The sequence below is a fragment of the Sphingobacterium yanglingense genome (assembly GCF_004363245.1).
Lineage (GTDB): Bacteria > Bacteroidota > Bacteroidia > Sphingobacteriales > Sphingobacteriaceae > Sphingobacterium > Sphingobacterium yanglingense.
The window spans coordinates 1-57,671 of sequence record NZ_SNYV01000002.1 but is presented as its reverse complement, the minus strand read 5'-3'; the positions used below and the strand labels follow the sequence as shown (position 1 = coordinate 57,671).

At 39.6% G+C, this 57,671-nt stretch carries 48 protein-coding genes (1 of these 48 running past the window's edge); 29 read left to right on the top strand and 19 right to left on the bottom strand.

Annotation, left to right across the window (positions count from 1 at the left end):
• From CLV99_RS00855 to CLV99_RS00840, 4 genes are all read right to left on the bottom strand, one after another.
• Positions 1-23: the 5' portion of a retropepsin-like aspartic protease gene (locus CLV99_RS00855; protein WP_133582599.1), read on the bottom strand. The gene continues 433 nt to the left of window position 1, outside the view; only the first 23 of its 456 coding nucleotides appear in the window; the start codon lies at positions 21-23; its stop codon lies off the left edge, out of view.
• Positions 24-83: 60 nt separating this feature from the next.
• Complete coding sequence (locus CLV99_RS00850; RefSeq protein WP_133582598.1) at positions 84-1,022, bottom strand: malate dehydrogenase; 939 nt, start codon at positions 1,020-1,022, stop codon at positions 84-86.
• 102 nt (positions 1,023-1,124) lie between these two features.
• Positions 1,125-3,437, bottom strand: coding sequence for a translocation and assembly module lipoprotein TamL (gene tamL, locus CLV99_RS00845; RefSeq protein ID WP_246032672.1), 2,313 nt, complete (start codon positions 3,435-3,437; stop codon positions 1,125-1,127).
• Complete coding sequence (locus CLV99_RS00840; protein WP_133582596.1) at positions 3,427-8,715, bottom strand: translocation/assembly module TamB; 5,289 nt, start codon at positions 8,713-8,715, stop codon at positions 3,427-3,429. Before CLV99_RS00840 ends, tamL begins: the two co-directional genes overlap by 11 nt.
• Before the next feature lie 228 nt (positions 8,716-8,943).
• Here CLV99_RS00840 and CLV99_RS00835 point away from each other — a divergent pair, with 228 nt between their 5' ends.
• From CLV99_RS00835 to CLV99_RS00820, 4 genes are all read left to right on the top strand, one after another.
• Complete coding sequence (locus CLV99_RS00835; protein ID WP_133582595.1) at positions 8,944-9,615, top strand: response regulator transcription factor; 672 nt, start codon at positions 8,944-8,946, stop codon at positions 9,613-9,615.
• Positions 9,615-10,904, top strand: a complete 1,290-nt coding sequence (locus CLV99_RS00830; RefSeq protein WP_133582594.1) for a sensor histidine kinase — start codon at positions 9,615-9,617, stop codon at positions 10,902-10,904. Before CLV99_RS00835 ends, CLV99_RS00830 begins: the two co-directional genes overlap by 1 nt.
• Positions 10,905-10,990: 86 nt before the next feature.
• Positions 10,991-11,434 carry a PepSY-like domain-containing protein gene (locus tag CLV99_RS00825; RefSeq protein ID WP_133582593.1) on the top strand — a complete coding sequence of 148 codons (444 nt, stop codon included), beginning with the start codon at positions 10,991-10,993 and terminating at the stop codon, positions 11,432-11,434.
• Positions 11,435-11,468: 34 nt separating this feature from the next.
• Complete coding sequence (locus CLV99_RS00820) at positions 11,469-11,921, top strand: PepSY-like domain-containing protein (RefSeq protein WP_133582592.1); 453 nt, start codon at positions 11,469-11,471, stop codon at positions 11,919-11,921.
• A 39-nt stretch (positions 11,922-11,960) separates the two neighbouring features.
• Here the strand turns inward: CLV99_RS00820 and CLV99_RS00815 are convergent, their stop codons facing one another.
• Together CLV99_RS00815 and CLV99_RS00810 are read right to left on the bottom strand one after the other, a co-directional pair.
• Positions 11,961-13,454, bottom strand: coding sequence for a TlpA disulfide reductase family protein (locus tag CLV99_RS00815; protein ID WP_133582591.1), 1,494 nt, complete (start codon positions 13,452-13,454; stop codon positions 11,961-11,963).
• A 70-nt stretch (positions 13,455-13,524) separates the two neighbouring features.
• Positions 13,525-14,583: an aldose epimerase family protein gene (locus CLV99_RS00810; protein ID WP_133582590.1), complete on the bottom strand. Its 1,059-nt coding sequence runs from the start codon at positions 14,581-14,583 to the stop codon at positions 13,525-13,527.
• Positions 14,584-14,784: 201 nt separating this feature from the next.
• Here CLV99_RS00810 and CLV99_RS00805 point away from each other — a divergent pair, with 201 nt between their 5' ends.
• From CLV99_RS00805 to CLV99_RS00790, 4 genes are all read left to right on the top strand, one after another.
• Complete coding sequence (locus CLV99_RS00805; RefSeq protein WP_133582589.1) at positions 14,785-16,131, top strand: deoxyguanosinetriphosphate triphosphohydrolase; 1,347 nt, start codon at positions 14,785-14,787, stop codon at positions 16,129-16,131.
• A 38-nt stretch (positions 16,132-16,169) separates the two neighbouring features.
• A complete protein-coding gene (locus CLV99_RS00800) occupies positions 16,170-18,281 on the top strand; it encodes a type IA DNA topoisomerase (RefSeq protein WP_133582588.1) in 2,112 nt (703 codons plus the stop codon).
• A 123-nt stretch (positions 18,282-18,404) separates the two neighbouring features.
• On the top strand, positions 18,405-19,388 hold the full coding sequence (locus CLV99_RS00795; RefSeq protein ID WP_133582587.1) for a hypothetical protein: 984 nt from the start codon (positions 18,405-18,407) through the stop codon (positions 19,386-19,388).
• 87 nt (positions 19,389-19,475) lie between these two features.
• The gene (locus CLV99_RS00790) at positions 19,476-19,910 is read left to right on the top strand and encodes an energy transducer TonB (protein WP_162849968.1); all 435 of its coding nucleotides are present in this window, start codon (positions 19,476-19,478) and stop codon (positions 19,908-19,910) included.
• A 48-nt stretch (positions 19,911-19,958) separates the two neighbouring features.
• On the opposite strand, the gene CLV99_RS00785 is transcribed toward CLV99_RS00790, so the two are convergent.
• Positions 19,959-20,210: a hypothetical protein gene (locus tag CLV99_RS00785; RefSeq protein ID WP_133582585.1), complete on the bottom strand. Its 252-nt coding sequence runs from the start codon at positions 20,208-20,210 to the stop codon at positions 19,959-19,961.
• A gap of 137 nt (positions 20,211-20,347) precedes the next feature.
• Between CLV99_RS00785 and CLV99_RS00780 the strand changes: the two genes are divergently transcribed.
• From CLV99_RS00780 to CLV99_RS00765, 4 genes are all read left to right on the top strand, one after another.
• Positions 20,348-21,160 (top strand): hypothetical protein, encoded by an 813-nt coding sequence (locus CLV99_RS00780; RefSeq protein ID WP_133582584.1) that lies wholly within the window; start codon positions 20,348-20,350, stop codon positions 21,158-21,160.
• Between the two features lie 20 nt (positions 21,161-21,180).
• Complete coding sequence (locus CLV99_RS00775; RefSeq protein ID WP_133582583.1) at positions 21,181-22,269, top strand: ThiF family adenylyltransferase; 1,089 nt, start codon at positions 21,181-21,183, stop codon at positions 22,267-22,269.
• A 37-nt stretch (positions 22,270-22,306) separates the two neighbouring features.
• Complete coding sequence (locus CLV99_RS00770) at positions 22,307-24,466, top strand: sensor histidine kinase (RefSeq protein ID WP_133582582.1); 2,160 nt, start codon at positions 22,307-22,309, stop codon at positions 24,464-24,466.
• Positions 24,467-24,551: 85 nt separating this feature from the next.
• On the top strand, positions 24,552-25,637 hold the full coding sequence (locus CLV99_RS00765) for a hybrid sensor histidine kinase/response regulator (RefSeq protein ID WP_133582581.1): 1,086 nt from the start codon (positions 24,552-24,554) through the stop codon (positions 25,635-25,637).
• A gap of 77 nt (positions 25,638-25,714) precedes the next feature.
• On the opposite strand, the gene CLV99_RS00760 is transcribed toward CLV99_RS00765, so the two are convergent.
• The 5 genes from CLV99_RS00760 to CLV99_RS00740 form a co-directional block, all read right to left on the bottom strand.
• Positions 25,715-26,182, bottom strand: a complete 468-nt coding sequence (locus tag CLV99_RS00760; RefSeq protein WP_133582580.1) for a response regulator — start codon at positions 26,180-26,182, stop codon at positions 25,715-25,717.
• A 225-nt stretch (positions 26,183-26,407) separates the two neighbouring features.
• Positions 26,408-27,181 carry a succinate dehydrogenase/fumarate reductase iron-sulfur subunit gene (locus tag CLV99_RS00755; RefSeq protein ID WP_031301390.1) on the bottom strand — a complete coding sequence of 258 codons (774 nt, stop codon included), beginning with the start codon at positions 27,179-27,181 and terminating at the stop codon, positions 26,408-26,410.
• Between the two features lie 72 nt (positions 27,182-27,253).
• Entirely contained in the window at positions 27,254-29,188 is a 1,935-nt protein-coding gene (locus tag CLV99_RS00750) for a fumarate reductase/succinate dehydrogenase flavoprotein subunit (protein WP_202101938.1), read from the bottom strand.
• Positions 29,189-29,211: 23 nt separating this feature from the next.
• Positions 29,212-29,997: a succinate dehydrogenase cytochrome b subunit gene (locus tag CLV99_RS00745; protein WP_133582578.1), complete on the bottom strand. Its 786-nt coding sequence runs from the start codon at positions 29,995-29,997 to the stop codon at positions 29,212-29,214.
• A gap of 299 nt (positions 29,998-30,296) precedes the next feature.
• On the bottom strand, positions 30,297-30,884 hold the full coding sequence (locus CLV99_RS00740) for a porin family protein (RefSeq protein ID WP_246032671.1): 588 nt from the start codon (positions 30,882-30,884) through the stop codon (positions 30,297-30,299).
• A gap of 93 nt (positions 30,885-30,977) precedes the next feature.
• On the opposite strand from CLV99_RS00740, the gene CLV99_RS00735 reads away from it, so the two are divergent.
• The 6 genes from CLV99_RS00735 to pruA all read left to right on the top strand — a co-directional run bounded on the left by CLV99_RS00735 (position 30,978) and on the right by pruA (position 35,588).
• Positions 30,978-31,193: a hypothetical protein gene (locus CLV99_RS00735; protein ID WP_133582577.1), complete on the top strand. Its 216-nt coding sequence runs from the start codon at positions 30,978-30,980 to the stop codon at positions 31,191-31,193.
• The gene (locus tag CLV99_RS00730) at positions 31,193-31,540 is read left to right on the top strand and encodes a tRNA-binding protein (RefSeq protein WP_133582576.1); all 348 of its coding nucleotides are present in this window, start codon (positions 31,193-31,195) and stop codon (positions 31,538-31,540) included. Before CLV99_RS00735 ends, CLV99_RS00730 begins: the two co-directional genes overlap by 1 nt.
• Before the next feature lies 1 nt (position 31,541).
• Positions 31,542-32,012 (top strand): nucleoside deaminase, encoded by a 471-nt coding sequence (locus CLV99_RS00725; protein ID WP_133582575.1) that lies wholly within the window; start codon positions 31,542-31,544, stop codon positions 32,010-32,012.
• A 90-nt stretch (positions 32,013-32,102) separates the two neighbouring features.
• The gene (locus tag CLV99_RS00720) at positions 32,103-32,711 is read left to right on the top strand and encodes a superoxide dismutase (protein ID WP_133582574.1); all 609 of its coding nucleotides are present in this window, start codon (positions 32,103-32,105) and stop codon (positions 32,709-32,711) included.
• 166 nt (positions 32,712-32,877) lie between these two features.
• On the top strand, positions 32,878-33,747 hold the full coding sequence (locus CLV99_RS00715) for an AraC family transcriptional regulator (protein WP_133582573.1): 870 nt from the start codon (positions 32,878-32,880) through the stop codon (positions 33,745-33,747).
• Positions 33,748-33,950: 203 nt separating this feature from the next.
• A complete protein-coding gene (pruA, locus tag CLV99_RS00710; protein ID WP_133582572.1) occupies positions 33,951-35,588 on the top strand; it encodes an L-glutamate gamma-semialdehyde dehydrogenase in 1,638 nt (545 codons plus the stop codon).
• A 217-nt stretch (positions 35,589-35,805) separates the two neighbouring features.
• On the opposite strand, the gene recA is transcribed toward pruA, so the two are convergent.
• From recA to CLV99_RS00690, 4 genes are all read right to left on the bottom strand, one after another.
• Positions 35,806-36,828: a recombinase RecA gene (gene recA / locus CLV99_RS00705; protein ID WP_133582571.1), complete on the bottom strand. Its 1,023-nt coding sequence runs from the start codon at positions 36,826-36,828 to the stop codon at positions 35,806-35,808.
• Between the two features lie 103 nt (positions 36,829-36,931).
• Positions 36,932-37,600 (bottom strand): endonuclease III, encoded by a 669-nt coding sequence (gene nth / locus CLV99_RS00700; protein WP_133582570.1) that lies wholly within the window; start codon positions 37,598-37,600, stop codon positions 36,932-36,934.
• 69 nt (positions 37,601-37,669) lie between these two features.
• Positions 37,670-37,855 (bottom strand): hypothetical protein, encoded by a 186-nt coding sequence (locus tag CLV99_RS00695; RefSeq protein WP_133582569.1) that lies wholly within the window; start codon positions 37,853-37,855, stop codon positions 37,670-37,672.
• Between the two features lie 74 nt (positions 37,856-37,929).
• The gene (locus CLV99_RS00690; protein ID WP_133582568.1) at positions 37,930-39,555 is read right to left on the bottom strand and encodes a S8 family peptidase; all 1,626 of its coding nucleotides are present in this window, start codon (positions 39,553-39,555) and stop codon (positions 37,930-37,932) included.
• A gap of 141 nt (positions 39,556-39,696) precedes the next feature.
• On the opposite strand from CLV99_RS00690, the gene CLV99_RS00685 reads away from it, so the two are divergent.
• The gene (locus tag CLV99_RS00685; protein WP_133582567.1) at positions 39,697-41,853 is read left to right on the top strand and encodes a S9 family peptidase; all 2,157 of its coding nucleotides are present in this window, start codon (positions 39,697-39,699) and stop codon (positions 41,851-41,853) included.
• Between the two features lie 86 nt (positions 41,854-41,939).
• Here CLV99_RS00685 and CLV99_RS00680 read toward each other — a convergent pair whose 3' ends face one another.
• Entirely contained in the window at positions 41,940-42,125 is a 186-nt protein-coding gene (locus CLV99_RS00680) for a hypothetical protein (protein WP_246032670.1), read from the bottom strand.
• A gap of 556 nt (positions 42,126-42,681) precedes the next feature.
• On the opposite strand from CLV99_RS00680, the gene CLV99_RS00675 reads away from it, so the two are divergent.
• From CLV99_RS00675 to argC, 3 genes are all read left to right on the top strand, one after another.
• Complete coding sequence (locus tag CLV99_RS00675) at positions 42,682-43,398, top strand: GNAT family N-acetyltransferase (protein WP_133582565.1); 717 nt, start codon at positions 42,682-42,684, stop codon at positions 43,396-43,398.
• Positions 43,399-43,484: 86 nt separating this feature from the next.
• The gene (argG, locus tag CLV99_RS00670) at positions 43,485-44,672 is read left to right on the top strand and encodes an argininosuccinate synthase (RefSeq protein ID WP_133582564.1); all 1,188 of its coding nucleotides are present in this window, start codon (positions 43,485-43,487) and stop codon (positions 44,670-44,672) included.
• A 97-nt stretch (positions 44,673-44,769) separates the two neighbouring features.
• A complete protein-coding gene (gene argC / locus CLV99_RS00665) occupies positions 44,770-45,789 on the top strand; it encodes an N-acetyl-gamma-glutamyl-phosphate reductase (protein ID WP_133582563.1) in 1,020 nt (339 codons plus the stop codon).
• A gap of 81 nt (positions 45,790-45,870) precedes the next feature.
• On the opposite strand, the gene CLV99_RS00660 is transcribed toward argC, so the two are convergent.
• Positions 45,871-48,414, bottom strand: a complete 2,544-nt coding sequence (locus tag CLV99_RS00660) for an ATP-dependent Clp protease ATP-binding subunit (RefSeq protein ID WP_133582562.1) — start codon at positions 48,412-48,414, stop codon at positions 45,871-45,873.
• Positions 48,415-48,668: 254 nt separating this feature from the next.
• Here CLV99_RS00660 and ettA point away from each other — a divergent pair, with 254 nt between their 5' ends.
• From ettA to ccoS, 7 genes are all read left to right on the top strand, one after another.
• Positions 48,669-50,351, top strand: coding sequence for an energy-dependent translational throttle protein EttA (gene ettA / locus CLV99_RS00655; protein ID WP_133582561.1), 1,683 nt, complete (start codon positions 48,669-48,671; stop codon positions 50,349-50,351).
• Between the two features lies 1 nt (position 50,352).
• Complete coding sequence (locus CLV99_RS00650; protein WP_133582560.1) at positions 50,353-51,543, top strand: PAS domain-containing sensor histidine kinase; 1,191 nt, start codon at positions 50,353-50,355, stop codon at positions 51,541-51,543.
• A 20-nt stretch (positions 51,544-51,563) separates the two neighbouring features.
• A complete protein-coding gene (locus CLV99_RS00645) occupies positions 51,564-52,625 on the top strand; it encodes a response regulator (protein WP_133582559.1) in 1,062 nt (353 codons plus the stop codon).
• 133 nt (positions 52,626-52,758) lie between these two features.
• Positions 52,759-53,199, top strand: coding sequence for a Rossmann-fold NAD(P)-binding domain-containing protein (locus CLV99_RS00640; RefSeq protein ID WP_246032669.1), 441 nt, complete (start codon positions 52,759-52,761; stop codon positions 53,197-53,199).
• Between the two features lie 22 nt (positions 53,200-53,221).
• Positions 53,222-54,568, top strand: coding sequence for an oxygen-independent coproporphyrinogen III oxidase (gene hemN, locus CLV99_RS00635; RefSeq protein ID WP_133582558.1), 1,347 nt, complete (start codon positions 53,222-53,224; stop codon positions 54,566-54,568).
• Positions 54,569-54,574: 6 nt separating this feature from the next.
• A complete protein-coding gene (locus tag CLV99_RS00630; protein ID WP_133582557.1) occupies positions 54,575-56,968 on the top strand; it encodes a heavy metal translocating P-type ATPase in 2,394 nt (797 codons plus the stop codon).
• A gap of 12 nt (positions 56,969-56,980) precedes the next feature.
• On the top strand, positions 56,981-57,154 hold the full coding sequence (gene ccoS / locus CLV99_RS00625; protein ID WP_133582556.1) for a cbb3-type cytochrome oxidase assembly protein CcoS: 174 nt from the start codon (positions 56,981-56,983) through the stop codon (positions 57,152-57,154).
• A gap of 267 nt (positions 57,155-57,421) precedes the next feature.
• Here the strand turns inward: ccoS and CLV99_RS23280 are convergent.
• On the bottom strand, positions 57,422-57,671 hold a 250-nt coding region (locus CLV99_RS23280; protein WP_211348374.1), incomplete at its 5' end, for a hypothetical protein.

The window sequence follows — 57,671 nt, the reverse complement described above, 5'->3', positions numbered from 1 at the left end:
AGTCGTAAGGGAATTGTATGCATGTATGTGTTTTCAGTCAGCAACGCATAGCGTTGCTGACGTAATAAGGATTTAAGCCAAGATTAAATAAAGTTGCTGTCTTTGAGTACAGCGTTCATATTACGTACCGCTTCTGCACTTGCTTTAAAAGCAGCTTGCTCTTCGGAAGAGAGTTCTAAAGGAACAATCTTGTCCCATCCATTCTTATTGATGATCACAGGTACACCGATGTTGATGTCATGTTGTCCCATTTCACCTTCTAGATATACGGATGCAGTGAAGAGTTTATTTTCATTTAGCACAATACTTTTGACCATGGCTGCGGTCGCTGCTCCTGGAGCATACCAGGCAGAAGTACCTATTAGCGCCGTTAATGTAGCCCCACCGACCATCGTTTTCTTGACGATGTCTGCTTGTTCTTCTTCTGACAAGAACTGTGTTACAGGGATGCTATTCCAGGTTGCTTTTTGTATCAATGGAATCATTGTGGTATCACCATGCCCACCTATGACAATAGCATTTAAATCAGAAGGAGAGGCATTCAGTTTAGTTGCTAACTGGAATTTAAAACGGGCTGAGTCTAATGCTCCCCCCATACCGATTATTCTATTTTTAGGAAGACCACTCGCTTTTAGTGCCAAGTAGGTCATGGTATCCATAGGATTTGAAACGACTAGAATAATAACGTCCGGAGAATGTTTTACTAAGTTTTCAACAACGGTTTTAACAATGTTGGCGTTTGTGCCGATCAATTCTTCACGAGTCATACCAGGCTTACGTGGTATTCCTGAGGTGATCACCGCTACACTACTACCTGCTGTTTGTAGGTAATCATTAGTAACACCTTTAATTTTTGTATCAAAGCCAAGTAGTGCTGCTGTCTGCATCATGTCTTGCGCTTTGCCTTCGGCGACGCCTTCTTTGATATCTAATAATACGACCTCTTCCGCAAAATTGGCTCTTGCAATGTTATCGGCTGTAGTAGCGCCTACGGCTCCGGCCCCTATAATTGTTACTTTCATCGGTTTTCAAGTTTAGAATATCTGATTACTAAATCTACTTAATATTACTCGTTTAACAAAGCGGACTAGCAAAAAAAGCAATAGATTGCTCTGGCAAGTAGGCTAAAAAGGATAGCCTATCGCCAGGTTGAATATCAAGTTTTCTCGTCTCCATTTAGAACTCTTTAGATCGATATCTTTAAATACCCAACGGTCTCCTTTAGGAAGATAAGGGATTCTAAATGGCATAGCAAAATCTGTACGTATAATGAGGAAATCAAAATCAAATCGGAGGCCTGCTCCACCACCAACAGCGAGTTCGGTTATAAAATCTTTAGATAGTTGTCCTCCAGGTTTATTACTGTCAGGTCTTTGCAACCACACATTCCCGGCATCTACGAAAGCAGCCCAGTGAACAAAGCCAGCAAGTTTGGACCGGTATTCCGTGTTCAATTCTAGTTTGTAATCTCCGGTTTGGTCAGCAAAGAAGTTGTTGGCTCCTATGTTTTCTGGTGCTGATGAACCAGGACCAACTGCTCTAGCCCGGAAGGCCCGTAGTCCGTTTGGACCGCCACTATAATATTGTTTGAGGTAGGGAAGAGAGTAAGAGTTGCCATAGGAGTAGCTGGTTCCTATCATAAGTCGAGATGCCAGCTGGGAATTTTTTCCTAGTTTCATATAATGCCTGAAGTCTCCTTCTACACGGACAAACTGACTGTAAACCGTTCCAAATAATGTGCGTGTCTCGTCATTTTTGTAACTCGCCCCCTGAATTAAACCTAGTACGTTTCCAGACAGATTGATACCGCCTTTAAAATAGAAGGTATGTTTGAGACTCTGATCCATCGAATTGGTAAAGGTATAATTGTAGTTTGGTCCGAACGAAAATTGCGGGTCAACTATACGTTTTAATGTGGGAACTGTATCCATCTGCGCCTGATAATCTGCTGATATATTACGAGGTTGTACGTAGATGATTTCAGCTAAAGTAAGATCATGTTGCTTTTGATCGTTTTCCTTCCACATATAACCATAGCTTAAGGTAGAAGAGTTAAGGACATAGGCGGTTCGTCTATTCAAAAATTCGTATCCTACTTTGAGATAGGTTTTGGGAATAAAACGTTTCGAAGGAGCCCATTTATAGGGAGATAATAGTCGAGGCCAAGTGATCCCCAACTCGGCACCGTATCTGTAGTAAGCGGAGTTAAGATTGACTTTTCCTCCGGTCTGTGTTTCATATCCTCCAAATACATTGAGTGTCACAGTTTCTGCCCCTTTGAAAGCGTTGCGTAGTGACCAGGTCACGTTTGCTTCAGACCCATTGTATACAGTAGCGGTCTTGGCTAAGATTTCAAAGCGTAAAGATCGTTTTGGAAGCGGTGTGAGGTAATAGTATACATCAAGGGTATTGGCAGAATCTGGACTGTTTTCAAAGTTGTTTTTAACAAATTTGAATGTATTCAGGTTTACCAAATGATTGATGGTCTGATTGTGGTCATATCTGTTGTATAATTCGCCCTTTTCAAAGAAAATGTGATTGGCTAATACTTTCTTTCGGAAAGTATTCTGCGGATCTATGAAGTGTATGTTTTTGTTGTACAGTTCCATATTACGCGAATTTCTGCGGGTGTAGCCCTGCGATCCTAAGGTATAATTGGGATATACGTAGATATTGCCTATACGTTGAGGTTCTTTGGCCTGTTTGGTCGTTTCGGGCTTTATCGTTGTGTACATGTTTACCTTATGATTGCCTATGGTACTATCGACTTCGACGAGAATGTTGTCTGGATTGAAATAATAATAGCCTTTGTTTTTTAATACATTGTCGATCCGTTCCCGCTCACTGATAATAACGTCAAGACTATAGTTTGAACCTACTTTAAGAAGAGATTCGTCCTTTACAGAGAGGATGTCTTTACCAATATGGGACGTAGAGTCGATGCTGTAGCTTAGTGAGTTGATGCGGTATATCTTTCTAGGTACTGCAGTGTAAAGGACACTAGCGTATTTTCCCTTTATGATAGTATCTGAACTTACCGTAGCATTGAAAAAACCAATGTTTTCCATGCGGTTGCGTAGAAGGTTTTCGTTGTATTCTCGGTTTACGTCACTTAATAATACAGGGGCTTCACCTTGTTTCTTAAGAAACTTTCGAACAAGGTTCTTACTAGTATCATAGCCTCCGCCCATATTCCAGAATAGCAGTTTCCAAGGTACTCCCAATGCTTTTTTATTGGGTTTGGGCATAAGTAAAGACCCGAGATTCTCTTCAAAAGCGAGCTTCCGTTGCGGGTTAATAGCGGTGTCTAATTTGAGTTCGACCTCTCCTCCCGTATATAGTTTTTCTCCCTCGGCAATATACTTGGTCGAACTACAGGAAAATAGAACTGTAATAAATAGTGTAAATGCGATTATTGACCTGATTCTATTTTTCATTTTGTCTCCTTTCCTCCTCCTCATTGCGGATAGCAGAAAGTGGCTTTTTAACTTCTGCACCTTGGTGTGTACTGTCTTTTTTATTCTTGATCGAGTCTTGTGTTTGCTGTAGTTTTTCTTGGGCTTCGCGCTCTTGCATCCGCTTGCGGAACTCTGGGCTGTGTAGTATCAAACTGTCTCTGATGATGGTACGAACACTATCTCGGTAGATGGAGTCCGTCTCCATACGATCTACATTAAACCGTTTTCTGAAATTACTATTGTCTGAGTTATAATACTGTTCCAGTGCTTTTGAACTCATAAACAGTTCTCTGAACCTATTGTAGCTCATGTTAATGATAAAACCGATACCAGTCTCTACAAACTGTCCTTGTAGGGTGGCTTGGTATTGGTTTTTGCGATATACCCTAGCGAAATAACGTCCATCTTTCGATAATTGATAGTCTATAGAGATATCGCCTGCGATATTATTCGGTTTTTCTCCTGGACGGGTATTACCTTCCACCTCAAAGTTTGATCCGACAGTGATTTTTAATCTGTCGTCAAATAGCATTTTGGATATCCCTACTGCAAGGTCTGTGCGGTTTTGACCGGAACCTGTAAGGTAGTCCTGCTCAGACTGTAAGTTGAAATCCAGTTCGACCCCTTTTATCAAATCTGAAGCGAGGTTGTTCAGTTGACTAGATAAGAATGAGCTCACTGAGCTACGCGCCATACCTTCTACGCCACCGCCCCCCGATAAACTTTCGAATGGATTGGATGACATAAAACGTCCCATAATAATCAATGAGAATACTTGTTTGTTTAATTCGGCAGGGTCATCGCGTAAAGATGCGAGACCAATATTTACCTTGGACACTACATCCTGAGAGACGATTGCATTATTTTCGTCCAGATCAATGTCAAATCGGATATCAGGTTTGAATAATTCGCCTGATAGGATCAGCTTGACGTTGAAAGGCACCCGTTGTTTGTATAGATTCTGGCTCTCTGTACCGATTTGGTTGCTAACCAGCTCTAGCGTTGGGAAACGGCCCTTATAAACTGCTGTAATATCCATCCGCGCATCCAACGGATCTCCATTCCAAGTAATAGTGCTGCCTTTTTCAAAATCAAATTCTTTTTTAATAGGTCCGAAATTGAAAGAATAGTTTCCTTTCTCCACAGTAAATGTGCCGGACATCGTTATTTTTTCACTCGCGTCGATGGCGGTATTCAATTCGGCAATACCCTGTATGTTCAGTGCATCTTGGGAACCTTCATCTATGATGACTTTAAACTTAGCCTCACGGTCTGTACTGAGATTGAGGGCGAGATCCATCCCCGACAATTTAGTGGCAGTTGTCATAGAGTCTAGCCTAGCAAATATATTGGCCTTTGCAGTGTCGCTTTTATCCACAAATTTGACTACACCATCACGTTCCGCAATTCCCGGATTCTCATTCGGGACGATAAAAACAAAGTCGGTGTTCTCATTCGCTTTGACATCACCATCAATAACAGGTTTATTTAAATCACCAGATATGCGAATATTTGAGGTAATATTCAATTTGCCATAGAATAGGTCATTGTCTTCTCTCGTGGAGTTTACGGCCGCAAAATTCTTGGTCGTTAGATTGAGGTTGAAGTCAAAGTCGGTATAGTTCTTTGTTAATATGCTACCGTTTAATTTGGCTTGGTTGCCTCTGAGGTCATTCAGTGCGAACTGTTTGAAGTTGATCCCTTGGTTGTTGAAAGTGATTTTTTGCTTGTCCATCAACAAATCAGCATTTAACATAGAGACATTCATTCTTGCCTTGTTAAAGGTCAAGTCACCCGAAATCTTCGGAGCATCGAAGTTGCCGCCAATCTGAAGCAAACCATTGAGGTCACCTTCGCTATTTTTTAAATAGCCCATACTAAAGGCTTCTATAGTTTTTATTTTTAAGGGTTTCAATTCTAGGGAAGCATTAAAGCTAGCTTCTCCGGTAGGAGGTGCTATGTATTCTCCTAATAACTGTACATCGTTTCCGTTTTCTGTAATCTTAACATCAGCGGAATAGGTGTTTTCTTTGAGGTTGTCTACCTTCACTAAGATATTACCAACGGTATCCTGTCCAAAATAGAATTTTTTAATTTCCAGATCGGAAACAAATACAGGGTTGCTGGATAAACGGGAGACTGTAGCGGCACCATTGATCCCCCCTCCAAAGTTAAGTACATCAGATTCGAGCATACTGGAGAAAGTCTCTATCCTAAAGTTGTTGAAGGTGAGATCGATAGGGGAATTGAATGTGCTGTCTTGTGATTGTATACTAAAATCTTGTCCTTTGTAGCTTAGTTTAAAATCTTGGGCACGGATACCGTCTTTACCAAAGCTAAGCTGATTGCTTGGGTTGATATTCCACTTGTCGTAATTTAGCATGAGACCATCTTCAAATAGACTAAGCATATAATTACTCTCGTCTACACTCATTTTTGCGCCAAGGTGATAGCGGTCCTTTTGTGCTTTATCTTTTATCCATAGTCCAAAATCCAAATTGTTCTCAATGATTTTACCACTGAGTACCGTATTGTTCAATTCGATATTATTGACTTTGATTTTGTTGATTAATGTGGAGTAGTACATGGTACTATCTACGGTGATAATGTCTAAGCCTACGTCTTTGACCTCAATACCATCGTATATGAGGGTAGGGGCTATTAACTTAGCCATTATACTCTTTTGTTGACTATTGAAGGTGCCATCGAGAGAAATATCGTCCATTCTTTCGAGACCTGGTAAAAAGTCCCTAAGGAATCTGGAGTTATTCAATGTGGCTGAAAATTCGAAATTCTGATTTTCATATTTCAAAGGGGTAGGAGGCTCGTTTTTTGGATTGTAATATATTTTTGCAACATCCTGTAGCGAGGCGGCTAGCTCGGTCAGTTTGTATTTGCCAACCAAGTGGGCTTTTAGAAATTCGGACTTGAGAACTAATGCGTTTCGGTTGGTGTCGGCAAGAGCGGTCACCGATATGGTATCTAGCGCATAGCGGGAGTCATTATAGGCAATAGAAGAATGGGAGACAATTAAATCTCCGTTTAAGTGGTTGATATCAGCTGTCGTTAAATCTAGGTTTACCTTGCCATGATAGCGGAAGTCATCCTTCATTAGCTTTAGGTTTTTGAGATTGACGGAGTCGATCATCAATTCGGCTTTTACCGCTGGATAGGCTCCGCGCATATCTGCAGCCATGTCCAGATTAAATTTGACATTAGGGTCAATGGAATTGATATTGCCAGCGATATCTCCATTTTGTGCGGTTAGATCGAGTAATATGTCATGGTATTGATAGCCCATTGCATCTAGGCGATTGACTGTTCCGCTCATCGATGCACGCATTGTCTTGGGGTCGAGGCCCTGACCTTTTACTTGCGCATCTATAGAAACTATACCCAATGTAGAATCTTGCTCTAGTAGATGGCCAATGTTGAAATCAGAAATGGACAAGGTGGCATCGTAGGTGGTGTCTCTTCCTGCCATGTTGAGGTAACCATTGACCGTCGCATTTCCCTTTTCGGTGAGTAAGCTCATGTTGGTGTCAAAACCTTTCATGCCGCCTTTAAATGTGCCAGATAAGGATATGGAATTGGGGAACTGAAAAGCCATATCTTTAGGAAGCATCGACTTTGCGATAAGTCTGTCTAGATCTTTTTTGCTTGTTGTTAACTTCTTAAGATTGAGGTTTATAAAAAGCTTATCCGTATCGGGTAGGCCTTTGATATCTGCGCTCGCAATAATATTGGTGTTGTCGAGCGTGCGGAAGTTGAGCGAAGGGATATGAAGATCATTGAGCTTGCCAACTATATGTCCGTCTAGAAAGAAACGCTTTGTCAAGAGTGGCTGCATAACATCCATTTGCTCGAGGTCTGGGACAAAGAAGCGGATGTCGGACATATCGATCTGCGTTTTTTTGACTTTGGCGTCGATAGATAAAAGTCCCGGGTTCTTAGCTACGGCATCGAGTGAAGGGTAAGTAATTTTAAAATAATCCCGTATGATCGTGTTTGGAGTTTCTGCAAGTAGATTTTCTATGGTGGCACCGGTATTGGTGTAGGTGAAGTCTGCTTTCAACTTCTTGAGATAAAATCCAGAATGATCTTTTGCTGTTAGGTTCAGTAATGAACCACTTATCGAATCTGCTGAATAGTGAAGCTCATCCAATGCACCCGCTAAATTTGTTATTTTGATATTGAAATAGTCAAAACCCTGCATTCGAGCTTGGTTGTCGTCCCGGAATGCAAAATTTGTTTTGTCAATGACGACTTTATCGGTAGTCACGACCCAGTTTACGCTGCTAGTATCAGATGTGGTACTTGTCTTTTTGGTTGTCTTTCCAAAGGTGACGTAAGAGTCCGATTGGTCTAAGATCAGTTCACGGAGGCGTACCACTTCTTTATTCAGGTCGATCAGGTCCACATTGGCGGATAAATTTTTGATATCAAACTTGGTGTCCATTGCAGAGGAAACGTCTTGATAACGTACAAAAATGTCTTTCAACTTAATGAATTCGGTGCCGATATTAGGAAGTAGTGCAGTAGTATTGGCACTACTGTCGGTGATGCCAAAATCTTCGGGACTGGGCTTGGTGCTTTCTGTGCTAGGTGCCCACTGTTTGACGTAGGCGGTGAGTCCCTCCAAGTTGATTTTTGGCATGTCGAACGTCATGTTGTCTTTCAGATCAAATGTTTTGATACGGGTATCAAAATGATTTAGCCAAATATCTGCTGAGGTACCTATCATATCGTCTTTGTAGGCAAAGCGTATACGGTCGAAGTTTACCTTGTCAATATTGAATAGGAGGGCTGAGGCGGTGTCTGGTGCCGTAGGAGTGCTTTCTTTTTCGGAAGTGAACGCTTTGAGTATATAGTCAAAGTTAAAACTACCATCTGGTGCCGAACGTGTAATCTTGGCAGTAATCCCTTCCAAATCTATTTCTTGAATCTCAATAGTGTTTTTCAATATTTTTAACATATTGATATCTACCATTAGCTTTTCTCCAGAAAGGAGGGTATCCTGGCTTTGGTCTTCAAAATAAATGTTTTCCAGTACTAGTTTTTTAGGAAAAGTAATGTTGACATAACCAATGTTCACCGGTGTACCTATTTTGGTTTCTAGGTAATGCGCTACCTTGCCCGCGATATAATTCTGAACGGATGGTAGACGAATTAAGAATATAACCAATAGGACTAAGGCGATTACGGAGCCAAAAATCCATAAAAAAATGCGTAATAAAACGCGCGTAAATTTATTCAAACCAATGATGTGTATTAATTGCCAAGCCTCTAATAATAACGTAAAAATAAGGTAAATGTTTACTAAAATGTAATTTTTATGGTCGAAACTCGATAAAACTGGGGCTGATGTAAAGAATTCCTAAATGTTTCCAAATTATGGTGCCATTATTGTGTTGTCAGTCGAAAGGAGAAGCTGATTTATCAATAGACGTTGGGGGCAAAAAATATTGTTATCTTTAATAGGTTTATGAAGGTACTTATAATTGAAGACGAAGTAGAGCTACTTCGAAGTATTCAGGATTTTCTAGAACGGGAGCATTTTCTTGTTGAAAGTGCCGATAACTACGAGCAGGGGATGGATAAAATATTGAATTATCCTTACGATATTGTATTGTTGGATATTATGTTGCCTGGGGGAAATGGATTGGATTTGTTACGGTTGTTGAAACAGAAGAATGTAAATCAATCCGTACTCATACTATCAGCAAAGGACTCTGTCGATGATAAGGTGTTGGGGTTGGAGATCGGCGCAGACGATTATTTGGCGAAGCCTTTTCATTTTGCAGAGCTTTTGGCAAGGATCAAATCTATTGTACGTAGGAATACGCAACATGGGGATACTATTATTCAGTATCAAAATGTATCGCTGGATATGGACAATCGTATTGTCAAAGTGGATGGACAGGAGTTGCAGCTCAATCGCAAAGAGTTTGATGTGCTTTACTATTTTTTGTTAAGGCCCAATAAGCTATTGGAAAAAACAACGCTGGCAGAAACGGTATGGGGAGATCATGCAGACCAAGCGGATAATCTTGATTTCATTTATTCTCAAATTAAGAACCTACGGAAGAAACTTAAAGATGCCAAAGCAAAGTTGGATATACAAGCAGTGTACGGTGTAGGCTATAAATTAGTGTGATGGCGGTTTCTGTAAAATACTATACCAATCGATTTATTGTCATCACGATACTCATTGTGATGGCGGTATGGGCATTGCTCTTCTATGCCATATTAATGGATGAAGTGTATGATAATATCGATGATGGGCTGAAGAATCAAAAAATTGAAATTATCAGGGAGGCTTATAATAGCCCCGAAATTTTAGAAAACACAAAAGAGTTTGGAATCAATCAATTCCGGATTCTGCCTGTAGAACACGCTGCGGAGGATCTGGATAAGAATCGGTTTTCGAAGGAATTTATCTATATGCCTTATGATGATGAGGATGAACCTTACAGAGTACTACGGACTGGCTTCTACAGTAAGGAAGGCAAGCCTTATTCGCTGGAGATACGGACTTCGACGGTAGAGGAGGATGATTATCTGATTAATTTAGCAATCTCGCTGGCGGTATTGTATGTTGTGATTATACTGAGTATTCTTCTTGTTAATCATCTGGTACTGAGTCGGGCCTGGAAACCTTTTAGACAGACGTTGGATAATTTAAGCCGTTATAGATTTGGAGATACTTCGAGTTTTGAGACGGTGCCTACTAAGGTGAAAGAGTTTGAGGAACTAAATAAAGAGGTCAAGCATATGATCGATCGGAATGAAGCGGTCTTTGAAGCTCAAAAGCGTTTTTTAGAAAATGCTTCACACGAATTGCAAACACCTCTGGCTATAACAATCAATAAACTGGAACTCTTGATGGATGATGCTACCTTGACGGAATCGCAATTGGTACAGCTGTCGGAAGCGAAGGGAGCGTTGCATAGGATGGTGGGTTTAAACAGATCGTTGCTTATGTTGTCGCGTATTGATAACAACCAATATGTGGCTAGTGATTTGGTGGATTTTAGTACTGTAATCAAATCTTTGGTGGATGATCTGGAAGATATAGCTTCCTTTAAGGAGGTGAAATTTGTAGTTCAGGAAGAGCTAAAGGAGTTTCATGTCAATTTTAATAGAGATCTAGCGCATATACTATTATCGAACCTGCTGCGTAATGCCATTAAATATAATATTCCGGGTGGTGATGTGTTGGTGACAATACGTGAACATGAAATCGAAATAGCAAATGATAGCGACTCTGGAGCACTCAATCCAGATTATATCTTTGAGCGATTTTACAAAGGGAGCCAGGACAATCATTCCAATGGATTGGGACTGTCTATTGTAAGGTCGATCTTGGAACGACAGCATCAGATTAAGCTGCATTATAGGTACGAATCGGGGAAACACTGCTTTGTCCTTGAAAAAGTTTCGTGATTTTTTTCAAAACATCTTCCGATTCCCAATTGTTTCCCAAATTGGAATCGAACTTTGAGTTATAAATCAAATAAAGAAATAAGAAGATGAAAACAATGATGAAATCCTTTATGACTGTAACACTATTAGTGATGGCAGTTGTTGCTGTAGCGCAAGAAAAAATAATCACATTTACGCAATTACCAAAAAAGGCACAAGTCTTTGTGACGACTTATTATGCGGCAGATCAAGTGACCTTGGTGAAGGAGGAGAGCGAATTTCTAGCAGGTAAAAGTTATGAAGTAAAATTGAAAGACGGTGTGAAGTTGGAATTCGATTCTAAAGGAGAATGGACAGAGGTGGATGCTGAACTAAAGGCGGTTCCTTTGAAAATAGTGCCTGTGTCCATTTTAGAATATGTGAAAAAGAGTTTTCCGAACAATGAAATAGTTCAGATCTCCCGTAAATCCCGTAAGTACGAAGTTGAACTAACGAATGGTGTTGATCTTGAGTTTAATAGTAAGGGGAAATTTGTCCGTATTGATGATTAATGCCCAGTAGACGGGTAACCTGTAATATAAAAATATGATGAAAAAGTTAATATTGAAATTGACGCTTTTAATGGCAGTTGCATTTGCAGTGGTATCGTGTGATAAAGAAGAAAACATTGAGGTGGATAATCTGCCTACAGCTGCAAATACATTTTTAAATGATCATTTTAAAGAGGCAAAGATACTTTCTGTGACTCGGGAAAAGGAGCCGTTGTCTGGAACGGAATATCAAGTGCTACTGAATAATCGAATAGAAGTGAAGTTTGATAAAAATGGAAGCTGGACAGAGGTGGAAGCGCTTGATAATACGGTAGGGATACCTACTTCATTCGTATTGGCACCTATCGTGGGCTATGTGAAGGAAAACTATCCCAACGATGGTATCAATAGTATCGATAGAGAAAAACATGGATTTGATGTGGAGTTGACCAATGCGTTGGACCTAGAGTTTGACGCTGCTGGCAAGTTTATTCGAATCGATCCTTAACCAAAGAAAAATGGGACTCAAATCTGAGTCCCATTTTTTTTAGCCTTTTCGTGCCAATTCGATTTTTGTCTCCATCTCGTTGACTACTTTGTCAACATCAGCAGAACCGCCAGAAGATTCGAAACGGATAAATCCTTCTTTATCAATCACTACTTTGTGTGGGATACCAGATACGCCATATGCTGTAGTAGTCGCTTTGGTACGATCTTTCATCTCGTCAAACAGTACGTGGAAGGAGTAGTTGTTTTTGGTCATGAACTCGTTTACCAAATCTTTATAGTTTTCTTCACGCTGCCAAGTGTCAATAAACAAGAACTCAACATCTTTGTCGCTTTTATATTTGTTGACAGCAGCCTGCATGCCAGGGAAAGACATTACACAAGGTCCACACCAAGTCGCCCAAAAGTCTAGAACAACAACTTTTCCTTTGTAGTCAGATAAGGAAACTGTTTTTCCATCTCTGTTTACCAAAGTGAACTGAGGAGCTTCTTTTTTAATCATTTCTGATTTGTATTTAGAAACCATAGCTTCTTTTGCTTTTGCTTCGATAGATGCAAAATACAGGTCAAAATTCGCTTTATTGTTGTTTAGCTTATTGTACAACGGTTGCATTTCTTTAACGATGTCTGCATTTTTTCCGTTTTTAACGACAAAGTTTTCTAGGGAAAGGAAAGCATCTAGCTCTTTTCCTTGTTTTGCATAAGCTTTGGCCAATGTTATGGTATTGATCGGAGAGCTCGCCGCATATGGAGAAGATTTTATGAAGTCTTCCATCACAGTTACTGCTTTCTCTGCATTGCCTTTTTCAACTAGTGCCTGTGCATAAGAAGGGGCGATAGAACCATAAGCTCTAGCATTTCCTCCATTTTTGATTTTAGGATCGCTTGATTTGGAAGCCTCTAGTGAGCTTGCATAGATCTCTTCTAAAATAGGAAGAGCTGCGTCGTAATTATTGTCTTTGATAAGGCCCGCAGTAACTCGGCTTGCGTAGGAGGCGTAGTTAGCGCTGGATTTAAGCTGCGTGATATAGTTTTGTGCTTTAGCAGCATTATTTGCTTTAAAATAAAGGGATGCTAAAGAAGCAGCTGCTTGATCATAAATACCTCTGTCTTTTTCATCAAATGAAGCAGCAGGGAATTGTTTCAACCATGCGGTATATCCTTTTTCAACGACTTCTGCAGAAGCATTCTCATCGCCGAATACTTTTTCGTAAGCTTCGGAACGTGCTTGAAGTCCTTTAGGGAATTTTTTTAAGATTGTTTTGTTGATCGCTTCAGCTTTATCATCTTGCTCTAGGGCTCCGTATACTCTAGCTGCCATAGATACAAAGCTTTCGTTTTTGCTTTGAGACATTGCTAACGCTTCTTTTCCTAATTCTACTTTAGAAGCGTCGTCGCCTTTTTGAAACAATTCGTTTAAATGTTTCATCAAATCTTCTAGCTTGACATCCTTCTGCTTGGCCATCTGGGCCTGTACAGATGTGAATGCCATTCCTGCACTTAACAGGGCAATTGAAAAAATCTTTTTATTCATCAGTCTATAATTTTTTCTCAAATATAGTCTGAAATGTGCTTGTTCAGTCTTTGTAAGTAATTTATTACAGCTATTTCTTGATACTGAACTTGTAAATGATGGTCTGTTTGAACTCTTCTCCAGGGTTTAGAATGACCGTCGGGAAGTGTGATTGATTGGGACTGTCTGGATAGTGTTGAGCCTCAAAACAGAAGCCTCCATGTTTGAGATAACGGTTTCCAGATTTCCCTTGGTCGTCAGCAAGAAAGTTTCCGGTGTATAAGTGGATACTAGGCTGGTCAGTGAAAACCTCTAACAGAATTCCACTTTCTTCGGAATAGGCTGTCGCAGCGGGGCTGCTTATAGGGGATTCATTGACGAATCCATGGTCGTACCCTGTCGCATAGCGTATCTGGTCTACTGGAGTATTGATACCCTGTGCGATCTTCTTTGCTTTTCTGAAGTCGAATGCTGTGTCTTCTACAGGTAATAGTCCACCTGTCGGAATCTGCTTGTCATCGATAGGGATAAAATGAGTAGAGGGAATTTCAATGAAATGATTAAGGACATCGCCATTACCTTCTCCGTTCAGATTGAAATAAGCATGGTTGGTTAGATTGACTACGGTCGTTTTATCAGTAGTAGCCCTAAAATCAATTTTTATCTCGTTTTCATTGGTGAGTTCATAGCTGACACAAGTATTTAGCGTTCCTGGAAAACCTTCCTCTCCATTGGGAGATACATAGTAAAAATCGACTTGTTTTTTTAAACTAACCTGTCTGTCCCATACTTTGCGATGAAAGCCCTCGGGACCACCGTGCAACGAGTTTTCAGCGTTGTTCTGTGCTAAGGGGAAAGAGGCGCCTCCGAGGTGGAAATGTCCAGCAGCGATGCGGTTGGCAAATCGCCCAATTGTGGCCCCATGATACTGCTCTCTAGCATGGACATACTCGTCAATACTGTTGAAACCTAAGACTACATCTACCAGTGTGCCTTGTTTGTTGGGGACCAATACACTAACTAGCCGAGCTCCGTAATCACTCAATGCAATCTGCATGCCCGCACGATTGGCTAAAGTCAATAAATGCGTGTTTTTGTTATTTAAACAACTTTCAAAAGCTTTGGTGTCGGGAAGTGTATAGATTGTCATGATTCGAAATTATTTCTATAAAAATAGCAAATATTTAGTTAGATCGGAAGTAAAAAAGGTATTCCTATAGGTTGTCTTACGAGAGATTTCTGCTTTAGGCTGTTAGGAAGAGAGAGGGGAAGTTGTACGGTGATTTTTCCAGTTGGAGTTGGTGAATGCAAAGCATTTTATATAAGTTTGCCATGCAAATCCAAAATATTGATGAACTGGAAACAACTGTTGTCTGCAAAGAGATGGGGCTATGAAGATCGTATCCCAAATGAGCAATTTGATGCAAGATCCGAGTTTCAGCGGGATTATGACCGTTTGATTTTTTCTTCTCCATTCCGCCGGTTGCAGAATAAAACGCAAGTGTTTCCTCTGCCTGGTGCTGTATTTGTTCATAATAGATTGACGCATAGTTTGGAGGTCGCTTCTGTGGGACGATCTCTGGGACGTCTGTTTTATAATCTAATGAAAAAGCAGCATCCTAACATAGATGAGGAAGTCCCTTATTTGCAAGAGGTAGGTAATATTATATCTGCCGCTTGTCTATCGCATGACTTGGGTAATCCAGCCTTTGGACACTCCGGTGAAGCTGCAATCTCTTCATTTTTTACCCAAGGAGTAGGACAGAAATATCAAGAACATGTATCTGCCAAACAATGGGCGGATTTAACCCATTTTGAAGGTAACGCTAATGCGTTACGTATACTGACACATGCTTTTAATGGCAAAGATGAAAAAGGCTATGCATTGACATATGCGACTTTGGCTTCTATTGTGAAATATCCATGTGCAGCCATAGATGGACATGTAAAGGGAAATCATCATCGGAAAAAGTATGGCTTCTTCGAAGGAGAAAAACAGGCATTTGAAAAAATAGCTATAGAACTGGGGCTTAAGAAGGATCCCACAAATCCGCAGGGTTATTTGCGACATCCTCTGGTATATCTTGTCGAAGCAGCGGATGATATTTGTTATAATATTATTGATCTGGAGGATGCTCATCATCTTAAGATTTTGTCTTATAAGGAAGTCGAAGAATTGCTGTTGCCACTTTGTGGGGGCGAAGAATTACGTAGTCGACTAGATGGATTGAATGACACAGGAAGCCGTGTGGAGTTATTGCGCGCCAAAGCTATTAATACACTGATCAACGGTTGTGCTGAGGTTTTTGCTAATAATCAAGATAAATTTCTTTCGGGTACGTTTGAAAGTTCACTGATCGATGCACTCTCTCCTGAGATTGTAGCACAGATGAAGAAAATTGAGAAGATATCTGTGGTAGAAATCTATAATGCCTCGGCTGTTGTGCAAATTGAAATTGCAGGTTATAAGGTGATGAACGCCTTGTTGGAGGAGTTTGTACCTGCTTATCTAAAGACAAATAAGACGATGTTTGATCGTAAGATTGTCGCCATGATTCCAGGGCAATTTCATACCGATAAAGAGGATGCGTATGCTAAAATTCGTGCAGTGTTGGATTTTGTGTCTGGAATGACGGACGTATATGCGGTGGATCTATATCGGAAAATAAAAGGAATCTCAATAGCATCTTTGGATTAGGTGATGGAGGTTATGAAAGTTATGGAGGTGATAAGAAAATGAAGGTAGTAATAGCGGAGAAACCCTCTGTTGCGAGAGATCTGGCCCGCGTAATGGGGGCAAAAGAAGTGAAAGATGGCTATATAGCAGGGAATGGCTATGCTTTTACCTATGCTTTCGGTCATTTGGTGCAATTGTGTACGCCACAGGCTTACGGTTTTCACAATTGGTCTGTGTCGAATCTACCGATTATTCCAAATCGATTTGATCTTGAAGTGAAGAAGGTACGGAAAGATGGAAAGCAGATTGATGATAGCGGAGCTCTAAAACAAATCCATATTATCAAAGGACTGTTGGAACAAGCGGATGAAATCATAGTGGCTACGGATGCAGGACGAGAAGGTGAACTTATATTTAGGAATATTTATTATTACTTAGGCTCGAAAGTGCCATTTAAAAGGTTGTGGATCTCTTCACAAACGGATAAGGCTATCAAAGAGGGGTTTGCGAATTTGAAAGAGGGACAGGAGTATGATAGTTTGTATCAATCGGCACGATCCCGGTCGGAATCGGACTGGTTAATCGGTATCAATGCCACACAAGCCATAACATTAGCAGCTGGCAACAAAGGTTTGCTTTCCTTGGGGCGGGTACAGACACCCACCTTGGCTATGATATGTTCGCGTTACCTCGAAAACAAAGATTTCAAACCACAGGCATTTTACAAAATACAGGCAGGTTTTGAAAAAGATAGTATCTCTTTTAAAGCGACTTCGGATAAGATCGAAAAAAAGGATGTCGCAGAAGAAACTGTTGCAAAACTGAATATCGGGACACAAACCAAAGTCGTAAAGGTAGAGGCAAAAGAAACGAAGGAACAACCCCCACTTTTATTTGATTTGACTTCACTGCAGCAGGATGCCAATAAAAAGTATGGCTACTCTGCGGATCAAACCTTGAGCCTTGCACAGACTTTATATGAAAAGAAGGTAATTACTTATCCAAGGACAGGTTCGCGGTATATAGGTGAGGATGTTTTTGAACAAGTGGAGGCGCTATTTCAACATTTGGCAGATACTGCTGAAGAGGGGATAGCGGCTATCTCTCGTAACTTAATAGGTGCGAAGCTGAACAAACGTTCTGTTGACGATAAAAAGGTGACGGATCACCATGCGCTATTGGTTACGGACGAAAAACCAGGGCCAATGCTCAAAGAACAGCAGAATATCTACAATATGATTGCAAAACGTATGGTAGAGAGTTTCTCTGAGGTTTGTTTAAAAGATATTACGACTGTAACAATTGATGCCGAAGGAGTAGAACTTATCGCCAAAGGTACGGTAATTCGCCAATACGGCTGGCGCCTATCTGCTGATCAGATTGAAATACCGGATGATGAAAAAAATACGGACGAACAGGATAATGAAAATGCGCAACTTCCTAAGTTGATGGCAGAAGAGATGTTGGAAATCCTCTCGCTGGAACTTTCTGAACGATTTACAAAAGCAAGACCTATTCATACGGAAGCGTCCTTGCTGAAGGCTATGGAGACTTCAGGAAAGGAGATAGAGGATGAAGAGATGAGGCAAGCTATGAAAGATTGTGGACTGGGCACACCTGCGACACGTGCTGCCACGATAGAGACATTGTTCCAGCGTGATTATATAAAACGGGATAAGAAAAAGCTTATTCCTACAGAGAAGGGCCTCGCGGTGTATAATCTGGTCAAGGATAGGTCTATAGCAAAGGTAACTTTGACTGGTAAATGGGAGCAGAAGCTTGAGGAAATGCGTGAAAACAAGGTCTCTTACGAGGTGTTTATGAAACACATCAAAGACTATACGGCGAAAATTACAAAGGAGCTGTTGCAACTTCGTATTTCTATAGCACAGGAGGAGATAAAACCCCAGCAAAAGGGAAAGATAAAATGTCCGAAGTGTCAGCCTGGAAATATACATCTCTATGATAAGGTTGCGCAATGTGATCATTATGCTAGGGGCTGCGATTTCAAGATATGGAGGACATTGAATGGCGTCTTTCTCGAAGAGAAAGAAATGAAAAGCTTGCTCGAAAAAGGAAAGACTTCTGTGCTGAAGGGGGTGAAGACTAAGGAAGGACAGATTGTGGAAGCACCTTTAGTCTTTGAGGATTTTAAGGTTAATGTTGGTTAAGACCTCTTATTCATTAATAATCGATTTTGAGTATAAGGGGCTCGTGGGTAAAACGTCAAAATACGGTCAATCCTCAACGATTCCGATAGATTGAAAATGTAAAACTTTACCTTTGCCCATATTATGGCAACAAAACTGTACAATCCCTTCGTAGATTTTAAATTCGATAACAAGACTTGCTTTTTGACTGGAGTGACTTTGGACTCTGAAGAAGAACGTATCCAGGTTTTTCCGGTATGGATGATGCGTTCTTTTGATTTAGAGGACAAGCCTTTTAAGTTGCTGGATGAAAGTATGATTACTTATAAAAAGTTGCAGCTACCTTGTTCAATAGCTGCTGCTGCAAAGATTGAGGAGGTGGAGACCGCTGTGGAGACTGCAATGAAGACAGGGTACGATGCGGTGAATGCATTGGATCAAATTACATTATTCCATTGGGTATCTAAGATATTGTATGGCGTTGTGTTTAATGAGATTCAGGTCGGAATAAAGCAAGCTGTACGGACGGGAGAAGAAATGAATTTTTCGCAGGCACTGGTGCATAAGTTTAGAAACTTACATGCGATGATGCAGTCTCTCTGTGTACCGATGGAGTTTGAACACCGTAATCCTTTTACCATTCAAGTATTCCCTGTGGATAGTACAGAAGATACATTTCTGTACCGTGATGAAATCAATACGCTGATTTTCTCATTGCGGATGAAGGATTTTGCGATTATCGCTACACTACAGGATAATGGTACTAATGCTATTTATCACGAGGATATTTTGGCGAAAGTAGCGGATAAAAAGTTGCACCCAATTCAGTTTGAAGAAATCTGTGCACGTTACTTTTATTCAGCTTACCTGTTTAATCGTTTGCCGGAGTATACCTATATGGAGACGCCTAAAGCTGTCTTTGTGGAGCCTATGCCTTTAAATGACTGGACGCTAAAACCTATATTTGATAATTGGACGGTGAAGACCTATGGGCAGGTACTGGAAAACTTTTGGAAACCTTGGGGATACCTTCTTTTTGAAATAATAAAAGATCCTGAAAATCCGATGTCATTTTTGACTGATGAAAATGGAGAGTTTAAGACGGTAGATGATCTGTCTAAAGCTTAGGGGATTCGGTATGATTTTTGTTTCTTTTTGATTTATGGAGACTTTATGATAGTCTCTTTTTAAATGTAAATCGTTAAGAGGATGGGTATGAAAGTAAGGTATGTGATGCTGTTGGTTGTGATGTTGCTGTCGTCCGCTGTAAAGGCTCTAGAAAAATCGCCTGGAAAACAGGATACGATTATAGTACCGCAGGTCGATGTGGTACCTCAATTTAAAGGGGGAGTGTCTGCTTGGAACCGTTTTCTGCAGAATCGAATGAATATCAGTGAGTTGGTTGGGTCAATGGATAGTACAGCCTATGTTACTTACGGGACCCGGCAGACTGCTGTTTTAGAATTTACGGTATGTGAAGACGGAGAGGTGTGTGATGTTGTAGTTCTTAATAGGGATAAGATAAGCCCGATTTTTGAGAAGGAGGTTTTGCGTGTGATGAGCCGATCTCCAAAATGGGAGGCCGCCACTAAAGACGGAAAACCTGTCCGTACCAAATTTAAACAGACTATTATGGCGATACTCGATTAACCCCAATAGGGTGTATGGCCCGAATTTATTTTCAGAACTATTGTTAAACTATTTTTTATTCCCGTTTTTCTTCTGCTTACCGGCATTCGGAGTTTTTTTTGCTACCTTCTCAAGTTGTTTGTTATAGAACCAAATCATTACGGATGGACCTAGGACTGGTACAGTCAGCGCCAAGAAAGTTAGAATAAGCTGTCCCCCGGTGGCGTTTCTCAACTTAAAGAGCCTAAATAGCATAATGCCAGTTAGGGCCATATGGATTAATAGTACAATATTTACTAAAGTTGCCTTGTCTATCTGCATGGAGTAAAGAGATTTTGCCCAAAAATAGTTAAGTTGTTTGGAATGTCAATCTTTTTGAAAAATCTTTACTACATGATGATTCATTTAGTTTTTATTGATTAGTTTTGTGTTAAATCGAATAACATATAACCGTTCCTGTGGCATTAGTATTTAAAGATGGACGTCCTGTTGTTAGGCTAAGAGCGTTTCGCGCTATTGATGACCCTCGGACTTGCGAGCGTTTTATAGAAGGGCACGCGCATGTCTTAACGGCAATAGGAGTAAAAAAAGTAACCTCATCCAAGAATGATTGGATGTATAATCCTGCGGCTTTTGTTTTAATCGTGGAATCGTTGGATGGTGAGAATGTGTATGGTGGTGCTCGTATTCATGTTGCTGGAGGAACACAACCTCTACCTATTGAGGAAGCGACAGGTAATATGGACGCTAAGATATTTGATCTCGTCTGGGATTATGCACAAGATGGAACCGGAGAAGGCTGTGGGCTTTGGAATTCGAGAGAGATTGCCGGCTATGGAATCGGGAGTATCTTTCTAACGAGAGCCGCTATTGCAATAGCACCTCAAATCGGTATTAAATCTCTTTTTGCTCTTTGTGCACCTTATACGATAAATCTGACTAAAAGCGTCGGGTACCGTCAAGAGACTAGTGTCGGAAATAATGGTACATTCTATTATCCTAAGCTCGATCTCTTGGCCACGACAATGATTCTCGATGATGTAGGGAGTCTAGAAATGGCATCTGAAGAGGATAGAGCGGCAATTATGGCGCTTAGGGAGAATCAGAATTGTACGCGGATTGAGGTCTTAAGATCCAAAGAGATTGAAATACAATATAAGCTTGACCTGGATGATATGGATAAATGGGATTTGAAGGGGATGATTGCCAATACCAAAAAAAGAACCGAACTTGAGGTCGATACCAATGATGATGATATCGAAATTATGTAAAACCTACTTATGAATAGAATATGACGGACGAATTAGAATCTAAATTCCCTCATAAAGTACTTTTTTTTAGACTTTCTAATAAGGTTGACAGAGGCCAACTGGAAGAGCTAAAAAAATCAGGAGATATTGTTTTTTTCTATGATGAGATCGAACGACAATTAAAAGAATTGATTCGTTGTAGATATCCAATGGGAGTAAATCCCGACGAGGAAGAGAAGCTTATCCAAGACTTGTTACAAGGTAAGACTAAAGAGGAATATGGGGTGTGGGTTTACTATCCGTGGTGCCGATCTTTGGTTCATCTACTGGATGAGGCCGAATTTGTAGAGGTGCGGACTAATAGGAACCAGCTTAAGATTTCTAAGGAAGAGCAGCTGCGACTTTCGGGTAAGAAAATAGGTGTTATAGGACTTTCTGTAGGTCAGTCTATTGCACTGACCATGGCGATGGAACGAATCTGTGGTGTCTTGAGACTAGCGGATTTTGATAGCTTAGATTTGAGTAACATGAATCGGTTACGGACGGGAGTTTTTAATCTGTCAGTTCCCAAAGTTGTTATCGCAGCTCGAGAAATAGCGGAGATTGACCCTTATTTGGTAGTAGAGCTATTCCCGCAGGGAATTGATAGTAATAATTACGACGAGTTTTTGAAAGGTGATGGCGGGCTTGATGTCTTGGTAGAGGTTTGTGATAGCTTTGAGGTGAAACTGGACAGCCGATTTAGATCTAGGGCAGCAAAAATACCTGTAGTGATGGACACGAATGACCGTGGTATGTTGGATGTCGAACGATTTGACCTAGAACCAGATCGACCGGTTTTCCATGGGTTGGCAGGTGACCTGACGGTAGATACGTTGAAGATGTTGACAAGTGGAGAGCGCTCTGCTTACTTGATGAAAGTTGTTGAAGCGCAGAATCTCTCTGTAAAAATGAAAAACTCTATTTCAGAGATCGGTCGTACTATTGCTTCTTGGCCACAACTCGCATCAGAAGTTGTCTTAGGAGGAGCGGTGACGACAACGGTATGTCGGGAAATCTTGTTGGGCCGTACCGTAAACTCTGGACGATATTATTTGGACGTCGAAAAAGCGATAGGTATTACAGATTGATGCAATTTAGATATTGTAGAAGCTAAGCTAATGTAAAATGGATTGTAGAAAGTTTCTGTTAATTTTCCTGATTATCGCACCCTTTTTGTGTGCCTATTCTGGTGAACCATTTCAGTTTTTTAAAGATCGTGAAGGTCAGTATATCGGGAAGAATATTTCTATTTTTAAGGATCCTACGAAGCAGTTAACATTTGAAGAGGTCAGAAGCCAACCTGATCTTTTTAAGGAGAATAAGCAAGAGGTTCCTAATCTGGGGGTAGAGGACGTTAATAACTGGATTCGTTTTTCTATTAAAAATGAGTCTGATATAGAAGACCTGATTGTTAACCTCTCTCAGGCAAATATCGATGAAGTCGTATTCTATTCCTTACGAAATGGTGTTGTAGACAGTCTGAATGTTAATAGTAACGTTAGTTCTGCGAAATTGGCTTATCCTCATCAGTATTTTTTATTTGAAGTTCCATTAAAGAAAGGGGAGGAGATAACCTGCTATCTCAGGTTGCTCAGTAATACACAGCTGTCTGCTCCAATTTCTATTTACAGTGATAAGGGACTGTTTAAAACCCTTATGAAAACAGACGTTTTCTCTGCTATATATATAGGGCTGATGCTTTCCATGATCCTTTATAATATATTTTTGTATTTTTCTACACGGGAAGCACATTATTATGTCTATGTAAGCTATATATTCTGGGTTACTATAGCGCAGCTAGCTATTCTAGGCCTTTTAGGCCCCCTGTTTTCTATAGAGAATAAGTGGATTTCGGAGCGGCTACTCACTTTTTCTGGTGCGATGTCCGGCATTGCGGCTATTTTCTTTGTGAAGTCGTTTTTACAGACAGCTAAAGAGTCTCCAAAATTCAATATGCTATTGAATGTGTTTCTAATAGGATATGTGGTAGCGATAGGGCTTTTGATTGGAGGTGTTTTTATTCCTGCCTACAAAATGGTAAATATTGTTGCCGGTGGAGGTTCTACAATCGTCTTGATATTGGCTTTTCAGCTATCGCAACAGAAGTATAGACAAACGAAGTATTTTCTTGTCGCCTGGTGTATATTCCTCGTAAGTGTCTTGGTGTACGTACTTAAGGATTATAACATACTACCTTATAACTTTTACACCTTACGCGCGGTTCAGATTGGTTCAGTTATAGAGGCTATTCTGCTTTCGTTTGCATTGGGAGATAAAATCAATATCTATCGTAAAGAGAAAGAAGAATCACAAACACGGGAATTGATTATATCGCAGGAGAATGAGCGGTTGATTAGGGAGCAAAACATTGTGTTGGAGCAAAAAGTTAATGAGCGTACGCTCGAATTGACAGAATCCAATGAATCTCTGCAAAAGACATTGACACATCTTAAAGAAGCGCAGTCTCAACTTGTGGAGGCGGAAAAGATGGCTTCTTTGGGACAGTTGACTGCTGGTGTAGCACATGAAATTAATAACCCTATTAACTTTGTAACTTCAAATGTAGCGCCACTGAAAAGGGATATTAAGATGGTGTGGGACACATTGGATGAGGTGGAACGCATCGCTTTTGCTGAAGGCCTTTCGCAAACCGAAAAACAGGAACAGATTCAGGCGTATAAGGAAGAGTTAGATATTGACTATCTAAAAGAAGAGGTCGATTTTCTCTTGAAGGGAATGCATGACGGTGCTAGTCGTACTGCGGAAATTGTAAAAAGTCTCCGTATTTTTTCGAGGGTCGATGAAGACACTTTGAAGTATGCTGATATCAATGAGGGATTAGAATCTACGCTGATCATCTTAGGAAGTATTATAAATGAAGGGATCGACGTGCAGAAAGTATATGGTGATATTCCCGAAATAGAATGTTATGCTGGGAAATTGAACCAAGTGTTTTTGAACATACTGACTAATGCCATTTACGCTATCGACAAAAAATTTGAGCGAGGCGATGGCGGGGTGCTGAAAATAGAAACAGGAGTCTATGAAGATCCAAACTATATTTTCATTTTGATATCGGATAATGGTATAGGTATTCCGCAGAATATCAAAGAGAAAATATTCGAACCGTTTTTCACAACAAAAGATGTTGGAGAAGGAACCGGCTTGGGTATGTCAATCGCTTACAATACAATTGCAAAGCATGAAGGAAAGATAATTGTCGAATCTGAGCTAGATAAGGGCGCGATTTTCAAATTAATTATTCCGATTAAACAAGATTGTTAGAAAAATATAAAAGAAGTAAATAGGCTAAATTTACGTAACTTTGTATATAGAGTCATTTGGTTAGTACGTTTTTATTGCCAAATTTATGCAACAGGTTCCAGAAATATTATATATAGATGATGAGGTGAATAACCTAGTTGGCTTTAAAGCCAACTTCAGATATCATTATCTGGTTCATACAGCGTCCAATACTGCCGAGGCAAGGGAGATATTACGTACGCATCCCGATATCCGAGTTATTTTCTGTGATCAACGTATGCCCGGAGAGCTAGGGGTAGATTTCTTACATAATATTAGAACGGAGTTCCCGAGACCGATTCGGATTTTACTGACTGCCTATGCCGATATGGAAACCGTCGTGGATGCTGTGAATAAGGGACATATTTTCCGTTTTGTTCGTAAGCCATGGCAGCAGGAAGAAATCATTTCTTCAATTGAAGAAGCTAACAAGTTCTATATAGCAACTTCGATGTTGGATATTCGTAATGAGGAGCTGCAAAAAGCCTATCATGAGTTAGATAAGTTTGCTTATAGTGTGAGCCACGATTTGCGCGAGCCTCTGACCGGTATTCTGACGGCTATAAAGCTTGCTGCTGGATTTGATCAAATAGAAAGGGTACACGAGATACTAGGATTAATGGAAGGCTCCTTAATGCGCTTGGATGCCTATATAAATAGTCTGCGTGATTATTTCTTATTGCGTCGGGGCGAGTTGGAGCTGTCAGATATAGATTTTTATAAGCTTTTCGATAATATCGTACAGTTTTATAAAATGTATACCAAGAATAATCAAGTTGCTCTGAATGTAAAAGTCGAACAGTCGGACACTTTTAGAAGTGATCATGCTGTTCTAGAGCTTGTGTTACATAATCTGCTCTCTAATGCCTTCAAATATCAACGAAAAGATTCAGACAACAAACAGGTAAATCTATCTGTCATAGTTAAAGACGATTATGCTACGATAGAAGTAAGCGATACGGGTGTAGGGATTTCTCCAGAATATATTAAAGACATATTTAGGCTCTTTTTTAGGGCGAGTAACGAAGCTGAGGGGATGGGATTCGGTCTTTATAATGTTCAGAATGCGCTAGCAAAACTACAGGGTACTGTCGCTGTAACTTCAGAGTTGGGTAATGGTACTACCTTTAAGGTAGTAATACCAAATAAGTAACCCTTTCTTTTATCTATAGGGGATGAAAAGAAAGGGTTGTCTAGGTACCTGTCTGCAATAAAGGTTTCTCAATGGTTTTACGAAAGTAACTTCTGACGTAGTAAAAACTCCAATTGCTCGTTGGATACCTCTAGTTTTGAGTATGTTTCTAATATATCTTTGCGTTCAGAATAAACCTCGTAAGCACGCTGTATAGTTTCATCTAATTCTGCCTCGCTCCAAGGTTTGCTAAGATAATGGTATATCTTTCCTTTATTAACTGCGTCGACGACAGCGCCCATGTCTGCATAACCAGTTAAGAGGATACGCATCGGCTCTGGATTGATTTTAATAATCTCTTCTAACAATGCTACACCGGTCATTTCAGGCATTCGCTGATCCGTAATGATAATGTCGATGTGGTTTTTCTTGACCATATCGATAGCCGTAGCACCATTAATTGCAGTAAGAACCTTGTATCTTAATCGAAAGGTAGCTTTAAAGGAAATCAAATTGTTTTCCTCATCATCTACATACAATACTGTAATTTTACTTTTGTTTTCCATAGTTTTATACTTCACCCCGTCTAGATAAGAGAAATTCTTAGCTATACAAAGTAATGAAAAGTATCGTAAGAATCAAATAGTTTTCTGTTGTTTTTGTTGATTATCAATTGAAAAAAGATGATTTTTTAGAGAACTAATTGGTTAATAATAAGGCGTTTTGTTAAAAATGCGAAGAGGTTGCCTCATTAAGACAACCTCTTTACTATTCCCTTTTGTAAGAAAGTTCTAATTATGTACGTCTTCTTGTCTAAAGATCTTCGCACCTAGGTATTCTCTATTCAATCGAGCAATATTTGTCAATTTTATTCCTACAGGACATTCAGCCTCACATGCACCAGTATTGGTACAGTTACCGAAGCCTTCAGCATCCATTTGGTCTACCATAGCTTGCGCACGCTCGTAACGTTCCGTCTGTCCTTGCGGTAATAAAGCAAATTGAGATACTTTGGCAGAGACAAATAACATTGCAGAAGCATTTTTACACGCAGCTACACAGGCTCCACAACCTATACAAGTCGCTGATTCGAAAGCTTCATCAGCAATACGTTTTGGAATAGGAATAACGTTGGCGTCAGGCACACCTCCTGTATTTACATTGACGTAACCTCCAGCTTGTTGGATACGGTCGAATGCTGTACGGTCTACGGCTAAATCTTTTAATACTGGGAATGCAGCTGCTCTCCATGGTTCGATGACGATAGTCTGTCCATCATGGAAGCTACGCATATGCAATTGACAAGTTGTAGTACCTTCCATAGGGCCGTGAGGGCGACCATTGATTACCAACGAACACATCCCACAGATACCTTCGCGACAGTCGTGATCAAAATATATAGGGTCTTCACCTTTACGGGTAAGATCATCATTGACAATGTCTAACATCTCTAAGAAAGACATGTCATCAGCGATGTCTTTGGCTTGGATGGTTACAAATTGTCCTTTTGCTTTATCATTTTTTTGACGCCAAACCTTCAGCGTTAAATTCATGTGATTACTCATATCTGTATAGTATTGAGTACTGAGTATTGAGTATTGAGACATTGCGCATATCCCGATACGCTATACGCAATACTATTTATAACTTCTTTGTGTTAACTTAACGTTTTCGAATACCAGTTCTTCTTTGTGAAGGACCTCAGGTTGATTTTCGCCAGTGTATTCCCAAGCCGAAACGTAAGTGAAGTTCTCATCATCACGTTTAGCTTCGCCTTCTTCTGTTTGTGATTCCAAGCGGAAGTGACCTCCACAGGATTCGCTACGATTTAAGGCATCATCCACCATTAATTCTCCAAGTTCGATAAAGTCTGCAACACGACCTGCTTTTTCTAAAGACATATTCAGCTCTTCATTCTGTCCTAATACGGATGCATTAGACCAGAATTCTTTTTTAAGTTCTTGAATCATGCCTTTTGCTTTAGTAAGACCTTCAGCTGTACGGGCCATACCACAGTATTCCCACATGATATGTCCAAGCTCTTTGTGGATATCATCTACGGTTTTAGAGCCACGTAAAGCCAATAATTTGTTGATGTTATCTTCTACCTCTTTACGAGTTTGCTCAAAAGCAGGATGGTTTTTGTCTACAGGATTGAAGTTTCCTAGGCCAGCCAAGTAATCTCCAACAGTGTAAGGGATTACAAAGTAACCATCAGAAAGTCCTTGCATTAATGCAGAAGCACCTAGACGGTTAGCCCCGTGGTCAGAGAAGTTGGCCTCTCCTAATGCATATAATCCAGGTACTGTAGTCATCAAGTTATAGTCAACCCATACGCCACCCATAGTGTAGTGAACAGCTGGATAGATACGCATCGGTTGTTTGTATGGGTTTTCGTCAGTAATCTTGTGATACATATCGAAAAGGTTACCATATTTAGCACGTACGCTATCTTCTCCAAGGCGAGCAATTGCGTCTTTGAAGTCTAAGTAAACAGCGAAGCCTGTCTTTCCTACACCACGACCATCATCTACAGCTTCTTTTGCATTACGCGAAGCTACGTCACGAGGTACCAAGTTACCGAAAGAAGGGTATTTACGCTCTAAGAAGTAATCTCTGTCATCTTCTTTGATATCTACAGGTTTCAATTCGCCTTTACGTACTCGTTCTGCCATTTCTTGTGTTTTTGGAACCCAGACACGACCGTCGTTACGTAGAGATTCTGACATCAAAGTCAGTTTTGATTGGTGATCCCCAGTTACAGGAATACAAGTAGGGTGAATCTGTGTGTAACATGGGTTGGCAAAGAAGGCTCCACGTTTGTGTGCTCTCCATGCTGCTGTTACGTTACAGCCCATTGCGTTTGTAGATAAAAAGAATACGTTTCCGTAACCACCTGTACATAAAAGAACAGCATGACCTTCATGTGATTCTATTTTACCCGTTACCATATCGCGGGTAATTACGCCTCTTGCATGGCCATCAATCTTTACGATATCTAGCATTTCGTGGCGCGTATAGGATTGAACTTTTCCTTTTTGAATCTGACGGTTCAAGGCAGAGTATGCTCCTAATAATAGTTGTTGTCCTGTCTGACCACGTGCGTAGAATGTGCGTGATACTTGAGCTCCACCGAATGAACGGTTGTCTAAAAGACCGCCGTATTCGCGTGCGAAAGGAACACCTTGAGCCACACATTGATCAATAATGTTTACGGAGACTTCTGCCAAGCGATATACGTTTGCTTCGCGTGCACGGTAGTCTCCTCCTTTGATCGTATCATAGAATAAACGGAAAACCGAGTCACCGTCATTTTGATAGTTCTTTGCAGAGTTGATCCCCCCTTGTGCAGCAATAGAGTGAGCACGACGTGGAGAATCCTGGTAACAAAATGTTTTAACATTATAACCTAGCTCAGCTAATGAAGCTGCAGCAGAGGCGCCTGCTAAACCTGTACCAACAACGATAATTGTAAATTTACGTTTGTTAGCTGGGTTTACCAGTTTCATATTGAACTTATGTTTTGACCATTTTTCGGCCAATGGGCCTGCTGGTACTTTTGAATCTAACATAATCTTATACTATTAATGCGATATTACAAACTTTTAAAATAGAAATACAAAGGCATTGCTGCAAACGCAAGCGGGACAAGAACCCCAAATACCCAAATGCCAAGTCCTTTAATAAATCCAATGTATCTTCTGTGGTTGAAGCCTAGCGTTTGGAACGCGGATTGGAATCCGTGAATCAAGTGGAAAGCTAGGGCCGCCATTGCAATCACATAAAACAATACAATAAATGGATTTTGGAAAGTATATGCTACTTGTTTGTATAAATCTTTTGTTTGAATTGTCTCAACGCCGTTGTTTACATAGGTTTTGTAACCATCGTAGTTGCTAGGAATGTTGTCTGAAGCTATGATCTCGCGGTTTCCAGTTGCTAATTCAGTGTGGTATTCTACATAAGGAGTAGTGCCAAACTTGTACTGAAACCAGAAATTTTGCATGTGAGTCGCTAAGAAAACTAAAACGATTGTTCCTAGGATACCCATATTTCTTGAGTTCCATTTGCTGTTTACGTTACCACTACCTTTGTCATAACCAATCGGTCGAGCAGCTTTGTTCTTCATGGTTAAAATTAACGCATAAACAGCGTGGATGATAATAGATGCGTAAAGTAAGTAGGAAACTACTTTAATAGGGGTGAAATGCGTCATGAAGTACGCATAATTGTTGAATGCATAGCCTTCGTCATCTTTAAATAACTGTAAGTTACCAATCAAGTGAACTAATAAGAACGAACATAAAAATAGTCCGGTTAAGCTCATGATGAGTTTCTTTCCCAGTGAAGAAGTCAATAGTGGCTTTGATTTACTACTCATTATCCTTTTTTTTATAAATTTTATCCTGCAAAAATATCTAAATCATTTATAAAAATGACTTTAAATCCATTAAAAAGCTTTAATTTAGAATTGTTCTAAATTTTTTAGGTTACGCTATCGAGCTTTAGAAAGAATACATCTCTCTAAAAGTTCTCTTTGTTGTTTTACAATATATGCTTTCAACCATACGGACTTTGGAATTTCAATCCGATATGAATCTTCAGTTATTATATAAAAATTGGTCGAGGTGTTTTGCAAAAACATCTCGACCAATCCGTCTTTAATATTAAATGTGTTGATTAAATCTTGAATAAACGGTAGCCTAGACCAATACTCCACATGTTGATTTTTTGAGCTTCATTACTTCCTTTCGCCATATCGTTGAGGCCTAATTCATACCGAAGATCCACGCGTAAACTAGATATGTCCACTCCGGCACCAAATGCCCATGATGTAGAGCTTTTCTTGTATTCTGAAAACTTCAGCGCATTCGTTAATTTGTCACCATTGTCATTGGTAATAAAAGAGAATACGGGGCCTGTCTGTATTCTCGCGCCAATAGGGCCTAAGCCAAAACGCTTACCTAATAAAACAGGAATATCCACACTTGTGAATTTAAGGTCATCCACATTGTCTTTGTTAATCTTTACATTTTTTCCAGTGATGTAGATCTCAGGTTGTACGTGAAACCCCAATACACCGATACGAGAATAAAGACCGGCTTGGTAACCTGCTTTGCTGTCTGAATCAAAGTAAGTGTCATTTTTTAACTTAGAATAGTTTAATGCTCCTTTTAGTCCGATTTCGAAACTTGGCAACACTTGCGCTTGTGCTATTGATGCTCCACTTAGGAACAAAAGTAATGCTGGTAAAATTTTTTTCATCATTGATTTATTTATGTAGATTTGTTTAATATAGTTTAAAACGCGTTTTGCACAGTTTGTATACGCTGTAAATATACGCAATTTTAATACCACATTATGAGCAATCTCAAAATTAAAGAACAAGACTGGCAAATTGCTAAGATAAAATTGAGTCGGAAATACAACCAGCTGACGGAAGAGGATTTGTCCTATAAAGAAGGAGAGGAAGACTTATTGATCGAACGATTGGCTAAGCGATTGAAACGTACGAAAGATTATGTTGTGTTTACTATTGGAAAGCAGGTTGAAGACCTTTCAAGCAATAGAGTGTAATGAGTGTAAATGAAGATATTAGTTGGTCTGACTTTGAACGGGTAGACTTGAGAGTTGGAACAATTTTAGAAGCGAATGATTTTCCAGAGGCCAGGAGACCAGCGTATCAGTTATTGATTGACTTTGGTTCGGAAATCGGTTTACGTAAATCGAGTGCACAGATTACGAAGTTATATACTAAGGAGGAGTTGGTCGGGCGACAGATTGTGGCTGTTGTTAATTTCCCGCGTAAGCAGATTGGGAAATTTATGTCTGAATGCTTGGTGACAGGTTTGGCGGACGAAAATGGTGATATTGTTTTGACAGCGGTAGAACGTAAGGTGCCAAATGGTGCCCGATTGATATAGTATGCGGATTTATAATTTTGAAGAAACGTTGCCACAGGAAAAGCTAGATGAGCTCTATATGAAGGAAGCGTTTAGTTTAGCGGAGCAAGCTTTTAGAGAGGATGAGGTGCCGATAGGGGCAGTTATCGTTGCACAAAATAAAATAATAGGTAAGGGATATAACCTTACAGAACGGTTGAATGATGTGACTGCGCATGCTGAAATGCAGGCACTCACAGCGGCTGCTAATTTTTTGGGAGGCAAGTATCTCAAGGACTGTACACTATATGTGACGGTAGAACCTTGTGTGATGTGTGCTGGTGCATCGTATTGGACACAAGTGTCACGCATTGTTTACGGGGCAGTGGATGAAAAGAGAGGATATACGGTGGTCGCCCCGAATATACTACACCCTAAAACACAGATTATAGGTGGAGTGTTGGAGGAACAATGTGGTGCTTTGATGAAGACCTTTTTTCGCTCAAAACGATAAAATGGCATTATTATGAAACATTAGCAGAAGTGTTTTGTTATATTCGTAGTATTAAAATAACAGTTGATAATTTTATTAAAATAAGTAACTATGGCATTTGAATTAGAAGCGTTACCATACGCAAACGACGCATTGGAACCTCATATTGATAAAGAAACAATGGAGATTCATCATGACCGCCACCACCAAGCATATGTTGATAATTTAAACAAAGCTATTGCTGGTACTGACGCGGAAAATGCTTCGTTGGAAGATATCTTAAAGAACATCAGTAAGTATTCTCCTGCTGTCCGTAACAACGGCGGTGGGCATTATAACCACAAGTTGTTTTGGTCTGTATTAGGTGCTAATGCCGGAGGCGAGCCTACAGGTGAATTGGCAGAGGCGATCAATGGTGCTTTTGGTTCTTTCGATGAGTTGAAGAAAAAATTACAAGAAGCAGGAGCAACACGCTTTGGTTCGGGATGGTCTTGGTTGATCGTTGGTGCTGATGGTAAACTAGCTGTTACTTCAACTCCAAATCAAGATAACCCATTGATGGATGTGGCTGAAGTTAAAGGAACGCCTATCTTCGGTATCGACGTTTGGGAGCACGCTTATTACTTGAAATATCAAAATAAACGCCCTGCCTATCTAGATGCCGTTTTCAATGTTGTAAATTGGGATGCTGTAGCAAAGAACTATGCAGCAGCTAAATAAGCATAGATTATAACGATTTTAAAAGGCGACATGGAATTACCATTGTCGCCTTTTTAATCTTTATTCAGTAGGAGATATTGGATGAGAGACAGATGTTGTAGGGGAGAAGTGCTGTTTGTTGGAAAACGTGAAAAAAATAGGAAGGATTTAATAAGATAGGGTGTTTATGAAACCGATTCAGTTTACAGTCTCTGTATATGGTGAAGGTGTGTTTGCTGTTATGGAAGATAAGAAAGAGAATTTTTATAATTACTACCATCGCCATGACGAAGCACAGATAACGTATATCTTAAAGGGTAAGGGGACTATTATGGTGGGTAATATTATGCAGTCTTTTCAGTCTGGTGATATTTTTGTTTTGAAGCCCAACGAGCCACACATGTTTGATCGGGATATGGAGGATGAGGAGGAGATTGGAGATATACATGCTATTCATATATTTGTGAACTTGGAGCGGATGAAGAAGCTTTACCATATCCCTGATTTCGAGTTGGTTAAAGATTATTTATTAGAGTTAGATACCAGTAAGCGGCTTGATAGGTCTGTTTCCGAATCAATGATGCATTATTTTACCAATTTAATGGTGAAGACATCAATGCCTCGTTTTACGGAGTTCCTTTCCTTGCTCTATGCGCTGGCAATCCATCGACATGATGTTTCTTCCCTTTATTCTGGAGTTCGGAATGTGACTTACTCGGATAAGGACGGAGCGCGAATCAGTCAGGTGTATAAGTATACTTTCGATCATTATAATGAGGATATCACGGTCGAGCAAGTAGCATCTATCGTGCATATGACACCTACTTCCTTCTGCAAGTTTTTTAAGAGGCATACCACCAAAACATATATTAGTTTTTTGAATGAGGTGCGGATAGAAAAAGCTTGTCAAATTTTGATTGACAATAAATCGGAACATATTGCAGAAGCCGCTTTTCAATCAGGGTTCAATAATGTGGTGCATTTCAACCGTGTTTTTAAATCCATTACCAAGATGTCGCCACGTAAATATATAGCTCAGCATAGTGTGGATATCTAACAAAAATTGTATTGACGATTAGTGTTGATGTGAGTGTGAGTTTATTTATGTTGTTGGTGTAGAGGTCTTTGTTTTGTATTTTTGTGTCTGGTTGATATGACTGTTATTTGTTGTCGGGGCAGAATATGTTTAATTATGGACAATCCAAGACTATAATGTAGCAGATATATTTTGTTATTTTACATAGATAAAAAATTAAAATTATGTTAAAGGGATTTTTTAATGTTCCGGCTCCAGTTAACGAACCGGTATACGCATACGCACCAGGTACGAAAGAGCGTGCATTGTTACGTCAGGCTATTCAAGATGCTAGAGGTCAGGAAATAGATGTTCCTATGTACATCGGTGGTAAGGAAGTACGTACGGAGAAAAAAGTCAAATTGACTCCTCCTCATGATCATAAGCATATTTTAGGATACTATTCTCAGGGTACTAAGGAGCATGTAGAAGAGGCTATTGAAGTCGCTTTGGCTGCTAAAGAAGATTGGGAAAACCTACCTTGGGAACAGCGTGCAGCGATTTTCCTAAAAGCGGCAGAGCTTATCTCTACTAAATATCGTTATAAACTGAATGCTGCAACAATGTTGGGGCAGTCAAAGAATCCATACCAAGCAGAGATCGATTCAGCTTGTGAGATTGTAGACTTTTTACGTTTTAATGTAAAATACATGTCTGAGATCTATCAGCAACAACCTCCAGCTAATAGTAAAGGAGTATGGAATCGTGTAGAGCAACGCCCATTAGAAGGGTTTGTGTTTGCATTGACACCGTTCAACTTTACAGCAATCGCAGGTAATCTACCTACATCAGTAGCGATGATGGGAAATGTTGTAGTTTGGAAGCCATCTAACACACAAATTTATTCTGCCAACGTATTAATGCAAATCTTTAAAGAAGCTGGCCTTCCTGATGGGGTTATTAACTTGGTATATGTTTCTGGTCCTGACGCTGGAGATGTAATCTTCAAACACCCGGATTTTGCAGGTATTCACTTCACAGGATCTACAGGCGTTTTCCAAGATATTTGGAAAACTATAGGAGAGAATATCCATAGATACAAAACTTATCCACGTATTGTCGGTGAGACTGGTGGTAAAGATTTTATCGTAGCGCATCCTTCAGCTGATTTGGACGTGCTGAATACGGCATTGGTTCGTGGTGCGTTTGAATTCCAAGGACAAAAATGTTCGGCCGCTTCTAGAGCATATGTGCCTCAATCGCTTTGGAACGATTTGAAAGGGCTAATGGAAAGAGATATAAAATCATTTAAGATTGGTGGAACGGAAGATTTTAGCAATTTCATCAACGCTGTAATTGACGAGAAATCTTTTGATAAAATCACAAGTTATATTGACAGAGCAAAAGCTTCGGCAGATGCTGAAGTTGTCATCGGTGGAACATATGATAAGTCAACAGGATATTTCATTCATCCAACTGTTATAGTTGCGAAAACCCCAGATTATGAAACGTTGTCTGAAGAATTGTTTGGTCCTGTGTTGACAGTTTATGTCTATGAGGATAGTAAATGGTCAGAGATGTTGGGCTTGGTTGATAGAACCTCAATTTACGCATTGACAGGGGCTATCATATCGCAAGATCGCTATGCAATTGACGAGGCTACGTATGCGTTACGTAATGCAGCAGGTAACTTCTATATTAATGATAAGTGTACTGGAGCGGTGGTTGGACAGCAACCATTTGGTGGAGCGAGAGGCTCGGGTACAAATGATAAAGCTGGATCAATGATTAATTTATTGCGTTGGGTTTCACCTCGCACAATTAAAGAGACTTTTACTCCAGATACGGATTATAGATATCCATTTTTATCAGAAGAGCAATAAGAAGCTTAATAATATTAAAAAAAGCACGGTATAATCACCGTGCTTTTTTGATTTCGGAAATCTATTGTTTTAGGAAGCTAGGTGCTTTGCTCAGGATAATAGTTGTCATAATGTATAGCTGTGAAAAACAGGGTAATGTTGCCGTTGGAAGTAATGATTAAATAAAATGGGCCTTTTATTTCTAAAAGGCCCAGATTTTACTATTTTTCACTGTGGATTATTCCGCCATTAGCGCAGACTGGTCTAATGCTTCTCCGGTTACTTCTGCACGAATCTTTGTCTCTAATTCATCCATCAAATCAGGATTATCGAGTAGTAAATTTTTTACTGCATCACGTCCCTGACCTAATTTTGTATCACCATAACTAAACCATGAACCTGATTTTTTGATGATGTTATATTCAACTCCTAAGTCGATAATCTCACCAACTTTAGAAATTCCTTCTCCAAACATAATGTCAAACTCTGCGATACGGAAAGGAGGAGCTACTTTGTTTTTAACAATTTTTACTTTTACACGGTTTCCAGAAACTTCATCAGAATCTTTAATCTGAGAAGTACGTCTGATATCTAAACGAACGGATGAATAGAATTTAAGGGCATTACCTCCAGTCGTCGTTTCAGGATTACCAAACATAACACCTATTTTTTCCCGTAATTGGTTAATGAAAATACAGCAACAGTTTGTCTTTGCGATGGTTCCGGTCAACTTACGTAATGCTTGAGACATTAGACGGGCTTGAAGTCCCATTTTTGAGTCTCCCATCTCACCTTCAATTTCTGCTTTAGGTACTAAGGCCGCAACAGAGTCAATAACGATAACGTCTATAGCTCCTGAGCGTATCAAGTTTTCTGCAATTTCTAAAGCTTGCTCTCCATTGTCAGGTTGAGAAATGAGTAGGTTTTCTACATCAACACCTAATTTTTGAGCATAGTATTTGTCAAAAGCATGTTCCGCATCAATAATAGCAGCTATTCCACCTTTTTTTTGAGCTTCGGCTACGATATGAGTGGCTAAGGTAGTTTTACCAGAAGATTCTGGACCATAAATTTCTATGATACGGCCTTTGGGAACCCCACCAATACCTAAGGCGATATCCAATCCCAATGAACCAGTCGATATCGCCTCAAGAGGCTCAACTGCTGAATCACCTAGTTTCATGATAGTACCTTTGCCGTAAGATTTTTCTAACTTATCTAGGGCCAGCTGTAATGCTTTTAATTTTTCTCCGTTGCTCATGTTTTTAGTATTGATGTGTCAAATATATAACCTTTATTTCTTATTATCAAATTTTTTACTAATATTATTAGTCTTTGGTGTTTTTGAGAATAGTTGTGTTTAATTAGTTGGATTGTTTTGTTATAAGCTCCGCTTTTCGGCTTTTTTCAAAATACTTGCAGAAATAAGTAATAGGACACTGCTCGCATTTGGGAGATCGGGCCAGGCAAATATATCTACCATGCAGAATGAGCCAGTGATGTGCTACCGCAATAGTTTCTTCTGGAAGGTATTTAACCAGTTGTTTTTCCACAGCTAGTGGAGTGGTAGCATTGCTCGTCAATCCAAGTCTGTTACTCACCCTAAATACATGAGTATCTACAGCCATGGCTGGATTGTTGTAGACAACTGACGAAATAACATTTGCTGTCTTTCTGCCCACTCCAGGAAGCTTTATAAGATCTTCTACTTTTTCTGGAACAACACCGTTAAAGTCATCCTGTAGTTTTTGGGCCATTCCGACCAAGTGCTTTGCTTTATTGTTGGGGTAGCTTACGGAACGTATATAGGTGAATACTTCGTCCTGAGAACTCGCTGCAAGCGATTCTGCGTCGGGGAAGCGTTCAAATAGCGCTGGCGTAACTTGGTTGATGCGCTTGTCGGTACATTGCGCCGATAGAATCACAGCAACTAAAAGCTCATAGGGATTGCTATAATGAAGCTCAGTTTCTGCATTGGGATTATGTGTCGAGAAGTACTCTACAAAGGCTTTGTAACGGTCTTTTTTTAACATAAACAAAGATAATCATTTGTGGGGTACTCTTAAAATAACAGAGTCTCTAAACTTTTAGAGACTCTGTTGTTACTTGCTTACAAATGATTTAGAGTAAGAAAGAATATTGTCTATGACACGCTGTGTTGGTTCTTTTGCTAGACTTTGAATACCTTGTTTGATATTTGTTTCAAAGGTGGCGTCTATATCTGTCATAGATTCTTTTAAATCGCTTTTGTAAGCTTCTTCATAAATTGTAGTAGAATTTTCAACCATAAGCCTCTTATTTATTGTTGTTTAGTAGTTAAACGCAAAATAAGAATTATTATTATAGAAAATTTAACATTTTTTTACTTTTTGTTTGAAGTTTGCTTATTAGCCTCTACAATAGCATTGTAGGCATTTGCGATTCCTCCACTTACAGAGATTTCATCGAGATATACCTTTTTGCTAGAGCCTTCTTGCTTTACTTTTACTTTTTGATCTACTTTTACGACAGACTTAAGTATGATATTTTTTACTTGCAGAGCTGTAAGCTCAGGGTAATAAGAGCGTAGAATCGCTGCTAGGCCAGATACCACTGGCGCTGCCATACTCGTTCCTTGTAGTTCCTTATACTGATTTTCAGGCATGGTAGAATTGATTGCTACACCTGGAGCAAAGACATCCACAGACTTGTAACCATAGTTTGAGAAATCGGCTAACAGATCGCTGTCTAATTTCCATGAAGTAGCTCCTACAGTAATCCAGGCTTTGGCTTCCCCTGTAATCGCATTTACACTGTCTGTATAATATTTCGTTGGATAATTTGGTGTAATATCAATGTTTTTGCCATCATTTCCTGCAGCATGGACTAATAGTACATCTTTGTCCATAGCGTATCGGATAGCTTCATCCACCGTTTTTTTATTATAGTAATAGCCTTTTCCAAAACTCATGTTGATGACTTTTGCGCCATTATCTACGGCATATCTGATACTGTTAGCGACGTCTTTATCTCTTTCATCTCCATTTGGTACAGCACGGATAGACATAATCTCTACATTGTCGGCAACACCATTGATACCGATGTTATTGTTTCTCTTAGCACCTATTATACCAGCAACATGGGTTCCATGTTCAGCATCTGGACCTTTGACATCTGGGTTGCCATAATTGCGTTCGCTGGCATCATCATAATGGTCACCGATGATAGATCTGGAATCATAGTCTTTATTGAGGTGGTATTTGACTTGTGCACCGAAGTAATCGGTCGCTTCCTCAATTTCTTTGTAGAATTTTTCGAATCCGCCAGATTCTACTTCTTTTTTTGCAATTCGGATCGCGAGTTTTTGTTGGTCATTCTCAGCTTTGAAGTTATCAAGGTCCTCTTTTTTGACATCTTTTGCTTCTTTGCCCATTGCAGCAAGAATTTTCTCTATGCTTTGTTTGAGACGACCATAATTTACATCTCCAAATTGGGCTTCATCCATTTTGGTGGTGTAATCCGAAATCATTTTTTGATAAGCAACAAACTCTCTTCGTTCAGCTTCAGAAAGTTGGGTGGTAGGTAATACAGAGATATATTTAGGTTCATACTTACGGATCAATCTAGTGACTTCGAGATTGTCATAGTTGACGTTTTCCCCGTTCGCATTTCCAAGAAAATTCCATCCGTATTTGTCATCTATATAGCCATTGCCGTCGTCATCTTTGCCATTAACACCTGTTTCTTTTTTATTGATCCACAGTACCTCTTTAAGGTCTTCATGGTTAATATCTACACCACCATCAATCACAGCAACAATCACAGGAGTCGATTTACGTCCCTTAAGTAGTTCATATGCTTTTTCGGTACTGATTCCCATGATGCCGTCCGATTTGTAATCTAGATTGTACCAGTTTGCTGGAGCTTTATCTTTCTTGTCTTGTGAAAAGCCTGAGTAAGGAAGTATGCTTATCCCCAATAAGGCGATAAATAGTTTTGTATTACGCATAATTTAATTTTTGTTTCAACTGCAAATATAATGCTAGGTATGCTGTCAAAATAGTTAAATGTATGTAAAATAGGTATTGTAACTTAATAATTGCAGAGATTTCGTATTTTTAAAACCGTTTTCAGTTTAAAACTTCGGTATATGAGAAGGAAAATAGGTAATTATATAATAATATTAAGTATGATAACAGGTTCTTGCGGATCTCAGGGAGAGAAAGTTAAAAATGTTAGTTGGCCCGATATCCAAGCGCCCGTTGCAGCAATTAAGCCTTATACGAGAATTGTTCATGGAGATACGGTAGTCGATAATTATTACTGGTTGAATGATTATTTCAAAAAAGGTCCAGACTCGGCATCTGTGATAGATTATTTGCAGGAGGAGAATGTGTATACGGCAGCTATGTTGAAAAGCACGGAACCTCTTCAGATGAAACTGTATAATGAGATGAAGGCACGGGTCAAGGAGAAGGATGAATCTGTCCCCTATTTAGAAAATGGTTATTATTATTACCGACGTACGGACGAAGGAAGACAGTACTTTAAGTTTTGTCGTAAGAAAGGCGGATTGGACGGAACCGAGGAGGTTTTGTTGGATGTAGACGAAATGGCAAAAGGAATGGCTTATTACGCTGTATCTGGGCTAGAAGTAAGTCCTGATAATAGATATCTCGCTTACGGTGTGGATACGGTGTCTCGACGTGAGTATGTGATTCACATTAAAGACCTTCAAACAGGAGAGGTAATGAAGGACCGTATTATGCAGACGACAGGAGGTGGTGTCTGGGCAGCCGATAGTAAAACACTTTTTTACACTCACAAGAATCCAGTGACGTTATTGTCGGAAAAAATCAAGAGACATGTAGTGGGAACAAGTAGTGCGATAGATGTAGAAGTGTACCATGAAAAGGACAATACAAATTATATAGGCGTTAGCAAGTCCAAAAACGGAAAATATATATTCATAGAGTCGGAGGGAACATTAAGTTCGGAGGTTAGATATCTGCGCGCAGAGCAACCAAACGAGGCGTTTCGTGTATTTCAAGCGAGACAGAACGATGTGTTATATAGCGTCACGGCGTTGGATGATCGTTTTTTAATAACGACCAATAAGAATGCTCAAAATTTTAAGGTTTTGAGTTGTGCTTTGGATGCTACAAATCAGGATAATTGGCAAGATTTTATACCGCACTGTGAAGATGTCCTGATTGAGGGAGTGGATGAATTTAAAGATTTTTTAGTAGTATCCGAACGTAAAAACGGGCTGACAAATCTGACTATACATGACCTGAAGAATAAGACTTCTTATCCGCTGGATTTTGGAGAGCCAACTTATACCGTACGGCCTAGCGTGAATGTAGAGTATAATACGGATGTTTTCCGTTACGGATATACTTCTTTGGTAACTCCGGCATCTACATTTGAATATAATATGCGCTCTAAGGAAAAAAGCTTACTTAAACAGCAAGAGGTATTAGGTGGATATAATAAGGATGAGTATGTGACTGAACGTACTTTTGCTAAAGTGAGAGATGGCGTATTGGTGCCGATATCATTGGTTTATAAAAAAGGAACGAAAAAAGATGGTTCGGCTCCACTCCACCTGTATGCATATGGTTCTTATGGAGCGTCTATGGACCCATCATTTAGTAGTGCACGTCTATCGCTTTTGAATAGGGGATTTATCTATGCTATCGCACATATTCGTGGTGGAGAAGAGATGGGACGACAATGGTATGAAGATGGTAAACTTCAAAAGAAGAAAAATACATTTACCGATTTTATCGATTGTGGAAAATATTTAATAGATAATAAGTATACCAGTAAAGGGCATCTTTATGCGGAGGGGGGAAGTGCCGGAGGTTTGTTGATGGGGGCAATCATAAACATGGCTCCTGATCTATGGAATGGTGTGATTGCTGCTGTCCCTTTTGTTGATGTAGTTACGACTATGTTGGATGAGACTATACCATTGACAACAAATGAGTACGATGAATGGGGAAATCCGAACGAAAAGGAGGCTTACGAATATATGAAGTCGTATTCTCCCTATGAGAATGTCGAGGCTAAGGAATATCCGAACTTGTTGGTGACTACAGGACTACACGATAGCCAAGTGCAGTATTTCGAACCCGCTAAGTGGGTCGCTCGCTTGAGAGCGCTGAAGAAAGGAAATCAGGTGGTTTTGCTTAAGACGGACATGGATTTTGGACATGGAGGCGCATCTGGTAGATTTGACTATCTTAAAGATCAGGCGTTAGAGTTTGCGTTTATCCTTAAATTGGAAGGTATAACCGAGTAACTGACTTTAAAGAAAGGGCATCAAATTTTAACGTTTGATGCCCTTTTTCTATAATCTCTCTGCTAGAAAGAATAGCACTGTTATTCCTAGTTTTGCGTGTCTTTGTGATTCTCAGTCTCTTGTTCTCGAGCATCAATCTGATGTTGACGATAATTCTCGATTGCATTTTTGCTCGCTTTTTGAGATACATAGATACCTAAAATTGCAATTAAGGTAACTATCGCTATTCCCCAAGCGTATTTGCGTTTGTCTTGTTTTACTAACCAATACATCACAAAAACATAAGGGACTGCAAATAAAATGTAGAAAATAATACTCGGGCCTACCATAACTAACTCAATATGTTGAATTGCAAAAGTACAGTATTTGAAAAGAGAAGGCAAATCGAATCAATTATTCTGTTTATTTTGTTTTCAAGATTTCAATAATTATATGGTCTTATTGCCAGTTTTTTTGTCATTAAGGGCATAAATGGTATTTTGTCAAAAAAAATATGTTTTTTTTGCATAAAAGAGAAAAATAATTCTTTACTTTTGCGCTGTTAGATTTAAGAAAATATACGGATCGGTTTTAAATGTATTGTAAAAAGGGACATAATAGTATTATCGCACAGACTTTCAGTAAGTTTGTAGCTATACCTATGTTCGGATATAATACGTCAAATTGCCCAGTTTTGAGATTCCGACGACCTATTCTGCCTCGAGCTTGATTCGAGAGGCAGGTCAATTCTATTTCGAGTAAATTCATTTAGCTCAATGAATTTCTTAACCCTTGGTTATTTCTTTTAGCGCACATTAAGTGCATTAATTTTTAGGTCGACGTCTTAAGATGACAATTTCAGATTTTTTAATTATTCCCGCTACAGCAGATCATGTGAAATATGCTGTGCAGATTTGTGATGAAATGTTTGAGTCTGCAAAGGCTCGTGGTACAGGTATTGCTCGCCGCAAACCTGAGTATGTAGCGAAAAAAATGGAGGAAGGAAAAGCGGTGATCGCTTTACATCGGGATGGTACATGGGCGGGTTTTTGTTATATTGAGACCTGGGGGCATGGAGATTATGTCGCGAATTCGGGACTAATCGTTAATTCTGTGTTTCGTAAAGTGGGATTAGCTAAGGCTATTAAGAAGCGGGTATTTGAATTGTCGAGAGAGAAGTATCCAAATTCCAAGATCTTTGGCTTGACAACAGGGCTTGCTGTGATGAAGATTAATTCAGATCTAGGCTATGAGCCTGTTACTTACTCTGAACTAACACAGGATGAAGAATTTTGGAAAGGATGCCAAAGTTGTATAAATTACGACATACTGATGAGTAAGGACCGTAAAAACTGTATGTGTACGGCTATGCTATGGGATCCGGTCGAAAAGGAAAAGGAATTGAAGGAAAAGATACAACGTAAGGCAGAAGCTAAAGAACGTCTGGATCGTATCGCTAAGAAGCAGTCTTTGCTGAAACGTATCGAAGCTAAATTGTGGAGATCAACACGGAAGACTATTTCTGTTTTGTTTGCGCTAAGGAGTAGACCAGTAAAAGGATTTTAGTTCTCTCAAAAGAATACACACTCACGCCAATAAAGAATGTGCACATTGTTTAGCGGTATATATAAATGAATAAATAATTTATACGGATGAAAAAAGTAGTTCTAGCATTCAGTGGAGGTTTGGATACATCTTTTTGTTGTATCTATCTTTCTAAGGATTTAGGGATGGAAGTCCACTCTGTTGTTGTAAATACAGGTGGGTTTTCAGCAGAAGAAATAAAGAATATTGAAGCGCGTGCCTATGAGTTAGGTGTTAAATCGCATACTACTATCGATGAAACGGAAGACTATTACCGAGATACAATAAAGTACCTTATTTTTGGTAATGTATTGAAGAACGCAACGTATCCTCTGTCTGTATCCGCAGAGCGTGTGTGTCAGGCTACTGCTATTGCTAATTATGCAAAGAAGATTGGTGCAGCTTGTGTAGCACACGGATCGACAGGAGCAGGTAATGATCAGGTTCGTTTTGATATGATTTTTAATACGCTGATTCCCGGTGTTGAGATTATTACACCAATTCGGGATCTGAAATTGTCACGTGAAGCGGAGATTGAATACCTTGGTAAGCATGGTTTTCCTTATAGTGCGGAGAAAGCTAAATACTCGATCAATAAAGGATTGTGGGGTACATCGGTAGGTGGTGCTGAAACATTGACCTCTAATCAGTATTTACCAGAATCGGCTTGGCCTACTGCTGTGACCTCTACAGAACCACAGACAATAACGGTTGATTTTGAAAAAGGAGAGCCTGTCGCATTGAATGGCAATAAAATCGGTGCGGTAGCCGTAATCCAACGACTACAGGATTTAGCACAACCCTATGGAATAGGACGTGATATACATGTTGGTGATACGATTATTGGAATTAAAGGACGTGTAGGCTTTGAGGCTGCGGCGCCGTTGATTTTGGTTAAAGCACACCATACGTTGGAAAAGCATACATTGACGAAATGGCAATTGTCTTGGAAAGACCAAATTGCCGGTTTTTACGGCAATTGGATGCACGAAGGTCAGATGCACGACCCAGTGATGCGAGATATCGAAGCTTTTTTGGCATCCTCTCAAGAAACTGTCTCAGGAAGGGTTATTGTTGAGTTACATCCTCATAGATTTGTAATCATAGGAATTGAGTCTGCACACGATTTAATGAACAATGAATTTGGGAGCTATGGAGAGATGAATGAAGGATATACTGGAGATGATGTGAAAGGATTCTCTAAGATATTCGGAAATCAAACTATTATTTGGCACAAAGTAAATAACAAAGGTTAGTGACTAACTGGCTGTTGGAATATACTACTGATTAAATGGATATGGGTGCCACGTATTAAACGTAGTGCCCATTTTTTATGGTTACAATATTGTATTTATGGAAAAGATTAAAGTTGGTATCGTTGGCTCTGCCGGGTATACTGGTGGTGAATTACTAAGAATTCTTGTCTATCACCCGAAAGTTGAGATTGTGTTTGCAAATAGTGCTTCAAATGCAGGGAAGAAGGTCTCAGCGGTGCATAATGATCTACTAGGTGACACAGAGATAAGTTTTACGTCCGATTTCCATTCACAGATAGATGTACTGTTTTTATGCGTAGGACATGGAGATGCGTGTAAATTTTTAGCAGCTAACACAGTGGAACCTCATGTTAAAATTATCGATTTATCACAGGATTATCGTCTTAGAGCAAATAGAGAATACAAGGATGCGCAGTTCGTTTATGGATTACCTGAATTGAATCGGGAAGCCATAAAATCTGCACATTATTTGGCTAATCCAGGTTGCTTTGCAACAAACATACAATTGGCATTATTGCCTTTGGCTGCGCGAGGAGAATTAAAAGGTCAAGTGCATGTGACGGCTACAACTGGGTCGACAGGGGCGGGGCAAAAACCAAGCCCTACATCTCATTTTTCTTGGAGAAGTGGTAACCTATCGGCTTATAAGTCTTTTGAACATCAACACCTACAGGAGATATCAGAATCATTGGATCAATTGCAAACTGGTTTTTTGGTGGACTCAGAGAACGCTTTGATGGAGCGTGCAGCGGAGCGTATTAATTTTGTACCCTTGCGGGGTGCTTTTCCAAGGGGCATTTTTTCGAGTATTTATGTAGATACAGATTTGACGGAAGATGAGGCATATCAGCTTTATGAAGGTTATTACGAGACGCATCCTTTTGCTATAGTTTCACGTGATAATATCGATTTAAAACAAGTGGTTAATACCAATAAGAGCATTATGCATATTGAAAAACATGGGGATAAATTATTGATCTTGAATGCTACGGATAATTTGTTAAAAGGTGCGTCCGGGCAAGCAGTCCAGAATATGAACTTAATGTTTGGTATAGAAGAACGTACGGGCTTAAATCTAAAGCCAATGGGTTTTTAACTAACTGTCGATTATAATATAACAAAGGGCTGTATCAAAACTATATGATACAGCCCTTTGCGCTATATAGAAAAAAACTGTTTATTTTTCGTTTTCTTCGCTTATGTCTGAAGAGACAGAGCTGTCTCCAGAACTTCTTCCCTTAACAACAATTTCTTTCTTGTCATCATCCAAATCAACCATGATTACATCGTTGGCTTTTAGTTCTCCTTTTAAGATTTCTTCAGCAATTGGATCTTCAAGGTATTTTTGAATAGCTCTTTTCAACGGACGCGCTCCAAAGTTGGTGTCATATCCTTTCTCAGCGATAAACTCTTTTGCTTTGTCTGTCAACTCAATGGAATGCCCCAATGCTTCAATTCGTCCAAATAAAGATACTAATTCAATATCTATGATTTTGAAGATGTTTTCTTTTGTCAATGAATTGAAAACAATCACATCATCTATACGGTTCAAGAATTCTGGTGCAAAAGCGCGTTTCAGAGCCGTTTCAATAACCCCTCTAGAGTGTGAGTCAGCTTGAGTTTCTTTGGCGGAAGTTGTAAAACCTACACCTTGTCCAAATTCTTTTAACTGACGTACTCCGATGTTGGAAGTCATAATAATTATCGTATTTCTAAAATCAACTTTACGACCAAGACTATCTGTCAACTGACCTTCGTCCAGTACCTGAAGTAGTAGGTTGAAAACATCAGGGTGCGCTTTTTCAATTTCATCCAGTAATACTACGGAGTAAGGTTTACGACGTACTTTCTCTGTTAATTGCCCCCCTTCTTCATAGCCCACATATCCTGGAGGCGCTCCTACTAATCGAGATATGGCAAATTTTTCCATGTATTCGCTCATGTCAACTTGAATCAGTGAATCTTCGGAGTCAAACATGAAACGAGCCAATTCTTTAGCGAGCTCCGTCTTACCAACTCCGGTGGGGCCTAAGAAGATGAATGAACCGATAGGTTTTCTTGGGTCTTTTAATCCTGCACGAGTCCGTTGTATGGCCTTTACCAGTTTTTGCACAGCATCGTCCTGACCAATAATCCGTCCTTTCATGGAGTCTCCCATGTTCAGTAACTTCTGACTGTCGGTCTGGCTAACGCGTTGGACAGGTATACCGGTCATCATAGAAACGACTTCAGCGACATTGTCTTCAGTGACCGTGTAGCGTTTACTCTTTGTCTCTGTTTCCCAAGCTGCCTTTTCTTTCTCTAGTTCTTCAAGGAGTTTTTTCTCTGTATCTCTAAGCTTAGCTGCTTCTTCGTATTTTTGAGAACGAACAACTTTGTTTTTTTCTACTTTGACCTCTTCTATTTTTTCTTCAATGTCGATGATTGACTGAGGCACATGTATGTTGGTAAGATGTACTCTTGAACCAGCCTCATCCAACGCGTCAATAGCTTTGTCTGGTAGAAAACGGTCTGTAATGTAACGTGTGGTTAACGTGACACAGGCTTCAATTGCTTCTGGCGTGTAGTTGACATTATGATGTTCTTCATATTTGTCTTTAATACGATTTAGAATTTCTATCGTTTCATCGTGTGAAGCCGGCTCGATCATTACTTTTTGGAAGCGACGATCTAAGGCTCCATCTTTTTCGATAAATTGTCTATACTCATCCAACGTGGTGGCTCCAATACATTGAATCTCTCCACGCGCTAGTGCTGGTTTGAACATGTTGGATGCGTCTAGTGAACCAGAAGCACCACCTGCACCTACAATCGTATGTATTTCGTCGATGAAAAGAATCACATCAGGAGACTTTTCAAGTTCGTTCATAACGGCTTTCATACGCTCTTCAAACTGGCCTCTGTATTTAGTACCAGCAACAAGAGACGCTAAGTCTAAAGTGACCACTCGTTTGTTGAATAATACACGTGAAACTTTGCGTTGCACAATGCGTAATGCTAATCCTTCGGCAATAGCAGATTTACCAACTCCAGGTTCTCCTATTAAGATTGGGTTGTTTTTCTTGCGACGTGATAGAATCTGAGAAACACGTTCGATTTCTTTTTCACGGCCTACTATAGGATCTAGTTTTCCTTCTTCAGCAGCGCGTGTCAAATCACGGCCAAAATTATCTAGAACTGGTGTCTTTGATTTGATATCAGAAACCTTTTTCGGAGCAGAAAAATTATCTTCTTCTGCATAGTCGTCGTCTGGTGTAGACGAACCCGATGCTTCATCCGTAATCGTAGCTTTATTTTGTTCTACTTCGTTCTTGAATAAATCATACGTCACATTATACTGTTGTAAGATCTGTGAGGCAATATTGTCTTCATCACGTAGGATAGCTAACAGTAGGTGCTCCGTACCAATAATGTCACTTTTGAAGATTTTGGCTTCTAAATAGGTTATTTTCAAAACTTTTTCAGCTTGTTTTGTCAGAGGGACAGATCCTACCGGTGCCCTGGATACCGATGAGCCTTTTACTGCATCCTCAATAGACTGTCGAATTGAACCAGTGTCTACTAATAGATTTCTAAGGATTTTTATCGCCACCCCATCACCTTCTCGAATAAGCCCAAGTAAGAGATGTTCGGTGCCTATATAATCGTGGCGGAGACGTAGCGCCTCTTCGCGACTATAAGAGATCACATCTTTGACTCTTGGTGAGAATTTTGCTTCCATGTAATTACCTTTCTTTCTTTTATTAAACTAAGTTAGAACTTTATAAATGTATGAAATAAATGTAAATCCTAACTTATATTTCTCTATAAATTATCAACAATCAAGCCACATGATAATATCGTCAAAATGGCAGTTTTTTTTCTTTTATAGAACGTGTCCCCAGGGGGCTTGGCTACAGTGTTTCACAATTAAGGGTGAATTTGGTATCTTTGGGCAATACAAGGAATAATATAAAAGTTTAGGTTCAAAAATATATGTCTGACGAGAAAGTAATTTTTTCAATGGCGGGAGTAAATAAAATTTACCCCCCACAAAAGCAGGTTCTAAAAAATATTTATCTATCATTTTTCTACGGTGCCAAGATTGGTGTAATCGGTCTGAATGGTTCAGGAAAGTCCTCTCTCTTAAAAATTATCGCTGGATTAGATAAGTCCTATCAAGGAGAAGTTGTCTTCTCTCCGGGCTATTCTGTAGGATATCTAGCTCAGGAGCCTGAGTTGGATCTTAATAAAACAGTTAAGGAAATTGTTGAAGAGGGTGTAGCGGAGACAACAGCTATTCTGAAAGAGTACGAAGATATCAACGAACGTTTTGGATTGCCAGAAGTTTATGAGAATCCGGATGAGATGGATAAGCTTCTCGCTAGGCAAGGAGAATTGCAAGATAAAATCGATGCAACAAACGCATGGGAACTAGATTCTAAATTGGAAAGAGCAATGGATGCTCTTCGTTGTCCAGAGCCTGATGCGATCATTGCCAATTTGTCAGGAGGGGAGCGTCGTAGGGTTGCACTTTGTCGGTTGTTGTTGCAAGAGCCTGATGTGTTATTGCTGGATGAGCCTACCAACCACTTGGATGCAGAATCTATTGATTGGTTGGAGCAGCATCTACAACATTATAAAGGAACGGTTATCGCTGTTACCCACGATAGGTATTTCTTAGATAATGTGGCTGGTTGGATTTTGGAACTGGATCGGGGCGAAGGGATTCCTTGGAAAGGGAACTATTCTTCGTGGCTTGATCAAAAAGCAAAACGTCTTTCACAAGAGGAAAAGCAGGAGACAAAGCGTCAGAAGACTTTGGAACGTGAATTGGAGTGGGTACGTATGGCTCCAAAAGCGAGGCATGCCAAATCTAAGGCTCGTCTACATAACTACGATAAATTGGCTTCGGAAGAAACCAAAGAAAGAGAAGAGAAGTTGGAGTTATTCATCCCACCGGGACCACGTCTTGGAAATGTTGTCATCGAAGCTGATAATATTTCTAAAGCTTATGGCGACCGGATTTTGTTTGAAAACTTGAGCTTTTCATTGCCTCCAGCGGGGATTGTTGGAATTATCGGGCCCAATGGGGCTGGTAAAACAACATTGTTTCGTCTGATTACTGGCCAGGAAGAACCGGATACAGGTACTTTTAAAGTCGGAGAAACCGTGGTATTAGGATATGTAGATCAGTTGCATAATGATTTGGATCCCGAAAAATCCGTATGGGAAAACATAACTGAAGGGAACGATAATATTATGTTGGGCAATCGTGCGACCAATTCGAGAGCATATGTTTCAAAGTTTAATTTTAATGGAGCGGATCAGCAAAAGAAAGTAGGGGTGTTGTCTGGAGGAGAGCGAAATCGGGTACATCTTGCTATTACATTGAAAAAGGCATCTAATGTATTGTTACTGGATGAGCCTACAAATGATATCGACGTTAATACGTTAAGAGCTTTAGAGGAAGGCTTGGAGAATTTTGGAGGTTGTGCAGTGGTGATTTCTCACGATAGATGGTTCTTGGATAGAATTTGTACTCATATTTTGGCTTTTGAAGGGGATTCGCAGGTGTATTTCTATGAAGGGAATTATTCTGAATATGAGGAAAACCGTAAAAAGCGTCTAGGAGATGTTGCCCCTAAGCGTATCAAATACAAAAAATTGGTAAAGTAATATGAGTTTAGAGTCCGCAAGGTTATTAGAGGCAATAATAGCTACGGCGATAGATGGAATCATAACTATCGATAGTAAGGGATTGGTGGAATCTATTAATCCTGCAGCTCTGACGCTGTTTGGCTATGATGCAGAAGAGGTGATAGGGAATAATATTTCTATGCTAATGCCTGAACCTGACCAAAGCCGGCATGATAGCTATATCTCGAATTACAAAGAAACGGGAAGGAAGAAGATTATCGGTGTAGGAAGAGAGGTAAGAGGAAAGAAAAAAGATGGAACGACATTTCCTTTCCGACTAGCAGTAAGTGAGGTTTTTTATAAGGACAAGAGTATTTTTACAGGCTTTGTCCATGATTTGACGAAAGAAAAAAAGGCCGAAGATGAGCTTTTGAAGCATACATTGGAGTTAGAAGAAGTGGTTCGACATAGGACAAAGGATTTGATATCCCTAGTCTCGGAACTGGAAAAGGCTAAAGCAGACGTGAGTAACTCTCTTGAAAAAGAAAAGGAGCTCAATCAATTGAAGTCGCGTTTTGTGTCGATGGCTTCCCATGAATTTAGAACTCCTTTGAGCTCTGTTCAGCTTTCAGCCTCTTTGATTGATAAGTATATCGAAAGGCCTGATTTTGAAGCGGTGATGAAACATACGAATAGAATCAAAGGTTCTGTTCAATTGCTTAATAATATTCTCAATGATTTCCTTTCTTTAGAAAAACTGGAGGCAGGAGTCGTTGTCGTTAATAAGCAACATATAAATCTCGTACACCTAGGCGAAGAGATTTCAGGAGAGATGCAGCTAATCTGTAAGAAAAATCAGCATATTGTCTATCAACATACGGGAGCTCAGGCTGACTTTTACCTAGATGCGCATTTGTTGAAGAATAGTATTATAAATTTGGTTTCTAATGCGATCAAGTATTCTGGAGAAGATACATTCATTGAATTCTCTACAGAAATTACAGATGAATTCTGTACGATCGTAGTTAAAGATAATGGGATAGGTATACCGGTAGAGGATCAGAAGAATCTTTTTGAACCCTTTTTTAGGGCGCATAATACTGGGAGTATTCCCGGTACGGGCTTGGGACTCAATATCGTAAGAAGATATGTGAGTCTTATGGATGGGAAGTTGGAGTATTGGTCTGCAATTAATCAGGGAGCTTTATTCCGGATGGTATTCAGCCGCTAGGCAAAAAAAGTAAAACATAAATGAAGAAACGGACCATTTTAATTATCGAGGATAATTTAGAAATCAGAGAGGGAAGTGCTGAGATATTGGAGTTGACTGGCGAGTATGAAATTATTACAGCAGAAAATGGGTTGATTGGTGTTGAACTTGCGACCAAGCATCACCCAGATCTGATTCTGTGCGATATCATGATGCCTGAATTAGATGGATATGGAGTCCTGTATATGCTAGGTAAGCAAGAGAGTACGATGCATATTCCTTTTATTTTTATAACAGCAAAGTCAGAGCGCGTGGATATGCGTAAAGCGATGGAGATGGGAGCTGATGATTACATCGTCAAACCGTTTGACGATATCGAGCTGTTAAACGCTATTGAGAGTAGGTTAAAGAAAAAAGATAGTTTGGATCTCGCTGCTGGCAACGGTCGTTTCTTGAAATTGGAAGAAGAGGAGCAGAATTACCTGTTAGAAAATTTGGTCAAGGAGGCGCGTGTCAAAAAATTCAAGAAGAAGCAGCTGATTTATGGAACAGATGACTCGCCTCTCTTTATATATTATGTGGTGAAAGGTAAGGTAAGAAGTTTCCTTAATTATCAGGATGGGAGAGAGCTGTCAACCGATATCCATGGAGACGGGCACTTTTTTGGATATGAGTCAATCCTTATGAATGAAAACTATACCGAAAGTACAGCGTCGCTGGAGGATTCTGAGATAGCTATGATAAGTAGAGATGTTTTCTTCGAACTGATTTATAGAAAACCAGGTATTGCGAGTAAATTTATCAGGATGTTGTCTGGAAATATTAAAGAGAAGGAAGAACAGATGTTAGGTTTTGCTTATGACACTGTACGGAAGAGAGTCGCTAGTGCATTGATTCAGATTGCTCAGAAAAGTTGGGAAAACAAAGATGATGACGAAGTCTTAATTCGTATTTCGAGAGAGGATTTGGCAGCATTTGCTGGGACGGCAAATGAAACTATAAGCCGTATTCTAGCTGAGTTTAAAGAAGAAGGGATAATTATAAAGGAAAAAACGGCAATACGAATACTATCGATAAAGGAACTAAAAAAGATAAAACAGTAACAGCGGCTATTAGAACAGATAGCCGCTGTTCTTTTTTAGAATAAGTGATAAGAATCATTTTTTTGTTTGACGGTTTGCATTCGTAATGTGCAGAACTACTGTTAGATTTGAATTATTGTACCATAATGAATCAATGGAAGTTATTGCATATATGAGGGTCGTCGCATATAACATAGAAGAATTCGAGAAAGAGTTACTTGCCAAAGCGAATGCTAAGGTGCATGATCTGACTTTAATTTCAAATGGGCTCAACTTTAATACGATTCATTATACAGAAGGTAAGGATGTGATTATCATCTCTGGACGGGATCTTTTAGACAAACAGATGCTCGAAGCGCTTTGGGAAATCGGAGTAAAAAAAATAATAACCCGTTCGACTAGTCTTGAGCATATCGACATGCAGTATGCTTCTGTTCTAAAAATGCATGTTGCCAATACCCCTGCTGCTGATCAATCTCCGGAAAGTATTGCTATACAGACTATTTCCAACCTTAACAACTGGGGGAATAAAAGATGCTTAGGGGAGTCTTGCCATTGTTCTTTCGAATGCGATAAACATACACACACTAAATAATAACACAACTATGGGAGCGGATATGAATTTACTGATATCAAAATATAATGTGGCGGCACCTCGTTATACGAGTTATCCTACTGTCCCGTTTTGGCAGAATGAAGAGTTTACTCGTGAAGATTGGAGCGTTAGCGTTAAGAATCGTTACGAGAACTCGAAAGGTAAAGGGATTAGTCTCTATATTCATCTACCTTACTGCGAAAGTTTGTGTACTTATTGTGGCTGTAATACGCGAATTACTAAAAACCATGCAGTAGAGGATCCTTATATTACTTCTTTATTGGCCGAATGGAAAATGTATAAAGTATTATTGGGTAAGGAATCAGTAAAAGTAAGTGAAATACATCTCGGCGGTGGAACACCAACATTCTTTACGCCACATAATTTGAAGCGCTTGATTGAAGGGATTTTGGACGGGAATGAAAAGAGTGAAGATGCTTCATTTTCATTTGAAGCGCATCCGGCCAATACTACAGAAGCTCATTTAAAGACATTGTATGATTTGGGCTTTCGGAGGCTCAGTCTTGGTATACAGGATTTTGATGAAAAGGTCCAAGCGATTATTAATAGACATCAAACTATAGAAGAGGTTACTTATGTGATGGAACGCGCACGGTCTATTGGCTATGACTCTATTAATTTTGATCTTATTTATGGTTTGCCACTACAGACTATGGAGTCTGTTCGTGAGACAATAGCGTTGTCTCTGGAGATGTCCCCAGATCGAATTTCGTTCTATAGTTATGCTCACGTTCCATGGATTAAACCAGGGCAACGAAAGTTTACGGAACATGACCTTCCTGAGGGAGAGCAAAAACTGGGATTATATAAGATGGGTAAGGCGATGATACAGGAGGCTGGATATGAAGATGTAGGTATGGATCATTTTGCAAAGGTGGATGATGCTTTATTTTTAGCAGCACAAGACGGAACATTGCATCGGAATTTTATGGGATATGCTGATCGATATACACCGTTGATGATCGGATTGGGCGTTTCATCGATCAGTGATTCATGGACTGCTTTTGCACAGAATGTAAAAACGGTAGAGGAATACCACGCATGTATCAATGCAGGTGAGCTTCCCGTTTTTAAAGGTCATCTGCTAGATGAGGAAGATCTTGTGGTGAGAGTTTATATTTTGGACATGATGTGTAGAGGACGTGTAGTATTAAAGGGAAACAAAATAGATCGTAAGATTAAAGGGAGATTGGTACCTTTAATGGACGATAACTTGGTACAGATTGATGGAGACGAGGTGCGTATCACGGATATTGGAAGATCCTTTTTAAGAAATGTATGTATGGCCTTTGACGAAAGGTTGCAAAAGACAAAAGAAAGAGATAATTTGTTTAGTCAAGCGATTTAATATTATATGGCAGAGCATAGCAGTTTGATTACTAAAACGAAGTGTTACCATTGTGGGGATGCTGTTGAGCAAACTCCCTATGTGTTGAATGATCACCAATTTTGTTGTCTAGGCTGTCAGACCGTTTATCAAATTTTAAATGAAAACGATCTGCAGAGCTATTACCGATATAATAGTCATCCCGGGAAATCCCAGCAAGCACAAAAGGAGGATTTAAGTTATCTAGAGGAGCCTAATATCGTTGCCAAATTAGTTGATTATCAAGATGAAGAGATAGCGGTTATCACTTTTTATGTTCCTGCAATCCACTGTAGTTCCTGTATTTGGTTATTGGAAAACCTGTTTAAATTGAATCCGTATGTAAAGTCTTCTAAGGTTGATTTTATGAAACGGCAAGCTAGTATCACCTTTAGTAAAGATGGACTTTCTTTAAAAGAACTGGTACAGTTGCTTCATAATATAGGATATGATCCAAAGATCACATTACAGGACGTTATAAAGGAAGGAAAGAAAAAAAATCAGAATGGATTGATCAGTAAAATCACTGTTGCCGGTTTTTGTTTTGGCAATTCTATGATGATTAGTTTTCCAGAGTATTTTGGGATGGCTGAATTTGAACGGGAATATTCCGCTTTTTTCGGCTATATGAACCTAGCTTTTGGTTTGCCCGTTTTATTATATAGTGCTTCCGATTACTTTCGTTCGGCTTGGTATAGTCTTAAGCAGAGAAGACTAAATTTAGATGTTCCCTTAGCGCTGGGAATTTTCGTTTTATTTTTCCGGTCGGCTCTTGAGATTCTAACACAGAGTGGGGCTGGTTTTATAGATACATTATGTAGCCTTGTATTTTTTATTTTAATAGGGAAATGGGTGCAGGAAAGAACATACTATCATATTTCCTTTGAAAGGGATTATAGATCTTACTTTCCCGTAGCAGTCACCGTTTTGAAGGAAGAAAATGAAAAGCCGACTCCTATTGCCGATTTAAAAGTAGGAAATCGTATTCTGGTTCGTAATAATGAGATTATTCCTGCAGATGCGATGTTGCTCAAGGGAGAAGCATTAGTCGATTTTAGTTTCGTGACAGGAGAAAGTAAACCTATGAAGAAGATTTTGGGAGAAGTTGTGTATGCAGGTGGAAGGCAAACAGGGGGGGCTATTGAGCTGGAGGTTGTAAAGGCTGTGTCACAAAGTTATCTCACAAAACTGTGGAATAATGAAAGCCTCAAATCCTATGAGCGAAAATTTGAAACTTTTGTAGGGGTAATTAGTAAATATTTTACAGTAGCGTTAGTTTCTATTGCATTGCTTGCAGCGGTATTTTGGATATTAGGAAATGCACATGACAGGGCGTGGGCGGCATTTACGGCAGTACTTATCATAGCGTGTCCTTGTGCTTTGGCATTGAGTTCGCCCTTTACATTAAGCGCTGCTCTTAGTATTTTCGATCGGAATAAAATGTACATTAAAAATACCTCAGCAATAGAGCAGATGGCAGCTATAGATACTGTGGTTTTTGATAAGACAGGTACGATCTCGTCTCCTAGTGCTTCTACGATGTGTTTTGCAGGGAATTTGTGTAAATTGGAACGGGACTTACTATACTCTGTGTGTAGGAATTCGAATCATCCATTAAGCCGAGAGATTATAAAATGGTTAGGACCTTGTAATATTTTGCCGATTAACGAGTATGAGGAGTTTGTAGGGAAGGGGCAGTCCGCTTCTTATTTGGATTATCGTATTATGGTAGGGAGTGCTTTGTTTACAAATGTAAAGTATTCCGAAGTTGAAGGATCAGTGGTATATGTTGTAGTCAATGAGGCTGTAAAAGGAGTTTTTACATTGGAACAGTCTTGGAGAGAAGGGTTGAATGAGGTTATTGGTGTATTAAAGAAGAGTTACGAACTACATCTTATATCTGGAGATAATGAACGTCGAGCAGAAGCTTTACGTTTGATCTTCCCTACCAATGCGACACTATTGTTTAATCAAACGCCTAATGATAAGTTGTTGAAAATAGATAGCTGGCAAAAAGAGGGTAAGAATGTCTGTATGTTAGGGGACGGTTTGAATGATGCCGGAGCTCTGCGCAAAGCGGACTTGGGTATTGCTGTTTCGGATGATATCAATAACTTTTCACCGGGCTGTGACGCTATTTTGGATGGCGTGTCTTTTGAAAAATTGCCTGACTTTTTTGCTTTTAGTAAAGATGCGGTTAAGGTTATTAAAATGAGTTTTGTAATTTCGTTGTTGTATAATGTGATAGGGATAAGTTTTGCTGTCCAGGGAACAATGTCTCCTTTGTTTGCTGCAATCTTGATGCCCATTAGTACTGTAACTATTATTTCCTTTACAAGCTTAATGACAAGATGGTATGGAAAGAAGAGAAGTCTTATTTAATAATATATAAGTATGTCTATTATTTTTTTCTTAATCGGGTGTAGCATTTTTATAGCACTTATTTTCTTAGGAGCTTTCTTTTGGGCAAATAGAACGGGACAAAATGAGGATACTTATACTCCATCTGTACGTATTCTTTTCGATGACGAAGTGAAAGCCGACGTCAAGACACCAGAAAAAAAATAAGTCTTTTCTTTTTCCTCATTTTTTATTGATGGTTCGCTGAGGTTATCCTCTGCATTGCTTCTTTACAGCTTCGTCTCTGTTTTAAATTTTCTAGGGGTTATCTAGAGATATAATAGAGGTATACCACTATAAAGGCTCTGTTATGCCTTGCTTAAATCCGTCGTAATCCAGACTGATTATAGAATGATTTTACCTTTTGTGCAATCCATGGTACCTGTTTGTTTTCTTTTTTCAATTTTATCGTTCAATGTTCCAGTGTTTTATGTTTTATTCGATAAAATAGTTTGTGATATGTCTTTGAAATGTGGTCTTAAAGTCCCTATCTTTGCACCACTCCGCGAGGGAGGGACGGTTCTTCAGAACGATGACATAAGGTAGAAAGAGGATTTTTTTTGGTTTTATCCGATAAATCTTATCCTCCCGCAATCTTCTCCGAAAATATTTTAAAATAAAATTTGGAGGTTTAAAAAAGATTCCTACCTTTGCAGTCCCAACGGAAACGAAGGGCGATCGCCGC

Excerpts from the sequence above, each read along its gene's own strand:
- CLV99_RS00850 (WP_133582598.1), bottom strand. The coding sequence starts at position 1,022 with ATGAAAGTAACAATTATAGGGGCCGGAGCCGTAGGCGCTACTACAGCC.
- tamL (WP_246032672.1), bottom strand. The coding sequence starts at position 3,437 with ATGAAAAATAGAATCAGGTCAATAATCGCATTTACACTATTTATTACA.
- CLV99_RS00835 (WP_133582595.1), top strand. The coding sequence starts at position 8,944 with ATGAAGGTACTTATAATTGAAGACGAAGTAGAGCTACTTCGAAGTATT.
- CLV99_RS00830 (WP_133582594.1), top strand. The coding sequence starts at position 9,615 with ATGGCGGTTTCTGTAAAATACTATACCAATCGATTTATTGTCATCACG.
- CLV99_RS00825 (WP_133582593.1), top strand. The coding sequence starts at position 10,991 with ATGAAAACAATGATGAAATCCTTTATGACTGTAACACTATTAGTGATG.
- CLV99_RS00820 (WP_133582592.1), top strand. The coding sequence starts at position 11,469 with ATGATGAAAAAGTTAATATTGAAATTGACGCTTTTAATGGCAGTTGCA.
- CLV99_RS00815 (WP_133582591.1), bottom strand. The coding sequence starts at position 13,454 with ATGAATAAAAAGATTTTTTCAATTGCCCTGTTAAGTGCAGGAATGGCA.
- CLV99_RS00810 (WP_133582590.1), bottom strand. The coding sequence starts at position 14,583 with ATGACAATCTATACACTTCCCGACACCAAAGCTTTTGAAAGTTGTTTA.
- CLV99_RS00805 (WP_133582589.1), top strand. The coding sequence starts at position 14,785 with ATGAACTGGAAACAACTGTTGTCTGCAAAGAGATGGGGCTATGAAGAT.
- CLV99_RS00800 (WP_133582588.1), top strand. The coding sequence starts at position 16,170 with ATGAAGGTAGTAATAGCGGAGAAACCCTCTGTTGCGAGAGATCTGGCC.
- CLV99_RS00795 (WP_133582587.1), top strand. The coding sequence starts at position 18,405 with ATGGCAACAAAACTGTACAATCCCTTCGTAGATTTTAAATTCGATAAC.
- CLV99_RS00790 (WP_162849968.1), top strand. The coding sequence starts at position 19,476 with ATGAAAGTAAGGTATGTGATGCTGTTGGTTGTGATGTTGCTGTCGTCC.
- CLV99_RS00785 (WP_133582585.1), bottom strand. The coding sequence starts at position 20,210 with ATGCAGATAGACAAGGCAACTTTAGTAAATATTGTACTATTAATCCAT.
- CLV99_RS00775 (WP_133582583.1), top strand. The coding sequence starts at position 21,181 with ATGACGGACGAATTAGAATCTAAATTCCCTCATAAAGTACTTTTTTTT.
- CLV99_RS00770 (WP_133582582.1), top strand. The coding sequence starts at position 22,307 with ATGGATTGTAGAAAGTTTCTGTTAATTTTCCTGATTATCGCACCCTTT.
- CLV99_RS00765 (WP_133582581.1), top strand. The coding sequence starts at position 24,552 with ATGCAACAGGTTCCAGAAATATTATATATAGATGATGAGGTGAATAAC.
- CLV99_RS00760 (WP_133582580.1), bottom strand. The coding sequence starts at position 26,182 with ATGGAAAACAAAAGTAAAATTACAGTATTGTATGTAGATGATGAGGAA.
- CLV99_RS00755 (WP_031301390.1), bottom strand. The coding sequence starts at position 27,181 with ATGAGTAATCACATGAATTTAACGCTGAAGGTTTGGCGTCAAAAAAAT.
- CLV99_RS00750 (WP_202101938.1), bottom strand. The coding sequence starts at position 29,188 with ATGTTAGATTCAAAAGTACCAGCAGGCCCATTGGCCGAAAAATGGTCA.
- CLV99_RS00745 (WP_133582578.1), bottom strand. The coding sequence starts at position 29,997 with ATGAGTAGTAAATCAAAGCCACTATTGACTTCTTCACTGGGAAAGAAA.
- CLV99_RS00740 (WP_246032671.1), bottom strand. The coding sequence starts at position 30,884 with ATGATGAAAAAAATTTTACCAGCATTACTTTTGTTCCTAAGTGGAGCA.
- CLV99_RS00735 (WP_133582577.1), top strand. The coding sequence starts at position 30,978 with ATGAGCAATCTCAAAATTAAAGAACAAGACTGGCAAATTGCTAAGATA.
- CLV99_RS00730 (WP_133582576.1), top strand. The coding sequence starts at position 31,193 with ATGAGTGTAAATGAAGATATTAGTTGGTCTGACTTTGAACGGGTAGAC.
- CLV99_RS00725 (WP_133582575.1), top strand. The coding sequence starts at position 31,542 with ATGCGGATTTATAATTTTGAAGAAACGTTGCCACAGGAAAAGCTAGAT.
- CLV99_RS00720 (WP_133582574.1), top strand. The coding sequence starts at position 32,103 with ATGGCATTTGAATTAGAAGCGTTACCATACGCAAACGACGCATTGGAA.
- CLV99_RS00715 (WP_133582573.1), top strand. The coding sequence starts at position 32,878 with ATGAAACCGATTCAGTTTACAGTCTCTGTATATGGTGAAGGTGTGTTT.
- pruA (WP_133582572.1), top strand. The coding sequence starts at position 33,951 with ATGTTAAAGGGATTTTTTAATGTTCCGGCTCCAGTTAACGAACCGGTA.
- recA (WP_133582571.1), bottom strand. The coding sequence starts at position 36,828 with ATGAGCAACGGAGAAAAATTAAAAGCATTACAGCTGGCCCTAGATAAG.
- nth (WP_133582570.1), bottom strand. The coding sequence starts at position 37,600 with ATGTTAAAAAAAGACCGTTACAAAGCCTTTGTAGAGTACTTCTCGACA.
- CLV99_RS00695 (WP_133582569.1), bottom strand. The coding sequence starts at position 37,855 with ATGGTTGAAAATTCTACTACAATTTATGAAGAAGCTTACAAAAGCGAT.
- CLV99_RS00690 (WP_133582568.1), bottom strand. The coding sequence starts at position 39,555 with ATGCGTAATACAAAACTATTTATCGCCTTATTGGGGATAAGCATACTT.
- CLV99_RS00685 (WP_133582567.1), top strand. The coding sequence starts at position 39,697 with ATGAGAAGGAAAATAGGTAATTATATAATAATATTAAGTATGATAACA.
- CLV99_RS00680 (WP_246032670.1), bottom strand. The coding sequence starts at position 42,125 with ATGTATTGGTTAGTAAAACAAGACAAACGCAAATACGCTTGGGGAATA.
- CLV99_RS00675 (WP_133582565.1), top strand. The coding sequence starts at position 42,682 with ATGACAATTTCAGATTTTTTAATTATTCCCGCTACAGCAGATCATGTG.
- argG (WP_133582564.1), top strand. The coding sequence starts at position 43,485 with ATGAAAAAAGTAGTTCTAGCATTCAGTGGAGGTTTGGATACATCTTTT.
- argC (WP_133582563.1), top strand. The coding sequence starts at position 44,770 with ATGGAAAAGATTAAAGTTGGTATCGTTGGCTCTGCCGGGTATACTGGT.
- CLV99_RS00660 (WP_133582562.1), bottom strand. The coding sequence starts at position 48,414 with ATGGAAGCAAAATTCTCACCAAGAGTCAAAGATGTGATCTCTTATAGT.
- ettA (WP_133582561.1), top strand. The coding sequence starts at position 48,669 with ATGTCTGACGAGAAAGTAATTTTTTCAATGGCGGGAGTAAATAAAATT.
- CLV99_RS00650 (WP_133582560.1), top strand. The coding sequence starts at position 50,353 with ATGAGTTTAGAGTCCGCAAGGTTATTAGAGGCAATAATAGCTACGGCG.
- CLV99_RS00645 (WP_133582559.1), top strand. The coding sequence starts at position 51,564 with ATGAAGAAACGGACCATTTTAATTATCGAGGATAATTTAGAAATCAGA.
- CLV99_RS00640 (WP_246032669.1), top strand. The coding sequence starts at position 52,759 with ATGGAAGTTATTGCATATATGAGGGTCGTCGCATATAACATAGAAGAA.
- hemN (WP_133582558.1), top strand. The coding sequence starts at position 53,222 with ATGAATTTACTGATATCAAAATATAATGTGGCGGCACCTCGTTATACG.
- CLV99_RS00630 (WP_133582557.1), top strand. The coding sequence starts at position 54,575 with ATGGCAGAGCATAGCAGTTTGATTACTAAAACGAAGTGTTACCATTGT.
- ccoS (WP_133582556.1), top strand. The coding sequence starts at position 56,981 with ATGTCTATTATTTTTTTCTTAATCGGGTGTAGCATTTTTATAGCACTT.